53 protein-coding genes (1 of these 53 running past the window's edge) are annotated in these 56,024 nt (G+C 65.2%); 26 read left to right on the top strand and 27 right to left on the bottom strand.

The genetic code is table 11. The features are described from left to right. Together murJ and PSV26_RS09045 are read left to right on the top strand one after the other, a co-directional pair. Nucleotides 1-927, top strand: partial view of a murein biosynthesis integral membrane protein MurJ gene (gene murJ, locus PSV26_RS09050; protein WP_300569970.1) — the 3' portion only. The gene continues 639 nt to the left of window position 1, outside the view; the window shows 927 of its 1,566 coding nt (coding positions 640-1,566); the start codon falls outside the window, past its left edge; it ends in the stop codon at nucleotides 925-927. 54 nt (nucleotides 928-981) lie between these two features. Beyond that, nucleotides 982-1,833 carry a tetratricopeptide repeat protein gene (locus PSV26_RS09045; RefSeq protein ID WP_300569967.1) on the top strand — a complete coding sequence of 284 codons (852 nt, stop codon included), beginning with the start codon at nucleotides 982-984 and terminating at the stop codon, nucleotides 1,831-1,833. Between the two features lie 153 nt (nucleotides 1,834-1,986). Here PSV26_RS09045 and PSV26_RS09040 read toward each other — a convergent pair whose 3' ends face one another. The 3 genes from PSV26_RS09040 to purM form a co-directional block, all read right to left on the bottom strand. Further along, the gene (locus tag PSV26_RS09040) at nucleotides 1,987-2,916 is read right to left on the bottom strand and encodes a ParA family protein (RefSeq protein WP_300514936.1); all 930 of its coding nucleotides are present in this window, start codon (nucleotides 2,914-2,916) and stop codon (nucleotides 1,987-1,989) included. Between the two features lie 133 nt (nucleotides 2,917-3,049). Beyond that, a complete protein-coding gene (locus PSV26_RS09035) occupies nucleotides 3,050-4,255 on the bottom strand; it encodes an MFS transporter (protein WP_300569965.1) in 1,206 nt (401 codons plus the stop codon). A gap of 49 nt (nucleotides 4,256-4,304) precedes the next feature. Beyond that, a complete protein-coding gene (gene purM / locus PSV26_RS09030) occupies nucleotides 4,305-5,345 on the bottom strand; it encodes a phosphoribosylformylglycinamidine cyclo-ligase (RefSeq protein WP_300514941.1) in 1,041 nt (346 codons plus the stop codon). Nucleotides 5,346-5,438: 93 nt separating this feature from the next. Here purM and PSV26_RS09025 point away from each other — a divergent pair, with 93 nt between their 5' ends. The 5 genes from PSV26_RS09025 (at nucleotide 5,439) to folK (ending at nucleotide 10,234) form a co-directional block, all read left to right on the top strand. Continuing rightward, nucleotides 5,439-6,509 (top strand): AI-2E family transporter, encoded by a 1,071-nt coding sequence (locus PSV26_RS09025; RefSeq protein ID WP_300514944.1) that lies wholly within the window; start codon nucleotides 5,439-5,441, stop codon nucleotides 6,507-6,509. 161 nt (nucleotides 6,510-6,670) lie between these two features. Further along, nucleotides 6,671-7,357, top strand: a complete 687-nt coding sequence (gene hda / locus PSV26_RS09020; protein ID WP_300514947.1) for a DnaA regulatory inactivator Hda — start codon at nucleotides 6,671-6,673, stop codon at nucleotides 7,355-7,357. Next, nucleotides 7,354-8,043, top strand: coding sequence for an HAD family phosphatase (locus PSV26_RS09015; protein WP_300514950.1), 690 nt, complete (start codon nucleotides 7,354-7,356; stop codon nucleotides 8,041-8,043). Before hda ends, PSV26_RS09015 begins: the two co-directional genes overlap by 4 nt. Nucleotides 8,044-8,105: 62 nt before the next feature. Further along, nucleotides 8,106-9,704 (top strand): polynucleotide adenylyltransferase PcnB, encoded by a 1,599-nt coding sequence (pcnB, locus tag PSV26_RS09010; protein WP_300514953.1) that lies wholly within the window; start codon nucleotides 8,106-8,108, stop codon nucleotides 9,702-9,704. 23 nt (nucleotides 9,705-9,727) lie between these two features. After that, nucleotides 9,728-10,234, top strand: a complete 507-nt coding sequence (folK, locus tag PSV26_RS09005) for a 2-amino-4-hydroxy-6-hydroxymethyldihydropteridine diphosphokinase (RefSeq protein ID WP_300569963.1) — start codon at nucleotides 9,728-9,730, stop codon at nucleotides 10,232-10,234. A gap of 12 nt (nucleotides 10,235-10,246) precedes the next feature. On the opposite strand, the gene pdxH is transcribed toward folK, so the two are convergent. Beyond that, the gene (gene pdxH / locus PSV26_RS09000) at nucleotides 10,247-10,894 is read right to left on the bottom strand and encodes a pyridoxamine 5'-phosphate oxidase (RefSeq protein ID WP_300569959.1); all 648 of its coding nucleotides are present in this window, start codon (nucleotides 10,892-10,894) and stop codon (nucleotides 10,247-10,249) included. A 23-nt stretch (nucleotides 10,895-10,917) separates the two neighbouring features. Between pdxH and PSV26_RS08995 the strand changes: the two genes are divergently transcribed. Beyond that, a complete protein-coding gene (locus PSV26_RS08995) occupies nucleotides 10,918-11,502 on the top strand; it encodes an NTP transferase domain-containing protein (protein WP_300514959.1) in 585 nt (194 codons plus the stop codon). A gap of 112 nt (nucleotides 11,503-11,614) precedes the next feature. Here the strand turns inward: PSV26_RS08995 and PSV26_RS08990 are convergent, their stop codons facing one another. Together PSV26_RS08990 and PSV26_RS08985 are read right to left on the bottom strand one after the other, a co-directional pair. Beyond that, nucleotides 11,615-12,124 carry a superoxide dismutase family protein gene (locus PSV26_RS08990; RefSeq protein ID WP_300569956.1) on the bottom strand — a complete coding sequence of 170 codons (510 nt, stop codon included), beginning with the start codon at nucleotides 12,122-12,124 and terminating at the stop codon, nucleotides 11,615-11,617. A gap of 41 nt (nucleotides 12,125-12,165) precedes the next feature. After that, entirely contained in the window at nucleotides 12,166-12,741 is a 576-nt protein-coding gene (locus PSV26_RS08985) for a gamma-glutamylcyclotransferase (protein ID WP_300570093.1), read from the bottom strand. A gap of 153 nt (nucleotides 12,742-12,894) precedes the next feature. On the opposite strand from PSV26_RS08985, the gene PSV26_RS08980 reads away from it, so the two are divergent. The 3 genes from PSV26_RS08980 (at nucleotide 12,895) to eda (ending at nucleotide 16,111) form a co-directional block, all read left to right on the top strand. Beyond that, a complete protein-coding gene (locus PSV26_RS08980) occupies nucleotides 12,895-13,464 on the top strand; it encodes an OmpA family protein (protein ID WP_300514964.1) in 570 nt (189 codons plus the stop codon). Nucleotides 13,465-13,646: 182 nt separating this feature from the next. After that, entirely contained in the window at nucleotides 13,647-15,467 is a 1,821-nt protein-coding gene (edd, locus tag PSV26_RS08975; protein ID WP_300514967.1) for a phosphogluconate dehydratase, read from the top strand. Beyond that, nucleotides 15,464-16,111 carry a bifunctional 4-hydroxy-2-oxoglutarate aldolase/2-dehydro-3-deoxy-phosphogluconate aldolase gene (gene eda, locus PSV26_RS08970; RefSeq protein WP_300515165.1) on the top strand — a complete coding sequence of 216 codons (648 nt, stop codon included), beginning with the start codon at nucleotides 15,464-15,466 and terminating at the stop codon, nucleotides 16,109-16,111. The genes edd and eda overlap by 4 nt, the downstream gene beginning before the upstream one ends. A gap of 311 nt (nucleotides 16,112-16,422) precedes the next feature. Here eda and gloA read toward each other — a convergent pair whose 3' ends face one another. Further along, nucleotides 16,423-16,836: a lactoylglutathione lyase gene (gene gloA / locus PSV26_RS08965; RefSeq protein WP_300569952.1), complete on the bottom strand. Its 414-nt coding sequence runs from the start codon at nucleotides 16,834-16,836 to the stop codon at nucleotides 16,423-16,425. Between the two features lie 129 nt (nucleotides 16,837-16,965). Here gloA and PSV26_RS08960 point away from each other — a divergent pair, with 129 nt between their 5' ends. Further along, on the top strand, nucleotides 16,966-17,712 hold the full coding sequence (locus PSV26_RS08960; RefSeq protein WP_300514973.1) for a transglutaminase family protein: 747 nt from the start codon (nucleotides 16,966-16,968) through the stop codon (nucleotides 17,710-17,712). 37 nt (nucleotides 17,713-17,749) lie between these two features. Here PSV26_RS08960 and PSV26_RS08955 read toward each other — a convergent pair whose 3' ends face one another. Then, nucleotides 17,750-18,304, bottom strand: coding sequence for a PaaI family thioesterase (locus tag PSV26_RS08955; protein WP_300569949.1), 555 nt, complete (start codon nucleotides 18,302-18,304; stop codon nucleotides 17,750-17,752). Between the two features lie 48 nt (nucleotides 18,305-18,352). Here PSV26_RS08955 and PSV26_RS08950 point away from each other — a divergent pair, with 48 nt between their 5' ends. The 3 genes from PSV26_RS08950 to PSV26_RS08940 all read left to right on the top strand — a co-directional run bounded on the left by PSV26_RS08950 (nucleotide 18,353) and on the right by PSV26_RS08940 (nucleotide 21,632). Beyond that, nucleotides 18,353-18,838 (top strand): MarR family winged helix-turn-helix transcriptional regulator, encoded by a 486-nt coding sequence (locus PSV26_RS08950; protein WP_300569946.1) that lies wholly within the window; start codon nucleotides 18,353-18,355, stop codon nucleotides 18,836-18,838. After that, nucleotides 18,828-20,096 (top strand): MFS transporter, encoded by a 1,269-nt coding sequence (locus tag PSV26_RS08945; protein ID WP_300569943.1) that lies wholly within the window; start codon nucleotides 18,828-18,830, stop codon nucleotides 20,094-20,096. Before PSV26_RS08950 ends, PSV26_RS08945 begins: the two co-directional genes overlap by 11 nt. Before the next feature lie 123 nt (nucleotides 20,097-20,219). Further along, nucleotides 20,220-21,632, top strand: coding sequence for an MATE family efflux transporter (locus tag PSV26_RS08940; protein WP_300514985.1), 1,413 nt, complete (start codon nucleotides 20,220-20,222; stop codon nucleotides 21,630-21,632). Between the two features lie 73 nt (nucleotides 21,633-21,705). On the opposite strand, the gene PSV26_RS08935 is transcribed toward PSV26_RS08940, so the two are convergent. The 12 genes from PSV26_RS08935 to PSV26_RS08880 all read right to left on the bottom strand — a co-directional run bounded on the left by PSV26_RS08935 (nucleotide 21,706) and on the right by PSV26_RS08880 (nucleotide 33,659). Next, on the bottom strand, nucleotides 21,706-22,374 hold the full coding sequence (locus PSV26_RS08935; RefSeq protein WP_300569940.1) for a DNA-3-methyladenine glycosylase I: 669 nt from the start codon (nucleotides 22,372-22,374) through the stop codon (nucleotides 21,706-21,708). A 24-nt stretch (nucleotides 22,375-22,398) separates the two neighbouring features. Next, nucleotides 22,399-23,211 carry a DUF3014 domain-containing protein gene (locus PSV26_RS08930; RefSeq protein ID WP_300514990.1) on the bottom strand — a complete coding sequence of 271 codons (813 nt, stop codon included), beginning with the start codon at nucleotides 23,209-23,211 and terminating at the stop codon, nucleotides 22,399-22,401. Nucleotides 23,212-23,359: 148 nt separating this feature from the next. Further along, nucleotides 23,360-24,622, bottom strand: coding sequence for an MgtC/SapB family protein (locus tag PSV26_RS08925; protein ID WP_300569937.1), 1,263 nt, complete (start codon nucleotides 24,620-24,622; stop codon nucleotides 23,360-23,362). A 59-nt stretch (nucleotides 24,623-24,681) separates the two neighbouring features. Further along, entirely contained in the window at nucleotides 24,682-27,078 is a 2,397-nt protein-coding gene (locus PSV26_RS08920; RefSeq protein ID WP_300569934.1) for a heavy metal translocating P-type ATPase, read from the bottom strand. Nucleotides 27,079-27,206: 128 nt separating this feature from the next. Further along, entirely contained in the window at nucleotides 27,207-27,461 is a 255-nt protein-coding gene (locus PSV26_RS08915; protein WP_300569931.1) for an SHOCT domain-containing protein, read from the bottom strand. A gap of 12 nt (nucleotides 27,462-27,473) precedes the next feature. Beyond that, on the bottom strand, nucleotides 27,474-27,923 hold the full coding sequence (locus tag PSV26_RS08910) for a DUF302 domain-containing protein (RefSeq protein ID WP_300514998.1): 450 nt from the start codon (nucleotides 27,921-27,923) through the stop codon (nucleotides 27,474-27,476). 8 nt (nucleotides 27,924-27,931) lie between these two features. After that, nucleotides 27,932-28,384: a hypothetical protein gene (locus tag PSV26_RS08905; RefSeq protein WP_300569928.1), complete on the bottom strand. Its 453-nt coding sequence runs from the start codon at nucleotides 28,382-28,384 to the stop codon at nucleotides 27,932-27,934. A gap of 131 nt (nucleotides 28,385-28,515) precedes the next feature. Continuing rightward, complete coding sequence (locus tag PSV26_RS08900) at nucleotides 28,516-29,310, bottom strand: SDR family NAD(P)-dependent oxidoreductase (protein ID WP_300569925.1); 795 nt, start codon at nucleotides 29,308-29,310, stop codon at nucleotides 28,516-28,518. Continuing rightward, on the bottom strand, nucleotides 29,307-29,945 hold the full coding sequence (locus PSV26_RS08895) for a 2-dehydro-3-deoxy-6-phosphogalactonate aldolase (RefSeq protein ID WP_300569924.1): 639 nt from the start codon (nucleotides 29,943-29,945) through the stop codon (nucleotides 29,307-29,309). The genes PSV26_RS08900 and PSV26_RS08895 overlap by 4 nt, the downstream gene beginning before the upstream one ends. A 4-nt stretch (nucleotides 29,946-29,949) precedes the next feature. Next, nucleotides 29,950-30,852 carry a 2-dehydro-3-deoxygalactonokinase gene (locus PSV26_RS08890; protein ID WP_300569922.1) on the bottom strand — a complete coding sequence of 301 codons (903 nt, stop codon included), beginning with the start codon at nucleotides 30,850-30,852 and terminating at the stop codon, nucleotides 29,950-29,952. A 47-nt stretch (nucleotides 30,853-30,899) separates the two neighbouring features. Further along, a complete protein-coding gene (gene denD, locus PSV26_RS08885) occupies nucleotides 30,900-31,901 on the bottom strand; it encodes a D-erythronate dehydrogenase (RefSeq protein WP_300569919.1) in 1,002 nt (333 codons plus the stop codon). Nucleotides 31,902-31,916: 15 nt separating this feature from the next. Further along, complete coding sequence (locus PSV26_RS08880) at nucleotides 31,917-33,659, bottom strand: IlvD/Edd family dehydratase (protein ID WP_300569916.1); 1,743 nt, start codon at nucleotides 33,657-33,659, stop codon at nucleotides 31,917-31,919. Between the two features lie 82 nt (nucleotides 33,660-33,741). Between PSV26_RS08880 and PSV26_RS08875 the strand changes: the two genes are divergently transcribed. The 7 genes from PSV26_RS08875 to PSV26_RS08845 all read left to right on the top strand — a co-directional run bounded on the left by PSV26_RS08875 (nucleotide 33,742) and on the right by PSV26_RS08845 (nucleotide 39,654). Continuing rightward, the gene (locus PSV26_RS08875) at nucleotides 33,742-34,485 is read left to right on the top strand and encodes a FadR/GntR family transcriptional regulator (RefSeq protein WP_300569913.1); all 744 of its coding nucleotides are present in this window, start codon (nucleotides 33,742-33,744) and stop codon (nucleotides 34,483-34,485) included. Between the two features lie 28 nt (nucleotides 34,486-34,513). Beyond that, the gene (locus tag PSV26_RS08870; protein WP_300515018.1) at nucleotides 34,514-35,077 is read left to right on the top strand and encodes a TRAP transporter small permease; all 564 of its coding nucleotides are present in this window, start codon (nucleotides 34,514-34,516) and stop codon (nucleotides 35,075-35,077) included. Next, nucleotides 35,074-36,372, top strand: coding sequence for a TRAP transporter large permease subunit (locus PSV26_RS08865; protein WP_300515021.1), 1,299 nt, complete (start codon nucleotides 35,074-35,076; stop codon nucleotides 36,370-36,372). The genes PSV26_RS08870 and PSV26_RS08865 overlap by 4 nt, the downstream gene beginning before the upstream one ends. Nucleotides 36,373-36,416: 44 nt before the next feature. Beyond that, nucleotides 36,417-37,418: a TRAP transporter substrate-binding protein gene (locus tag PSV26_RS08860; RefSeq protein WP_300515023.1), complete on the top strand. Its 1,002-nt coding sequence runs from the start codon at nucleotides 36,417-36,419 to the stop codon at nucleotides 37,416-37,418. Between the two features lie 70 nt (nucleotides 37,419-37,488). Then, a complete protein-coding gene (locus PSV26_RS08855; RefSeq protein WP_300569911.1) occupies nucleotides 37,489-38,694 on the top strand; it encodes a mandelate racemase/muconate lactonizing enzyme family protein in 1,206 nt (401 codons plus the stop codon). A 31-nt stretch (nucleotides 38,695-38,725) separates the two neighbouring features. After that, entirely contained in the window at nucleotides 38,726-39,238 is a 513-nt protein-coding gene (locus PSV26_RS08850) for a gluconokinase (RefSeq protein WP_300515028.1), read from the top strand. A gap of 32 nt (nucleotides 39,239-39,270) precedes the next feature. Next, entirely contained in the window at nucleotides 39,271-39,654 is a 384-nt protein-coding gene (locus PSV26_RS08845; protein ID WP_300569908.1) for a hypothetical protein, read from the top strand. 89 nt (nucleotides 39,655-39,743) lie between these two features. Here the strand turns inward: PSV26_RS08845 and PSV26_RS08840 are convergent, their stop codons facing one another. Then, the gene (locus PSV26_RS08840) at nucleotides 39,744-40,373 is read right to left on the bottom strand and encodes an NAD(P)H-binding protein (protein ID WP_366945984.1); all 630 of its coding nucleotides are present in this window, start codon (nucleotides 40,371-40,373) and stop codon (nucleotides 39,744-39,746) included. Next, the gene (locus PSV26_RS08835) at nucleotides 40,315-42,024 is read right to left on the bottom strand and encodes a DEAD/DEAH box helicase (RefSeq protein WP_300569902.1); all 1,710 of its coding nucleotides are present in this window, start codon (nucleotides 42,022-42,024) and stop codon (nucleotides 40,315-40,317) included. Before PSV26_RS08835 ends, PSV26_RS08840 begins: the two co-directional genes overlap by 59 nt. Nucleotides 42,025-42,361: 337 nt before the next feature. Here PSV26_RS08835 and ettA point away from each other — a divergent pair, with 337 nt between their 5' ends. Further along, a complete protein-coding gene (gene ettA, locus PSV26_RS08830; RefSeq protein ID WP_300515039.1) occupies nucleotides 42,362-44,023 on the top strand; it encodes an energy-dependent translational throttle protein EttA in 1,662 nt (553 codons plus the stop codon). 226 nt (nucleotides 44,024-44,249) lie between these two features. Beyond that, complete coding sequence (locus PSV26_RS08825; RefSeq protein WP_300515041.1) at nucleotides 44,250-44,786, top strand: DUF1415 domain-containing protein; 537 nt, start codon at nucleotides 44,250-44,252, stop codon at nucleotides 44,784-44,786. A gap of 4 nt (nucleotides 44,787-44,790) precedes the next feature. Here PSV26_RS08825 and PSV26_RS08820 read toward each other — a convergent pair whose 3' ends face one another. After that, nucleotides 44,791-45,690: a LysR family transcriptional regulator gene (locus PSV26_RS08820; protein WP_300515044.1), complete on the bottom strand. Its 900-nt coding sequence runs from the start codon at nucleotides 45,688-45,690 to the stop codon at nucleotides 44,791-44,793. 121 nt (nucleotides 45,691-45,811) lie between these two features. Between PSV26_RS08820 and PSV26_RS08815 the strand changes: the two genes are divergently transcribed. Continuing rightward, nucleotides 45,812-47,377: an NADH-quinone oxidoreductase subunit L gene (locus PSV26_RS08815; protein ID WP_300569899.1), complete on the top strand. Its 1,566-nt coding sequence runs from the start codon at nucleotides 45,812-45,814 to the stop codon at nucleotides 47,375-47,377. Continuing rightward, complete coding sequence (locus PSV26_RS08810; protein ID WP_300569896.1) at nucleotides 47,374-49,902, top strand: YbcC family protein; 2,529 nt, start codon at nucleotides 47,374-47,376, stop codon at nucleotides 49,900-49,902. The genes PSV26_RS08815 and PSV26_RS08810 overlap by 4 nt, the downstream gene beginning before the upstream one ends. 17 nt (nucleotides 49,903-49,919) lie before the next feature. Here PSV26_RS08810 and PSV26_RS08805 read toward each other — a convergent pair whose 3' ends face one another. The 4 genes from PSV26_RS08805 to PSV26_RS08790 all read right to left on the bottom strand — a co-directional run. Beyond that, complete coding sequence (locus PSV26_RS08805; RefSeq protein WP_300569893.1) at nucleotides 49,920-51,236, bottom strand: TAXI family TRAP transporter solute-binding subunit; 1,317 nt, start codon at nucleotides 51,234-51,236, stop codon at nucleotides 49,920-49,922. 110 nt (nucleotides 51,237-51,346) lie between these two features. Continuing rightward, a complete protein-coding gene (locus tag PSV26_RS08800; protein ID WP_300569890.1) occupies nucleotides 51,347-52,354 on the bottom strand; it encodes a sodium:calcium antiporter in 1,008 nt (335 codons plus the stop codon). Further along, the gene (locus tag PSV26_RS08795) at nucleotides 52,351-55,062 is read right to left on the bottom strand and encodes an HAD-IC family P-type ATPase (protein WP_366945983.1); all 2,712 of its coding nucleotides are present in this window, start codon (nucleotides 55,060-55,062) and stop codon (nucleotides 52,351-52,353) included. Before PSV26_RS08795 ends, PSV26_RS08800 begins: the two co-directional genes overlap by 4 nt. Nucleotides 55,063-55,194: 132 nt before the next feature. Continuing rightward, a partial coding sequence (locus PSV26_RS08790; RefSeq protein WP_300569887.1) for an efflux RND transporter permease subunit occupies nucleotides 55,195-56,024 on the bottom strand: 830 nt, incomplete at its 5' end.

The following is a 56,024-nucleotide window of genomic DNA, read 5'->3' as shown; positions in this document are numbered from 1 at the left end:
CGGATCGGCATGCTGCCTCGCGTCGGTCTGGGCTGGACCGCCATCCGCAGCGCCTGGAACGACCCCGGAACAAGAAACATTGCCCGCCTCATGCTGCCGGCCCTGCTGGGGGTGAGCGTGGCGCATGTGTCTACCATCATCAACACCCAGATCGCCTCGCACCTGACCCCCGGCAGCGTCAGCTGGCTGACCTACGCCGACCGCCTGATGGAGTTCCCCACCGCCATGTTGGGTGTGGCCATCGGGGTGGTGCTGATGCCGCAGCTGGCCGCCGCCAGGGCCGCAGGCGACGGTGACGCCTATTCCGCCATGCTGGACTGGGGCCTGCGTATCGTCGTGTTGATGGCCGTGCCCAGCGCCGTCGCCCTGCTGACCTTTGCCCAGCCGCTGGTGGCCACGCTGTACCACTACGGCGCCTTCACCGACCGCGACGTGCAGCAGACCACCACCGCGCTGATGGGCTACGGCGCCGGGCTGGTGGGCCTGGTGGCCATCAAGGTGCTGGCCCCCGGTTTTTACGCCAGCCAGGACATCCGCACGCCCGTGAAAATTGCGCTGGTGGTGCTGGTGATCACGCAGCTGCTCAACCTGGCCTTTGTGCCGCTGCTGCAACATGCCGGGCTGGCGCTGGCCATCGGCATAGGCGCGCTGGTCAATGCGCTCTGGCTGCTGATCGGCCTGCGCCAGCGCGGCAGCTACAGGCCGGCGCCGGGCTGGGGCAGGTTCGTGCTGCAGGTGCTGGCCGCCACGGCACTGCTGGCGGTCTTTTTGCTGTGGGCCGCCCAGGCCGTCAGCTGGACCGGGCTGCGGGCCGAAGCCTTCAAGCGAATCGGGTTGCTGGCCCTTGTGTTGCTTGCGTCAGGTGCTATTTATTTCGGAGCGCTTTGGGCGACCGGCCTGAAAGTGCGAAAGTTGGTGCGGCGCTGACGGTTTCCGGCGATGGCACTCGCGTCGCCCGGCGGTTTGTGAGAAAGTAGCGGCATGCTTCTCAATCTGGATGTTCCGTCGCCCTTGCAGTACTTTGCCAGCCTGGTGCAAAGCGATGAACATTTCCCCCTGCTGGAAGCAGCGGTCAGCGTGGCCCAGGACGAGTACCCGGATCTGGACGTGGAGCAGGTGCTTGGTGATGTGGACCAGCTGCTGGCCCGCCTCAGGCGGCGCTTGCCGTCCGACGCTTCGGCCCTGCAGCGGCTGCGGGCGCTGAACCAGTTTTTCTTCCGCGACCTGAATTTTGGCGGCAACATCAATGACTACTACGACCCCGACAACAGCTACCTGAACGCGGTGCTGAAAACCCGGCGCGGCATTCCGATCTCGCTGGCGGTGCTCTGGCTGGAACTTGCCGGCGGTGTCGGGCTCAATGCACGCGGCATTGCTTTTCCGGGCCACTTCATGGTCAAGGTCAACCTGCCCAAGGGCCAGGTGGTGATTGACCCTTTTACCGGCCAGTCGCTGAGCCGGGAAGAGCTGGCCGAGCGGCTGGAGCCGTTTCGCCAGCGCAGCGGCCTGGTGAACGACTTCGAGGTGCCTATCGGCCTGTACCTGCAGTCGGTGCCGTCGCGCGAGATCATCAGCCGCATGCTGCGCAACCTCAAGGAAATCCACAAGACCCAGCAGGACTGGCCACGGCTGATTGCCGTGCAGGATCGGTTGATCGTGCTGCATCCCGAGTCTTGGTCCGAGTACCGCGATCGCGGCCTGGCGCTTGCCGAGCAGGGTGAGGCCGGACGCGCCGTGCCGGACCTGGAGACTTACCTCGCGCGCGCCGAGGACGCACTGGACCTCGATGCCATCGCCGACCGCCTGGCCCGCTTGCGGCGCCAGAAAAGCTGAACCGGGCCATCCCGGGGCACGGAGCCACGCGCAGCAAGCGATCGTGGCAGATTCTTTTCAAGCAGGGGCCGCGGAGCTGGCTTTGCCAGTCCGCAGGCGCAGCGGCCCCCTAGGGGGGCAGGGCGCTATACGCAGTGAGCAACCGTGGGGGCCCTAATTCCGTTTCAAAAACTGGGGTATCTGTGGGCTGTCGGCTGTGCGTGTTGGGCGGGCCAGCGTAGGTACGGCCGGGGGACGCACCGGAGCCGGAGTGGTGCGGCCGGCGCTCAGGGTGGACATGCGGCCGCCCTGAACCATGGACTCCTGGGCCGGCATCAGGCTGCCCGGCAGTGAGCCCAGCCGCCTGGACACCACTTCGCCGGGCGCTTTCAGGGGTGACGCCGCACCTTTGGGCGCCAGGGTGCGTGCCGGAGGGCGCACCACACCTGCACCGTCGTTGGCCGCTTGTGGCGGGTAGAGCTGGGGCTTGAGCCACTGCAGGATGGGCGCCCACTGGGCCAGATCGGCGGCGGCCAGCTGGGGCTGCAGGTCAAAAATCGTCAGGCCGCGCTCCAGGCTGCGCACGTAGAGCTGGGTTTCGCGCAGGGCGCCCAGAAAAGGCACGCCCAGCGATTCCGCCCATTCGTCGAGTGTTTGCGCGGCATTGGTACGCGCATCGATACGCATGCCGACCACCGCCAGGCGGCAGCGGCCGCTGGCCACACGCGGCATGGTCATCAGTTCGGCGTGGCAGGCCTCGGCCGATTCGCGGTCGAACATCGAGTTGCACACCGGCATCACGATGGCGTCGGCAAACATCACGACGCGCGCGAGTTCAAAGCCGTGCATGCCGCCGGGGGTGTCAAGCACCACGTGGGTGATGCCGGTCGGCACACGCAACATGTTTTTCTGGTCCACCGCCCAGGGAGCGATGGCCGGCAGCGAGGCGTCGCGCCGTTTCAACCAGGCACGCGCCGATTGTTGCCGGTCCACGTCGCCCAGCATGACGGAGCTGCCATTGCGCGCGCACCATGCCGCGATGTGGGCGGCCAGTGTGCTTTTGCCACTGCCTCCCTTGCGGTTGACGACTGCGATGACCGGCATGAACGCTCCAGAAGGGGACAAAAGCAACAGTTTGATACAAAATATCTCAAAAGTCCAGTCTGCCCAATGAAAGCGGGCGCAAGCCGCTAGTATTTTTGTAGCAAAACTGTCTTATTCGGGGGAGGCCGCGGCGTCAATCGCGGACCCGTGCCCCGCGCCAGTACCCCAGCAGCGCCAGCGCCGCCAGACTGAAGACCGCGCCAGCAGCAAAGGTCACCGGGGCGCCGAGCTGGTCCCACAACACTCCGGCCACCGTGCTGGCCAGCAGCATGGCCAGGCCGCTCATCAGGTTGAAAAAACCGAAGGCGGTACCGCGCAGGTCGGCCGGTGCGGTGTCCGCCACCATGGTGGCCAGCAGTCCCTGGGTCATGGCCATGTGCAGGCCCCACAGGGCAATGCCGACCCAGACAAAGGTCCAGTGGTTGCCCGAGGCCAGCACCACATCGGCCGCGATCAGCACCAGCAGTCCCGCCGCCAGCAGTGTGGTGTGGCTCATCTTGTCCGACAGTTTGCCGAAGGGGTAGGCACCCAGGGCGTAAACGATGTTCATGCCAATCAGCACCAGTGGCGTCCAGGCGATCGGCATGCCGCCCTGCAGCGCGCGCAGCACCAGAAAGGCTTCGCTGAAGCGCGCAAGGGTGAAAACAGCGCCGATCACGACCACGCGCCAGTAAGGCGCACCCAGCCGCCGCAACTCGTCCCGGCTGATCGGGTTTCGCCGTGGCGCCGCCGCCTTGTCCGGTGCCGGTGCGGGTTCCTGCACACCGAACAGCAGCAAGGCCACCGCCATGAAACCCGGGACCATGGCGACCCAGAAAATTGCCCGGAAGTCGTTGGCCCAGAGCAGCATCAGGCCCATGGCGAGCAGCGGCCCGACGAAGGCGCCCACGGTATCAAGCGACTGCCGCAGCCCGAAGGCCGCACCGCGCATGCCGGGCGGGGCCAGATCGGCTACCAGCGCATCACGTGGCGCGCCGCGTATGCCTTTTCCGGTGCGGTCGATCAGGCGGGCGGCCAGCACCATGCCCGTGCTGGTGGCCAGCGCAAACAGGGGCTTGGAGGCGGCGCCCAGGCCATAACCCAGCACCGCCAGTGGTTTGCGCTTGCCCCAGTAGTCGCTGAGCACGCCCGAGAACACCTTGACGATGAGGGCCGTGGCCTCGGCAACACCTTCAATCAGGCCGACCGCCCACATGCTGGTGCCCAGCACCGTCACCATGAAGACGGGCAACAGGCTGTGGATCATCTCGGAGGAAATGTCCATCAGCAGGCTGACAAAACCCAGTGCCCAGATGGCGGCCGGAAGCCGTGGTGGGCTGACAGGAGGTGTGGCGGGCATGGCAGGGGTGATCCGTGGGGTCTGCGGCGTCTGCCCCGTGTCTTGCGCCCTAGCTGACGGTGACCGCGGCGCCGTCGCCTTGCAGCGTAATCACGCCGATTTCATGCACCTGTTCGCCGGCTTCGCGCAGGGTTTGGGCGGTGGCCTGGGCGTGGGCGGCATCCACCACCACCACCATGCCGATGCCGTTGTTGAACGTGCGGTTCATCTCGAAGTCGGAAATGGCCGCGGTTTTCTGCAGCCAGGCAAACAGCTCGGTCTGCGGCCAGCTGCCCTTGTTAAGATGGGCGGCCATGCCTTCGGGCAACACGCGCGGTATGTTTTCCAGCAGGCCGCCGCCGGTGATGTGGGCCAGTGCCTTGATCGGGTGGGCGGCCAGCGCGGCCAGCACGTTTTTCACGTACAGGCGGGTCGGCGCCATCAGGGCCTGCCTGAAAGGTTGGCCGTCCAGCGTGGCGGGCAGGTCGGCGCCGGCACGTTCGATACATTTGCGCACCAGGCTGAAGCCGTTGGAATGCACGCCGCTGCTGGCCAGGCCCAGCACCACGTCGCCGGGCTGGACATCCTTGCCGGTGAGGATTTTGGATTTTTCAACCGCACCCACGGCAAAACCGGCGAGGTCGTATTCGCCCTCGGGGTACATGCCGGGCATTTCGGCGGTTTCGCCGCCTATCAGCGCGCAACCACTGAGTTCGCAGCCTCTGGCAATGCCGCCCACCACGGCGGCAGCGGTGTCCACATCGAGCTTGCCGCAGGCAAAGTAGTCCAGAAAAAACAGCGGCTCGGCGCCCTGCACCAGCACGTCGTTGACGCTCATGGCCACCAGGTCGATGCCCACGGTGTCGTGCATGGCCCATTCAAAAGCCAGGCGCAGCTTGGTGCCGACACCATCGGTGCCGCTGACCAGGACCGGCTCCTTGTAGCGCTTGGGCACCTCGAACAGTGCGCCAAAGCCGCCAATACCGGCCAGCACGCCTTCACGCATGGTTTTCCTGGCCAGGGGCTTGATGCGTTCAACCAGGGCGTCGCCCGCGTCGATGTCAACACCGGCGTCTTTGTAACTCAGGGGGGAAGGGGAGGAGGTGGTCATGCTGCTTGGGTGGTGGGAAGGGAGCGGCGGGACGGACATGCAAGCCCGATAGAATCCAAGGCAAGATTCTAAGGGTTCACCCCGACCGACAGCATGCTATTTACTTCGACCCAAAAAAGCGCCGCCACCTGGTGCCTGATTGCCGCGCTGGCGCTGCTGGCGTTGTGGCTGCTGGGGCCGGTGTTGACGCCGTTTGTGGTGGGCGCCGTGCTGGCCTATGTGCTGACGCCGGTGGTGAACTGGCTCGATCATCTGGGCCGGGGCCGGATGCCGCGCCTGCTGGCCGTGTTGATCGTGGAAGCCCTGTTCCTCCTGATTCTCTTGTCCGTCCTGCTGCTGGTGGTGCCGATTTTCGCCAAGGAACTGCCGTTGCTGCGCGAGCAGTTGCCGCTGCTGGCAGACCGCATCAACAATGCCCTGGGGCCCTGGCTGGCGCAGTTCGGCATCACCGTATCGCTGGATGTCGCGAGCATCAAGGCTTTTGTTGGCAAGTACCTCAGCACCAATTTCGAGGATGCCTTCGGTTCGGTGCTTTCCTCGCTCAAGCTGGGCGGCAGCGTGGCCCTGGCCATCGTGGGCAACATGGTGCTGATCCCGGTGGCCCTGTTTTTCCTGCTCAAGGACTGGGACCGGTTCGTCGCGCTGCTGCTTGAGCTGGTGCCACCCAAGCTGCGGGCTTCCTTTGACAGTTTCATGGACGAGGCCGACACCGTGCTCGGTCAGTACCTGCGCGGGCAGTTGCTGGTCATGGGCGTGCTGGCGATCTATTTCAGCGTGGCGCTGACGCTGTTCGGCTTCGATCTGGCCGTACCGGTGGGTGTTTTCACCGGCCTGGCGTTTTTTATTCCCTATCTGGGCTTTGGTCTCGGTTTGCTTCTGGCGCTCATGGCCGGCATCTTGCAGTTCGGTGGCCTGTATGGCGTGCTGGTGGTCGCCGGCGTCTACGGCGCGGGGCAACTGGTCGAGAGTTTGTACCTGACGCCGCGGCTGGTCGGTGAGCGCATCGGCCTGCATCCGCTGGCCGTTATTTTTGCCCTGCTGGCTTTCGGGCAGCTGTTCGGCTTTCTCGGCGTGCTGATTGCCCTGCCGGCCAGTGCCGTGCTGCTGGTCGGCATTCGTCGCATGCGTGCCGGTTACATGGCCAGCAAGCTGTATCAAGGCTAGGACATGGCCCCCACGCTTGTCACTTCGTGTACTGCGCTGCCCCCCGAGGGGGCCGCTGCGCCTGCGGCCCGGCTGAGCCGGTTCCGCGGCCCCTGCTGGTCTGGGGTCAAAGCTTTCACGCCATTTGCTTTGATCGCGCGACTTGCCGATGGGCGGCAGAAATGAAGCAGATCGCACTGGATATCGGGCTGGCGTCGCTTCCGTCGTTCTCCAATTTTTTTGCTGGGCCCAACGAAGCCGCGCTCAAACACCTGGAGCTGTGGGCCGGCAACAGTCTGCGCTCGCCAGTGCCCACTTACCTTTGGGGCGAACCGGGCAGCGGCAAGACTCATTTGCTCAAGGCGGTCAACGAAGTGCTGCGGGAGCAGGGCGCCTCGGTGGGCTGGCTGGACGCTTCGGTACTGGAGCCACCCGATTTCAACGAAAAATGGGCGGCGGTGATCATGGACGATTGCCACCTCTACACCGCGGTGCAGCAGCAAGCGGCCTTCAACTGGTTCGTCAATGCGCTCAATGCCGCCGACGGGCACCCGCGCTGGGTGCTGGCGGCGGGCAACGCGCCGCCAGCTGACCTGGCCCTGCGCGAAGATCTGCGCACTCGCCTGGGCTGGGGCCATGTGTTTGCGCTGCAGGCCCTGACCGAGCCGGAACGCCGTGCGGTGCTGCGCCAGGAGGCCGACGCACGCGGCGTGTTCCTCAGCGACGAGGCCATGGATTTCATCCTGAGCCGCTTCTCGCGCGATCTCGGCAACCTGATGCAGCTGTTGGACCAGCTCGACGCCTACGCGCTGCAGACGCAGCGCGCGATCACGATTCCACTGATCAAATCCATGCTGGAGACCCTGTGACATCACACCCGGGCGCCGTAAAACGGCGCATCGCCCTGTTCGACCTCGACCACACGCTGATTCCCATCGATTCCGACTACGAGTGGGGCGAGTTCACGATTGCGCTGGGCTGGTGCGATGGCCACGAATTCAAGCGCCGCAACGCCGAGTTTTTTGCCCATTACCAGGCCGGCACGCTCGATATCCATGACTACGTACGTTTTGCCACCCAGGCCATCCGGGCTCAGGGCGCTACAAAATCAATAGCTGCTCACGCCCGGTTCATGAGCGAAATCGTGCAAAAAGGCATACAAGCCGCGGCGCGGGACCTGGTCCGCGGCCACCAGGCGGCAGGGGACGACACCGTGATCGTCACCGCGACCAACGAATTCGTGACCCGGCCCATCGCCGAGGCCTTCGGGGTGCCCGAGTTGATTGCGGTGGAACTCGAGCGTGACGCCGCCGGCCAGCTGACCGGCGAAATACGCGGCATACCGTCTTTTCGCGAAGGCAAGGTGGCGCGGGTCCAGCAGTGGCTGGCCGATCGGGGCCTGGACTGGGACGCAGTGGAAAGCACTTTTTACAGCGATTCCATGAACGATCTGCCTTTGCTGGAAAAAGTCACCCACCCGGTGGCCACCAACCCCGACGAGCGCCTGCGGGCGCTCGCCACCGAGCGCGGATGGCGCATACTTGAGCTGTTCTAACTGCCGTGGACGGCCAGCCTTGCCCTGCAAGCGCGGCCTGTCCGGCAAAATCTCCTGATTCCATGATCAAAAAATTTATCGACAAGCTGTTTGGCAAGTCCGCCAGTCCCGCCAGCGGTGCCACCCGGTCCAAAAAATCAGTTTTCGGGGAACGCCGCGAAGTCGGCCCCCAGGACCATGCGATCAACCCCAAGCTGGTCGATGAGCGCGCGATGGACGTGGTGCACACCCTCAAGCGGGCCGGCTACGAGGCCTTCATCGTCGGCGGCGCGGTGCGCGACCTGCTGGTCGGCCTGCGTCCCAAGGACTTCGATGTGGCCACCAACGCCACGCCCGAGCAGGTCAAGTCGCTGTTTCGCCGCGCCTTCATCATCGGCCGGCGCTTTCGCATCGTGCATGTGATTTACGGCCGCGGCCGCGAGCACGAGGTGATCGAAGTCTCGACCTTCCGCGCGCACCTGGACAGCAGCCTGGCAGAGCAGGTCGGCGGCAACGAGCGCACCAGCAAAAGCGAACTCGCCGGCATGAAACACGCGGTGGACGCCTCCGGCCGCGTGCTGCGCGACAACGTCTGGGGCCCGATGGAGGAAGACGCAGCCCGCCGTGACTTCACCATCAACGCCATGTATTACGACCCGGAGACGCAGATCGTGGTCGACTACCACCACGGCATCCGCGACGCCAAGAAAAAAATCATCCGCATGATTGGCGATCCGGCCACGCGTTACCGCGAAGACCCGGTGCGCATCATTCGTGCCGTGCGTTTTGCCGCCAAGCTCAGCGATCTGGGCTTCAAGTTTGAAGACAAGACGGTGGCGCCGCTCAAGACCATGAAAGGCTTGCTCGCCGACGTGCCGCAGTCGCGCCTGTTTGACGAAATGCTCAAGCTGCTGCAAACCGGCCACTCGCTGGCCAGCATCGAGCAGCTCAAGTTCCTGGGCCTGAACACCGGCATCTATCCCCTGCTGGATGTGGTGGTGGATACCTCGGAAGAACCTTTCCTGCAGCTGGCCCTGCTCGACACCGACCGCCGCGTCGCCGAAGGCAAGCCGGTCGCGCCCAGCTTTCTGCTGTCCTGCGTGCTCTGGGCCGATGTGCGCGAAGGCTGGGCCCGGCGTCTCAATCGCGGCGAGCACATCATGCCCGCGCTGCAGGACGCGATCGACGATGCCTTCAACGCCAAGATCGGCGATGTGTCCGGCCGCGGCAAGCTGGGCACCGACATGCGCGAGATCTGGACCATGCAGCCGCGTTTTGAAAAACGCACCGGCAGCTCGCCTTATTCGCTGCTGGAGCAGCCGCGTTTTCGCGCCGGCTTTGACTTCCTGCGCCTGCGCGCGCAGACCGGTGAAATTGATCTGGAGCTGTCCGAGTGGTGGGAGAAATTCAGCACCGCTTACGACGACGAGCGTCATGAAATGATCGAGCAGATGCGGCTGGCGCAATCACAAAAGCCGCAGCAGTCACGCAGCCGCGTCAAGCGGGCCGAGCCGCATGATCCGCGCAACCTGGAAGCGGGTGAGGCAACGGCGCCGTCATCCCCATCCACGGAGTCTGGTGAAGCAGCGCCCGCCAAAAAGCGCAGGCGCCGCCGCAAGCCGGTCAACCGCGAAGGTGGAGCGGTGGCTGGTCCGCCCTCCGACGCCCCGACCGACTATTGAGCCAGGCGGCCATGGCGACGGGCTTGCGCGCTGATTCGCCCCATCCTGTCACGGCGTATGTGGCGCTGGGGGCCAACCTCGGTGATGCCGGCGCGGCCGTGCGGGCGGCCATGGAGGCCCTGGCGGGCCTGCCGCTGACCCAGGTGACCGGCCGCTCCAGCCTGTACCGGACCGCGCCGCTGGCCGGCGCGGGCGACCCGCCCGGCCCGGCTGCCGGTGGCGACTACATCAATGCGTTGGTGGAGGTACAGACGGCCCTGAGCGCGCCCGATCTGCTGCGCCAGTTGCAGGCCCTGGAACAGGCCGCCGGCCGCGAGCGGCCCTATCGCAACGCGCCGCGCACGCTGGATCTGGATCTGCTTTTGTATGGCAGTGGGAGCATCGATTCAGCCCGGCTTACCGTGCCGCACCCGCGCATGGCGCAGCGGGCTTTTGTGCTGGTGCCGCTGGCGGAGATTGCGCCGGGGCTGGTGCCGCAGGCGCAGCTTGATGCGGTGGCGAATCAGCCGATCCAGCGCCTGGATTCCTGACGGTCGCCGGATTCAGGGTGCCAGACGCTCGCGCAGCCAGCCCGCCCCGTCCTGGGTGTAGCGCAGCCGGTCATGCAGCCGGCTTTTGCGGCCTTGCCAAAATTGCCAGTTGTCCGGTTTGAGCCGGTAGCCGCCCCAGTGCGGCGGCCGTGGTGGCTGCAGCAAAAATTTGGCGCCATATTTGGCCGCATTGGCCACCAGCACGCTGCGGCCGGAAATCACTTCGCTCTGCGGGCTGGCCCATGCACCAATGCGCGAATCCAGCGGCCGGCTGTGGAAATACTCGTCGCTTTCCTCGGCAGACACTTTTTCGACCCGGCCTTCAATGCGCACCACACGCTCGAGCTCGACCCAGTGAAACTGCAGCGCGGCGAAGGGATTGGTGGCCAGTTCCTGGCCCTTGCGGCTCTCGTAATTGGTGTACCAGACAATGCCGCGCTCGTCATACCCCTTGACCAGCACCACCCGGGTAGAGGGGCGGCCATTGCCGGCCACGGTGGCCAGGGTCATCGCATTGGGCTCGGGCACCCTGGCAGCGATGGCTTCCTTGAGCCATTGGTCAAATTGCTGCATCGGATCGGCATGCGAGGCGTATTCGTTGAGTTCGGCGCGTTCGTAGCTTTTGCGCAGGTCGGCGATGTTTTGGTGGGGCTCTGACATACTGGAAGTATAGGTAGTCCCCCATGCCCCTGTTTCCATCGCCCGTATCCCCCCCGCCCCCTGCACTGCCCACTGTCCTCGTGCTGGCAGCCGGCCGCGGCGAACGTTTTATCGCCAGTGGCGGCAGCACGCACAAGCTGGCAGCACTGCTGGCCGGCAAGCCGGTGCTGCAGCATGTGCTCGACGCAGTTCGCGCCAGTGGCCTGCCACACCATGTGGTGCAGGCCGATGTTTCACGGCCCGGCATGGGTGACTCCATTGCCGAGGGGGTTCGGGCTACGACCGATGCGGCTGGCTGGTTGATTCTGCCGGGCGATCTGCCGCTGGTGCGGGGTGACTCACTGCTGGCGGTGGCCGAGGCCCTGAAGCGGCACGCGGTGGTGATGGCCTCGTACCAGGGCATTCGCGGTCACCCGGTCGGGTTTTCGCCGGCGTGCCGCGACCAACTGCTGGCTTTGAAGGGAAATCAGGGTGCAGCCCCCGTCGTTCGTGCGCAGGAAGCTATCAATTCAGTAGCAATTCTGGCGCTGGACGATGTGGGTGTGGTGACCGATATCGATACGCTGGGCGACTTGGCGCGCGCCGAAATATTGCTGGTCGCGCGTTGATCGTCTGGTGTCTTCATTCAAGCAGGGGCCGCGGAACCGGCTTTGCCGGGCCGCAGGCGCAGCGGCCCCTCGGGGGGCAGGGCGCGACACGAAGTGCGCAACCGTGGGGGCGCTACCTGATCACTGCGCAGGCCAGCCGAGGGCCCGAGTTGCCGGTCGGCTGGGTTTTGTAGTCATCAGGATCGCGGTGAACAATCAGGCCTTTGCCGACGATGTCGGTTACGCCGCTGCCGACAGCCAGGGAGCCTGATTCGAAGTTGAAGCGCGCGACGCCGCCGGCATCGGCTTTCAGGCTGGGCAGGTCGCCGGTGTGGTGCATGCCCATGCCGTGGCTGCCGTGCGGCGCGCCGGTGGGGTTGAAGTGCCCGCCCGCACTCATTCCGTCGCCGCTGGAGCAGTCGCCTTTTTCATGCACATGAAAGCCGTGTTCCGCATTCGGCTTGAGGCCGCGGATTTCGCCGCTCACCAGCACCTTGTTGCCCACTTGGACAAAACTGACGCTGCCGCTGGTGGCATTGCCTGTCGTGGGTTGCAGCTGCGCGGTGGCGCGCGGACCGCTGGGGCTGCTGGCGCAGGCGACCAGCAGGGCCGCGGTCGTCACGAGAAGAAGGGCTGTTTTCATGAGGTCTCCAGAGTGGGTGTTGCGGAAGGAATGGTGTGACTTTAGGCCTGCGGCCCGTCGCTGGCAATCCCTGCCTGCGAGAGTTGGAGCAGGCGCGCCAGCCGGGCATCTGAAATGCCGTGGTTGTGCAGGCTTTCGAGCGTCTGGCGTGCATAGTCGTGCGTGGTGCCGTAGCGGCCGCAGGCGCTCGAGAAAATCTGCCGGTAGTGCGTTTCGCTGAGCTCGCCCGTGAAACTGGGACTGCGCCGTGACAGGGTGAAGGCCAGCGCCTGGACCAGCCCTTTGTCGGTGTTGCAACGCAGCAGGCGCGGGTCATACACCGCGGTGGCCATTTCGCGCAGCCAGAGTCTGGCGACCACCTCCGGCACGTCGTGTTTCGGTACGCGGTACACCACACCGTGGCAACTGCCGCCCGAGAGCAGGGCAAACACCAGCCCCGGACACTCGGGCGTGCCGCGGTTGATGCGGCTCCACATCTTCAGTGCCCGGTGCCAGCCGTGCACCCGCGCGCGCCGCAGTTCGGCAAAGTCGAAATCGGGCCGCCAGATCAGCGAGGCGTAGCCGAATATCCAGAGGTCCTCGCGGCCGCCCCACTGGTGCAGAAAACGATCGAGCATGGGCGCCGGATCACGCAAGGGACGCAGGTCAGGAGGCGGGGGAGTATCCACAGTCAGACTTTACAATGACCGGCTCACACCGGCGACACTGCCGGTTATTTTTTGCGGCCGGTACAGGCGCCTTCGCCAGTGCCGTTTCACGGAGTTTTATCCATGTCTTCCTCATCGGATGATGAACAGCTGGGCCTGGTGCTGGGCCTTGTATTTGCCATCGTTGCCCTGGTGATCGCGCTCGTGATGGGCTTCGCGCTGCAGCGTCGGGACGCGCTGCCCTTGCCCGCCCCGGCGGGGGCTGCCGGGCTGCCGGTGTTGGCCGCGCCGGTGGCCGCTGCGTCACGGCCCCTGGTGCCGGCCAGTGCGGCGGCACCCGCGCTGTCGGCTCGGGATGTGGCGGATGCCGCGAGCATCACGGTGGAATACGGTGTGGTGAAGTTCTATTTTGCGTCCGGCAAGGCCGACCTGGCGCCCGGCGCCGGTGCGGCCCTGGTCGATGTGGTCCGGGCCGCCAAAACCGGCAAGAAGGTGGTCATTGCCGGTTTTCACGATCCCAGGGGCAATGCCGCAGCCAATGCCGAATTGGCCCGCCAGCGGGCGCTGGCAGTCCGTGATTCGCTGAGGGCCGCAGGTGTGGCAGACAGCCAGATCACGCTGCAAAAACCCGAGCAGGTGCCTGGAACGGGGAGCGACGCAGAGGCGCGCCGGGTCGAGATCACCCTGCAGTAAGAATCAGCGTGGAGCACAGGGGTGGGCAGTGGGGCCGCGGTAGCCACGTTTTTTGCCCCTGCTAGGTACCCGGTCTGTAACCCGCGCCTTTCCAAAAGAGGGGCAAACAAGTACGATGAAGATCGTAATAAAGTTACCGACTCATTTTCAGCCACCTGTTTGGCCCCCATCCCAAATCCCCCATGACCCTTCACACCACCGTCGCCGACGTCACCGCGCGTATCCGCGAGCGCAGCCTTGCGACGCGCAGCGGCTACCTTCAGCGTCTGGACGGCGCGGCCACGCGGGCCATCAGCGTGGACCGCATGGGCTGCGGCAACATCGCCCATGCGGTGGCCGGCATGCCGCTGGACGACCGCTTCAAGGTGGTCACCGAACGCGCCCCCAACATCGGCATCGTCACCGCCTACAACGACATGTTGTCGGCGCACACGCCGCTGCAGCCGTATCCGGACCTGATCAAGCGGGAAGCGCGCCTGCACGGTGCCACGGCGCAGGTGGCCGGCGGCGTGCCCGCCATGTGTGACGGCGTCACGCAGGGCACGCCGGGCATGGAGCTCAGCCTGTTCAGCCGCGACGTGATTGCCATGGCGACCGCGGTGTCGCTGAGTCATGACATGTTCGACGCCGCGCTGATGCTGGGTGTGTGCGACAAGATCGTGCCCGGCCTGCTGATTGGCGCGCTGCATTTCGGCCACCTGCCCATGGTGTTCGTACCGGCCGGGCCCATGACCTCGGGTCTGCCGAACAAGGAAAAAGCCCGCGTGCGCGAGCAGGCCGCGCAGGGTCTGGTCGGGCGCGCGGAATTGCTCGAGGCGGAGCTCAAGAGTTACCACAGCCCCGGCACCTGCACCTTTTACGGCACCGCCAACAGCAACCAGATGCTGCTTGAAGCCATGGGCCTGCACGTGCCCGGCACCGCCTTTGTGAACCCCGGCGGCGAGCTGCGCGATGAACTCACGCGGGAGGCGACACGCACGGTGCTGGGCATCGTGAAGTCGTCGAAACGTTTTTCGCCCATCGGCAAAATCGTGGATGAAAAGGCCATCGTCAACGCCATGGTCGCGCTGCTGGCCACCGGCGGCTCCACCAACCACCTGATCCATTGGGTCGCGGTCGCGCACTCGGCCGGCATCGTGATCGACTGGAATGATTTTTCCGACCTGTCCGATGTCGTGCCGCTGTTGACCCATGTCTATCCGAACGGCAGCGCCGACGTGAACCAGTTCCAGGCGGCCGGCGGACCGGGTTTTGTGATCCGGGAGCTGCTCGACGCCGGCTTCATGCACGAGGACGTGCTGACGGTGCGCGCCGGCGGCATCCGCGAATACACGCGCGAGCCGGCCACGGTCGGCGGCAAGCTGGCCTGGCACGAGATGGGTGCGACGAAAGACGAGGCCATCGTGCGGCCGGCGGTTGCGCCCTTCAGCGCCAGCGGCGGCCTCAAGCTGCTGCAGGGCAACCTGGGGCGCAGCGTGATCAAGGTCTCGGCCGTGCCTGACGACCGTCATGTCATCGAGGCGCCGGCACGCGTGTTTGATTCGCAGGAAGACCTGCATGTGGCGTTCCGTGCCGGTGAACTGGATCGCGACGTGGTCTGCGTGGTGCGCTGGCAGGGGCCGCAGGCCAATGGCATGCCGGAGTTGCACAAACTCACGCCGCCGCTGGCCGTGCTGCAGGGCAAGGGCTTTCGCGTGGCGCTGGTGACTGATGGACGCATGAGCGGCGCCTCGGGCAAGGTGCCGGCAGCCATCCATGTGTCGCCGGAAGCAGCGGCTGGCGGGCCGCTGGCGAAAGTGCGTGATGGCGATGTGGTGCGGGTGGACGCGCTCGCCGGCACGCTGGAGGTCCGGGTTGCGGGCGACGACTGGGTGGCGCGGCCGACCGCCGTCATGCCGCAGGCGTTGCGTGATGCCAATGGTCAGGGGCTGGGGCGCGAACTGTTTGCCGGCATGCGTCGGCACGCGCTGACCGCCGAAGAAGGAGCCTTATCGTGGATGTGAGTATCGATACCCAGGGCCCGTTGACGGCCCGTCAGGTGATGCAGGACGCGGCGGTTATTCCGGTGATTGTGCTGACCGACGTCGCGCACGCTGTCCCGCTGGCGCGTGCGCTGGTGGCCGGCGGGATCCGCATGCTGGAGGTGACCCTGCGCACGCCGCAGGCGCTGGCCTGCATTGAAGCCATTGCACGTGATGTGCCCGAAGCCGTGGTCGGCGCCGGCACCGCGCGCAGCGCGGCCGATGTGCAGGCCTGCGCCATGGCCGGCGCGCGTTTCATCGTGAGTCCGGGCTACACCCATGCGGTGGGTGCGGCCTGCCGCGATGCACACCTGCCTCTCCTGCCCGGTGTGGCCACCGGCAGCGAAATCATGGCGGCGCAGGAAGACGGCTTCACCGAACTCAAGTTTTTCCCGGCCCTGCAGGCCGGCGGCCTGGCCATGCTCAAGGCCTGGAACGGCCCCTTCGGCGACGTGATGTTCTGCCCCACCGGCGGCATCACGGCAGCCAACGCGGCCGAGTTTCTGGCACTGCCCAATGTGGTCTGTGTCGGCGGCTCCTGGCTGGTGCCGGCCGATGCGCTGGCGCGCGGCGACTGGGTCCGGGTCACGGAGCTGGCGCGGCAGGCCGCCAGCTTGCCGAGATAGCGTGTTCATAGGTAATTTCGCCTCCAGTCCTTTCCTGGCGGGCGTCATCAGCTATTGAATTTATAGCGACGACGGCGTGGAGTGTCATCCAGAACTTGATCCGGGATCCATGTTGGGTCACTCGTGCCGCGGGAACCCCGAGAGTCGGACATGTTTGCACGCGAGCGCAGCGCACCGGCCAGATGAAGTCCCCTCTCTCGTCCATCGGTGCGAGGGGTTAGGGAGTGGGAGTGGGAGTGGCTAGTTGGGAGTTGAGACCGGCTGCCCAGCGCGGGCCCACGCCGCTGCGGAATTCAGAAGGCTTCGATCCACTAGCGCAGGCCAGCTCCACCCACATCGCCCTTGCGCTCAATCAGCTCGATCTTGTAGCCGTCCGGATCGGTGACAAAAGCAATCACCGTGGTGCCGCCCTTGACCGGTCCGGCTTCGCGCGTGACATTGCCGCCGGCGGCCTTGATCTTTTCGCAGGCGGCGTGGGCATCGGGCACACCCAGTGCGATATGGCCATAGGCCGTGCCCATCTCGTAGCTGTCGGTATCCCAGTTCCAGGTCAGCTCGATTTCGGCCTGGCCCGGGTTACCGCCTTCGTAGCCGACAAAGGCCAGGCTGTATTTGTATTCGGGGTTCTCGGACGTGCGCAGCAGCGTCATGCCCAGCACCTGGGTGTAGAAATTGATTGAGCGTTGCAGGTTGCCAACGCGCAGCATGGTATGCAGGAGTCTCATCGTGTTTCGCCTTCTTGTGAACAGATGCCGGCATTGTCCGGCAATCCAGAACACCCGCGGCAACAGGGGAAATTCAACACCGGTGGGGCGGCATAATGGCGGGCAATTCACATCAGCCCGACTCCCTGCATGCCCCTGTCTTCCCTGACCGATCAGCCCCACGACTGGCTGTGCTCCACCCGCCTGCTTGATCTTGATGATCCCAAACTCCGTATCCAGGTCATGCGCATCACGCAACTGGCGAACACGCCAACCCGGAAAGCCGTGGCCCTTCATGACTTCGTCAAGTCGTTGCCTTTTGGCTGCGTGGCCGGTTTCGACCATGTACCGGCGGCGGCCGTGCTCAAGGCCGCGCGCGGCGACTGCCACACCAAGGGCACCCTGTTTGTGGCCATGCTGCGCTCGGTCGGTGTGCCCGCCCGGCTGCGTTTCGTGACCCTGTCCAGTGCTTTCCTCAAGGGCATCATCGATGTGCCCCAGAGCACCATCACCCATGCCGTGGCGGAGGTTTACCTCGATGACCGCTGGATACAGACCGACACCTATGTGACGGATTCCCTGCTGGAGGCGCGGGCCGCGCAGTTGCTGAGCCAGACGGGTAGCCTGGTGGGCTACGGCATCCACATCAGGGGCCTGCATTTCTGGGATGGCCGGCATGCTGCGCACGCACAGTACAACGTCTCCGATCCGGCAAGTCTGCCACTGCATGACTGGGGCGTGGCCCACGACCCCGAGCACTTCTACAGCAGCAAGGAACATGCGGATCTGGCACTCGGCTGGCTGACGCGCGCCAAATGGATGCTCGCCGCCGCGCTGGTGAACCGGCGTGTGGAACAGGTTCGCACCCAGCCGAAGCCGTCGGGGCAGTCCGCATAACATCCACAGCCCCCGGGAACATGATTCCGGCCGGAATTCAGGCCGCTTTGGGCGGCGGCACCTCGAACACCAGGCAGGTGGTGGTGGCGTGGGCATACAGCTTGCCGTCCGGCCCGATGATGCGGGCTTCGGCGGTGGCCAGCTGCCGGCCGCAGTGGATGACGGTGCCGATGGCCCGCAGCGGCCCGGTTTGATGCGACGCTGCCCGCACGATGTTGACGCCGAGTTCCGCCGTTGTGTAGGCGCGTCCGGCCGGCATCATGGTGTGTACGGCGCAGCCCAGCGCCGAGTCCAGCAGCGTGGCGTACCAGCCCCCGTGGACCGTCCCCAGCGGGTTGTAGTGCTTGAGCTGCGGCGTGCCCTGGAACACGGCCTTGCCGGGGCCGACTTCCACCAGCGAAAAATCCAGGGTGTCGGCAATGTGCGGAAAGGGCAGCTCGCCGGCCAGCATGGCCTGCATGATCTCCAGCCCGCTTTTGCCGGCCACCATGGACGGGTGGGCCAGGCCTGGTTTGCCGCCGCCGGCCAGCATGCGTTCGACGACGGCGTTGCGTTCTTCATTCCATAACGCCAATGTTTCTTCCGGGGTCATTGCTTCTCCTTTGATTGCACCTGCAACAATTGTAGCTACAATTGTTGCATGTCCAAAAAATCTGATGCCGCCACCCTGGTCGAACTCAAGGCCCTGGGCTGCACCAACCTGAAGTTGCGCCAGTTGATGCGTCGCGTCGCGTCTTACTACGACCTCGAGATGGCGAAGGCTGGCCTCAAGACCACGCAGTATTCGCTGTTGTCCCATGTCGTCAAACTCGGCCCCTTGCGTCCCGGCGAGCTCGCGCAAAGCATGAAGGTCAGCGCCTCCACCCTCACGCGCAACCTCAAACCCCTGATCGATGCCGGCTGGATCGAACTGACCGCCGGCACCGATGCGCGCAGTCGCAGCGTGGTCATCACGGCGGCGGGCCGTGTCAAACGCGAGGAGGCTCGCCATCGCTGGAAGGTGGCCCAGGAGGGGCTGAACCACCTGCTCGGCGCGGAGCGCGTGCTGGCGCTGCATGGCCTGATCAATGAGTCGCTGGAGCTGCTGTCCCCCGTTGAAACCGGATCCGGAGCCGATGATGAATAAACCTTCCCCTTCTTCCTCTTCCTCTTCCTCGTCTGCCAGGCGGCATGTCGCGCTCTGGCTGGTGCTGCTGGCCGCGGCCGGCACCTTTGCGCTGACCATGGGCGTGCGCCAGACCATGGGCCTGTTCCTGTCGGCGCTCAACACCTCCACCGCACTGGGCATAGGCAGCATCAGCCTGGCCTTTGCGTTTGGCCAGTTGTGGTGGGGGTTGACCCAGCCCTTTGCCGGCGCGGTGGCCGACCGCATCGGCACTGGCCGTGTGATTCTCCTGGGCGTGGTGCTGGTGGCCACAGGCACCATTCTCACGCCGCTGATGACCAGCACGGCGGGCCTGATTTTTGCCATTGGTGTGCTCGCCGCGGGCGGCGCCGGCATGGCCGGTCCGTCGGTGCTGATGGCTGCGACCGCACGCCTGGTGCCGCCGGAAAAACGCGGCTTCGCCAGTGGCATCGTCAATGCGGGCGGCTCCTTCGGCCAGTTTGCGATGGCGCCGCTGGCGATTGGCCTGACGGCGGCGGTCGGCTGGGCCAATGCGATGCAGTGGCTGGGTGTGCTGATCTTGCTGGCGCTGCCGGCGGTGTGGGTGCTCAAGGGCAACTCGAACGCCCTCGCCGCGCAGGCGGCGGCAGCCTCCGGCAAGAAGGCACTGAGCGCCCGTCAGGCGATCGGTCAGGCGCTGGCCACACCGAGTTACCGTTACCTGAGCCTGGGTTTTCTGGTGTGTGGATTCCACGTCGCGTTTCTTGCCACGCACCTGCCGGGTGTGGTCGCCGCCTGCGGCCTGCCACCTGAAATCGGCGGCTGGTCGCTGGCCATGATCGGCCTGTTCAACATTGTCGGCAGCCTGGCCATGGGCTGGGCCGTGGGCCGCTGGCGCATGAAGTCGCTGCTGGCGCTGCTCTATGCGACGCGTGGCATCGCGGTGCTGATCTTTTTGCTGGCGCCGAAAACACCGGCCGTGATGCTGATTTTTGCGGCCGTCATGGGGGTGACTTTTCTCTCGACCGTGCCGCCGACGGTGGGCCTGGTGGCCAAGATGTTCGGCACGGCCAACATGGCCATGCTGTTCGGCATCGTGATGCTGGCGCACCAGATCGGCGGGTTTTTCGGCGCCTTCCTCGGCGGTTATGTGTTCCAGGCGACCGGCAGTTATGACTGGGTCTGGTACATCGACATCGTGCTGGCCGTGGGCGCGGCGCTGGTGAACCTGCCGATTCGCGAGGCCATACCACCGCGCGCAATCAAGGCGGCAGCATGAGGCGGCTCAAGGTTCCAGGTGCGGTGACCGGTATTTTCAAGGCGGGGCCGCGGAACCGGCTCTGCCGGGCCGCAGGCGCAGCGGCCCCCTCGGGGGGCAGGGCGCTACACGCAGTGAGCAACCGTGGGGGCTGATCTAGACCCGCGCACGCGGCTGCTGCTCGAAGCCCCTATCGCTCCGACCCTGCTGCGCCTGGCCGCACCCAATGTGCTGGTCATGCTGGCGCAGGCCGGAGTCGGCCTGATCGAAACCTGGTTTGTCGGCAAACTCGGCACCGACGCGCTGGCCGGCATGGCCCTGGTGTTTCCAGTGGTGATGCTGATGCAGATGACCTCGGCCGGTGCCATGGGCGGCGGCATTGCCTCGGCGATCGCCCGGGCCCTCGGCGCGCGGCGCAAGGGCGATGCCGATGCGCTGGTGCTGCACGCCATCGTGATTGCTGCGGTATTCGCGCTGCTGTTCACGGTGGCGGTGCTGGGCGGCGGGCGCTGGCTGTACGCCCACATGGGCGGCACCGGCGGCGCGCTGGAGGCGGCCATGGTGTATTCCAACTGGGTGTTTGCCGGCGCGGTGCTGGTCTGGCTGTTCAACACCTTGTCGGCGGTGATTCGCGGGACCGGCAACATGGCGGTGCCGGCCAATGTCACGGTGCTGGGCGCGCTGGTGCTGTTGCCACTGTCGCCGCTCCTGATCTTCGGCTGGGGGCCGATGCCGGGCCTGGGTATTGCCGGCGGGGCGATCGCGCTGCTGGCCTACTACCTGGTCGGCAGCCTGGTCCTGGCCGCCTACCTGTGGTCGCCGAAAAGCCTGCTGCGACCCTCGTTGGCGCACGTGCGTTTTCGCTGGGCGCTGTTCAAGGACATCCTGCGTGTGGGCCTGGTCGGCACGGTGTCCACCGTGGCGACCAACCTGGCCATCGGCATCACCACCGCGCTGGTGGGCGGCTTTGGCACCGCGGCGATTGCCGGTTACGGCACGGCGTCCCGGCTGGAATACCTGCTGGTGCCGCTGGTGTTCGGTTTTGGTGCCCCGCTGGTCGCCATGGTCGGTACCTGCATGGGTGCCGGCCAGCGCGCGCGCGCGCTGCAAGCCACCTGGATAGGCGCGGGCATGGCGTTCGCGATGACTGAAGCCATCGGCCTGTGGGCCGCGGCGTTTCCGGAGGCCTGGCTGTCGCTGTTCAACAGCGACCCGGCGATGATCGAAGCCGGCAGCGCCTACCTGCGGGTGGTGGGGCCGGTGTATGGCTTTTTTGGACTCGGCCTGGCGCTGTACTTTGCATCGCAGGGGGCCGGGCGGCTGCTCTGGCCGGTGCTCGGCAACCTGGCGCGGCTGGCGGTGGCCCTCGCGGGTGGCTGGCTGGCCTTGCGCTGGGGCGGTGGCCTGTCCGGTGTTTTTCTGGCGCAGGCCGTGGCGCTGGTGATTTACGGCGTGCTCAATGCCTGGGCCGTGGCAGGCGGCGCCTGGTTTGGCCGCGTCGGCTGGCCCCGCAGCACGGCGGGCTTGCTGAAAAGAAGGCCGATCGTCCGGGCTTAAAGTAAAAAATGCCTGCAGCCCTTTAACCACGGGCTCAAGCAGCTATGTATTCAGTAGCACCCGGCCGCCGGTTTCAAACCGGTGGCGTGAAGGCCTCTCGGGCCGCCAGCGCCTTTGCACGGCTGGTACAACCTTCCAGGTGATCATTCACGAGCCCCATGGCCTGCATGAAGGCGTACATCGTGGTCGGTCCGACAAAGGTCCAGCCGCGCTTCTTCAGATCTTGGGACAGCGCCGCCGAGGCGGGCGAATGGGGCAGGGCGCGTACGGCGTCCAGGGTGATGTATTCAGGCCGGTTCGCGGCGTCCGGTTCCAGCCGCCAGACATAGGCCGCCAGCGAGCCGAATTCGCGGCGCAGATCCAGCACACGCCGGGCGTTGTTGATGGCCGAGGCAATCTTGCCTGCGTGGCGCACGATGCCGGCATCGCCGAGCAGGCGCCGGACGTCGCTTGCGTCAAAGTTCGCCATCTGTTCGGCATCGAAATTGGCAAACGCGCTGCGAAAGGCTTCGCGCTTGTTCAGGATGGTGAGCCAGCTCAGGCCGGCCTGAAAACCTTCCAGGCAGATCTTTTCAAACAGCCGGCGTTCATCGGCCACCGGAAACCCCCATTCGGTGTCGTGGTAGTGGCGGTACAGCGGCGTGGCCTGGCACCAGGCGCAGCGTGTGGCACCGGCCGCCTCGGTGAACAGGCCGGGCGCGTCGACGGGCAAGGCAGTGGCAGTGGCAGTGGCAGTGGGCATGGCAGGCATGTCCTGGTGGCTCACTCAGGGCGTTGGGGTGCGCAGCAGTTCCTGGCGAAAGGCCGCCAGTTTGGCCTTGAGCCGGCGTTCATGGGCCGGACCGACACGCAGCATGATTTTCTGCCCCGACGACAGCGACTCCAGCGCCGGATCAGCGAACTCGTAACGCACCCACGGCCGCACCGGGGCGATCGGTCCCTTGACCTCGGTCAGCCGCACCGGCACCGGGCCGGCCGGCTCCGGCGTGGCGAGCAACAGGTCGATCACCGCAATCAGCCTGTCGTTGAAATAGCGCTTCGGGTAACCCAGTTCTTCATAGGCCTGTTGCAGCAGCGGGTACATGTGGATGTACAGCCCCACCGCCCGCGCAGGCGAGACGCTGTCGGCCAGGGCCACCAGCGGCGCATAACGCAGGCTGTTGTCCGCGGCGATGAAGCTGCCGCCACCGGCGGGCTCCTCGACCGTGAAGCGACCCGGTGTCGGCAGCACCGGCCAGAGCAGCGGCGGCGCATGGGCACGGCCGAGGTTGTCCACGGTGGCCACAAAGCGGCGCGGGAAGTCCTCGACCTGGAGAAAGTTGGCCATGGCCGGCTGGCCCATCAAGGCGGTCAGCGCCGCGCCTATACCCGAGGCCGCCAGGGGCGGCTCTGCGGCAGATGGTGTGATCGGGTGCAGGATGGACGGCGCGGGCTCGTCCACCGGGGCCTGGGCAGGCGCTGCGGCCACCCGTGCGGCGGTCGGCGCGGGCGCCAGGGTACGCGAGCTCCACCACAGGGCAGCGGTGGCCAGCGCGGCCACAAGGACCGCAGCGAACAGGAGGCGTGAACGCGTGCTCATCGCGGACCGGGGGTGTACGCAACACGCAGGTGCCGCAGCTGAGGTTGAAGCGCCGGCATGGCCGGGCGCGGTGTGGATTGCTTGACCATGTTTTCACCTTAACACGCGCACAGGGCATGGTGCGTGTCAGGGTTTTCGGGATGCGGCCTCAAGACAGCCAGGCACCGAGCCAGGCCGCGGCGATGACCAGTACCAGTCCCGGCACGATACGCGCCGCGTAGGCGGAACCTCCGGCGTGGAACGCCACCACGGCCTTCATCAGCGAATTGGTGCTCAGGCCGGCGAGGATGGGCCACAGTGCGGCGTCCGGCGGCAGTTTGCCGGCTGCCACCAGCGAGGCGACCGAGGCGGCAGTGGCATGGGCATCGACCAGCCCGGTGGCGGCGGCTGCCAGCAGGGTGCCGCGTGCACCCAGCCAGGCACTGAGCGCCGCCGACACCACCAGCACAACACCGACGATGGCGGCAAACGCCAGCGCAGTTTTGAGATCGAAGGCCCGGCCCAGGTCCTGTGGGTCCGGGCGGCCGGTTGCCGGTTCGGCCGCCGGTGCGCCGCGTGGGAAGAACAGCAGGCTGTAGGCGCAAGCCGCGCTACCGCCCAGAACCAGCGGCCACATCAGCGCGTCGAGCAGCGCCGGTTGCACCGCGGCCACCACGACGGCCAACTGCACCATGGTCGCCAGGCTGGAGAGCACCGCACCGGCGACAGCGCCGTCCGCCTGGGTGGCCGATCCGGCCGCGCGTGTGCCCATGGCATGGATGGTGGCCGTGCTCGAAATGAAGCCGGCCGCAAAGCCGGCCAGCGGCAGGCCGTACCGCGGGCCGAGGGCGCGCGTGGCCACGTAGCCGAGCGCGCTGACCGCCATCACGAGCACCACCAGCTGGGTGATGGCATGGGGGTTGATGGCACTGAAGGGGCCCATGAAACGGTCCGGGGCCAGCGGCAGGGCGATCAGGGCCGCCGCTGAAAACAGCAGCGCATCGTGCAACTCACGCTCGGTCAGCACGCTGCGCACGAAATGGTGCAGCCGGTTGCGTGCCGCCAGCAGCGCCGCCAGCGCCGCACCCACACCGGCGGCCAGGGCCGCGTTGCGCATGGCCAGCCCTCCGAGCAGGCAAGTCAGCAGCAGGGCGATTTCGGTGGTCATGCCCGGGTCCTGCTCCCGCGTGCGCTGGTAGGACACAACCGCCAGTGCGCCTATGAACAGGGCGATCGCCGCCAGCAACAGGCCGCCGCCCAGCAACACCCCGACGGCGCCCAGCACCGAGGCCACCGCAAACGTGCGTATGCCGGCCGCACCGCGCGTCGGCCCGCTGCCTTTGCGGCGTTCGCGCTCCGCGCCGACCAGCAGGCCGATGCCCAGCGCCACGCTCAGGCCCAGCAGGGTGGAGAAGTCAGGCAGGGAAGGCATGGCGGCAGTGTAAGGGCGCGGCCCTGCCCCACAGGCTGAGGGGCTCGCGCGCAGACCCGTTACACAGCGGCGGGCAGACGTGCCTTGCGCAGCCTCAGCGCGTTGCTGATCACGGATACCGAGCTCAGGCTCATCGCCAGGGCCGCAATCATCGGTGACAGCAGCCAGCCGGTGAAGGGGAAGAGCAGGCCCGCGGCCAGCGGCACGCCCAGGGCGTTGTACACAAAGGCAAATCCGAGGTTCTGCTTCATGTTGGCGATGGTGGCCTCCGAGATCGCCCGGGCCTGGGCGATGCCGCGCAGGTCGCCCTTGACCAGCGTCACCTGGGCGCTGTTCATGGCCACGTCGGTACCCGTGCCCATCGCGATGCCCACATTGGCCTGGGCCAGGGCCGGCGCGTCATTGATGCCGTCGCCCGCCATGGCGACGATGTGACCTTCCTCCTGCAGGCGCTTGACCAGGGCCAGCTTATCGGCGGGCTGGACGCCGCCGTGGACCTCGTCGATGCCGAGGCGTGCAGCGACGGCCCTGGCCGTGGTCAGGCCGTCCCCCGTGGCCATGATCACACGCAGGCCAGCGGCCTTCAGCGTTGCCAGCGCCTCGGGCGTGCTGGCCTTGACCGGATCGGCCACCGCCAGCAGGCCGGCGAGCTGGCCGTCCACGGCGAGGTGCATCACGCTGGCACCCTCGGCACGCAGCGCTTCTGCTTGCATCAGCAAGTCGTCCACAGCCACACCGGCCTGCTCCATCAGCGCCATGTTGCCAAGAGCGAGTGCCTTGCCGGCGACGCGCCCACTGACACCGATGCCGCTGGCCGACTCGAAACTCTCGGGTTTATCCAGCGCCAGGCCGCGCTCGCGCGCCGCATTCACGATGGCGTCTGCCAGCGGGTGTTCGCTGCCCTGGTCCAGGCTGGCGGCCAGCCGCAACACCTCGTCGGCGCTGAAGCCGGCCGCCGGGATCGCCCGGTCGAAGGCCGGCTTGCCCGCCGTCAGCGTGCCGGTCTTGTCGACGATCAGCACATCGACAGTACGCAAATGTTCAATCGCCGCCGCATCGCGGAAAAGAATGCCCTGGCCGGCCGCCTTGCCGGTGGCCACCATGATGGACATCGGCGTGGCCAGGCCCAGTGCGCAGGGACAGGCGATGATCAGCACCGCCACAGCGTTGATCAGGCCGTACACCCAGCTCGGCTGCGGGCCGAAAAAACCCCAGCCGAAAAAAGTCAGTACCGCCACCGTCACCACGGCCATGACGAACCAGCCGGCCACCTGGTCGGCCATGCGCTGCATGGGCGCCTTCGAGCGCTGGGCCTGCGCCACCATCTGCACGATTTGCGACAGCATGGTCTGCGCGCCCACACGTTCGGAACGCATGACCAGGGCGCCGCTGGTGTTGAGTGTGGCGCCAATGAGCTTGTCGCCCGCCCGTTTGCTCACGGGCAGGGGCTCGCCGGTTAGCATCGACTCGTCAACCGCGCTGGCGCCTTCGATGACGACACCATCGACCGGCACTTTCTCGCCGGGGCGCACGCGCAGGCTGTCGCCCACATGCACATGGGTCAGCGGCACGTCTTCTTCCGTGCCGTCGGCATGGATGCGCCGCGCTGTCTTGGGCGCCAGCCCAAGCAGGGACTTGATGGCGGCCGAAGTCTGCGAACGCGCCTTCAGCTCCAGCATCTGGCCGAGCAACGTCAACGAGATGATGACGGCCGCCGCCTCGAAATAGACCGCCACGCGTCCCATGGAAATGAACGACTCGGGGAACACGCCGGGTGCCACGGTTGCGACCACGCTGTAAACAAAAGCGGCGCCCGTCCCCAGACTGATCAGCGTCCACATGTTCGGGCTGCGGTGGATGACCGACTGCGCACCGCGCACAAAAAACGGCCAGCCCGCCCACAGCACCACGGGCAGGGTCAGCACCAGCTCGATCCAGCTCTGGGTGGCCATGGCGAACCAGCCGAGCTGGTGGCCGGCCATAGCCAGCACGGTGACCACTACCGTCAGCGGCAGCGTCCACCAGAAGCGGCGGGTGAAGGACTGGAGTTCCGGGTTCTCGTCCTCGGCGAGGCTGGGCATGACCGGCTCCAGCGTCATGCCGCAGATCGGGCAGTTGCCGGGATGGTCCTGCCGGATTTCCGGGTGCATGGGGCAGGTGTAGACGGTGTCCCCGGCCTGGCCCCCCGCAGCGGCGTCTTTTGCTGGCGACATGGGTGCGGCCGCCGGCGCGTCGAGGTAGGCTGACGGATGGGCGGCGAATTTTCCCAGGCAGCTTGCGCTGCAGAAATACCAGGACCTGCCTTCGTGCTCGAGCTGATGCCCTGACGCGGTGGTGACCACCATGCCGCAGACGGGGTCCTTGAGACCGGTGGGGACGTCAGGATGGGCATGACCGTGGTCATGTACGGAGCCGGCTGCCACGCCATCAGGATGAGAGGGTGGTGTGTGTTTCATGGAAAGCATCCTTTTCTGTACTGAAGACCTGAACAGCTTCATGAAAAGGATAAACCTTCCCATGGAGGAAAGGTCAAATCGCCGGGGGCGTTAACCCTTCCCTTGGGAGGGGCGGCGATGACCGGAACTCAGGCGGACCGGCCGCCGTCCCGATCGAGCAGGGCCTTGCGCTCTTCGTACTCCGCCACGGTGATGTCGCCATTGGCCAGCCGCCTGCGCAACGCCTCGAGCGGCGTTTCACGCCGGTCATCTCCGCGGTCTGGATAGCGGCCCCGCCCGAAGAGAAAAATCCCGGCGAGAAGGACCAGCAGAACCAACAGAACCAGCCACCCCAACCCGTGCATGCCCGTCATGTAGCCGCCGTCATAAAACATCCCGGGCATAAGCGGACCCCCTCAGGTTTTCGCGGTGCCGCCGGGCGCTACGGTCAGTGCCGAGCGAACCCGCTCAAGGCGGCTGCGAACCTCGTCGGCGACCCGGGCCACCTCGGGGTCGTCGGTCATCTGCATCACCGCCACCGGGTCCATGAAGCCCACGGTGAAGCTGCCATCGCCGTCTTCACGCACGATGACGTTGCAGGGAAGCAGCAGCCCGATGTCGGGTTGAGCGGTCAGGGCGCGATGCGCCAGCGGCGGATTGCAGGCGCCCAGGATGCGGTAGGGCCGCACATCGACCCCCAGCTTGGTTTTTAGGGTCGCCTGAACGTCGATGTCGGTCAGCACACCGAAACCTTCGGCCTTGAGGGCGTCGGTGACACGGATCACCACATGGGCGAAGCTGCTGTCGCGCGGCTGGCAGTAAAAGCCGTAGGCAGCGCCGGCGGAGGACGTGGTGCGGGGGGTCATGGTGTCTTTCAGGGTTTGGCGGGTGCCGGGGGCAGGCGGTCCATCATCATCTGCATCATGGACTGCATCATCTCCATGCGTTTTTCCAGCCATTGCTGGCGTGCCGCCGGGTCACCGGCCATGGGGCCAGTACCGGGTCCCATCATGCCCCCCATGCCTCCCATACCGCCCGTGGCGCCGGGTCCCATGCCGCCCATCATGCCCATGCCGTCCTGCATGAGTTTTTGGTGCTCGGCCATCAGGGCGTTGCGCTCCTCCGGTGTTTTGGCGCGCGACATTCTGTCGTGCATGGCACGCATGGCGGTCATGTGGTCGTCCATGCGCGCCATCGGCATGCCTTGACCCGGAGCGGGCGCCGACACGCCGGGGTGGTGTGCCGCGTGGCCAGGAGGCATCGGGGCGCAGCCGGCCAGACCGAGGACGGTGGTGGCTGCGAGAATGGAAATCAGGCGAGTTGACATGGAAGGCTCCAGAAGGGGAGTTCCCAGTCTATTGAATACCCGCCCCTTTTGGACTGCGTTCTGCGGCCTGCATGATCCATGTCAATGGCGGGGGTCATCGACCCCCGTTTTGACACGAAAGGGGTGGGGTCCTACACCGCCACGGTGTAGTTCAGCGTCATGCGCCCACCGTCGACCACCACGATCTCGCCGGTGATGTAACTCGCCGCGTCGCTGGCCAGGTAGGCCACGGTGTCGGCGATTTCGGAGGGTTCGCCCAGGCGTTTCATGGGCGTGCGGCTCATGATGCGGGCGGTGGCCTCGGGGCTGGTCAGCACGGCTTTGGCGGCCAGCTCGGTGGCGATGGTGCCGGGCGCGACGGCGTTCACACGGATGCCCTTGTCGGCCAGCGCCAACGCCATCACGCGGGTCAGCTGGTTGATGCCGCCCTTGCTGACGTTGTAGCTGGCAATCGTGGGAATGGTCAGCACGGCGTTGACGGAACTCATGTTGATGATGCTGCCCTTGCCCGCGCCGGCCATCACACGCGCCACGGCCTGGCCCACCAGAAACGAGCCTTTGAGGTTGATGCGCAGCACGGCGTCGAAGTCGGCCTCGGTGATCTCCAGAAAATCGGCAGCCCTGAAGATACCGGCGTTGTTGACCAGCACATCGATGCGGCCGTGGGCGGCCAGGGTTTGCGCCACCAGCGCATCGACCTGGGCCTTGTCGCCGACGTCGCAATGCACGTACAGGCCGCCCAGTTCACCGGCCAGTGCGGCGCCGCGGCTGTCGTCGATGTCGGCAATGACGATCTGGGCGCCCTCGCGCGCAAAGCGCCGTAGACACGCCTCGCCGATGCCCTGGGCGCCGCCCGTGACGATGCAGACGCGGCCCGCGAGGCCGAAGGAGATGGCTGAGGAATTGGAGGATGAAAGAGTGCTCATGCCCTGATGGTACCAGCGCAAGCAGCTATGAATTTCGTAGCGTTTGCAGCGACCTCGGCGGCCGCCATTCCGGGCTTGTAAAGCGCCGAGCCGATGCCGAAGCCGCTGGCGCCCGCGGCGAAATAAAGCCCCATGTTGTCCGGCGTGATGCCGCCCACCGGCAGCACGCTGGTGGCGGCCGGCAGCACGGCGCGCAGCGCTTTCAGCACGGCGGGCGTGATCATCTCCGCCGGGAAAATTTTCAGGCCGGTGGCGCCGCATTCAAGCGCGGCAAAGGCCTCGCTGGCGGTCATCACGCCGGGCAGGCAGACCAGACCCAGCCGCACAGCCTCGCGTACGACGGCCGTGTTGAAGTTGGGCGAGACGATCAGCTGGCCGCCCGCAGCCTGCACATTGCGCACATCTTCCACGCTGAGCACCGTGCCGGCGCCGATCAAGGCCTGGGGGCAGGCCGCGGCCAGGGCCGCAATGCTGTCCAGCGGTTGCGGTGAATTGAGCGGAACCTCGATCAGCGTCCAGCCGGTGGACAGCAGCGCCTGCCCCACCGGGATGGCCTCTGCAGGGCGCAGGCCGCGCAGGATGGCGACCAGCGGAAGGGCCTGCAGGGCAGCGGAAAATTTTTGGGAGGCGTTCATGGGTTCAGGCAGGAGAGGGTGAAGACAAGGTGTCGGCAATGGCGCGCAGGCCGCGCCAGGTGGCACTGGCGCCCACGCGACGGACCGTCACGCCCAGCTGCACCAGTGCCTGTTCGTAACGCGCGGTCAACGCCTCTGCACCCATGAGCACCACGGACTCGCCGCGCTGCAGGTTCTGGCCTTTGAGTTCTTCGCCGATGACCAGCCCCGACAGGTAGCTGGGCAGGGTATCGGAGCCCATGCGCTTGAACAGGGACAGGGTGCGTGTGCTGAAGGCGGTGTGCAGCAGGCCGGGGCCGGCCAGTGCGCGGGCCACGCCCTGACTGAAGGCGGCGGTGTCTGCCGGCGGCTCCTGCGCAGGCAGCGTGCGCGCCAGAATCGAGTGCTGGCGCAGCAGGGCATAGAACTCACCGGTCATCCAGGTCGAAAAGTCGGTGATGCGGCCGCCGGCGACCGTGACCCATTTGCTGTGGGTTCCCGGCAGCACCAGGCGCGCATCGGTGATGCCCAGCAGCAGCAGGGCGCCAATAACTTGCGTTTCCTCGCCGCGCATGACATCGGGGATGCCTTCCGCGCTGATGCTCAGGCCGGGCACGAGGGCGATGCGGCCGGGCTCCAGCCATTCAAGCCTCGCGGCGATGTCGCTGAAGCCGGCCGGACAGGCGCAGTAGGGCGCTTCCCGCCAGCCCTGCTGGCTGCCGGCCATGCCCGAGATCAGGCACAGCGTGCCGGCCGTCATCCAGTCGCCAAACGAACTTTCAAAGACCGCCGGGAAGTCGCCTGCCGCCACGCTGAGGATGCCGCGTGCCAGGGCGCGTTCCTCCAGCACCTGGCCATCGGGCGCGACCAGCGCCCCGCGCAGTGACGAGGTGCCCCAGTCCACCGCCAGCAATCGTCGGCTGTTCATGCGGGCCGCGTGCGGGCAATGGGGCCAGGCATGCCGGTGGGCATGGGTCAGGACATGCCCTGCAGGGCACCCGCCGGGTAGGCGGGGCTGCGGCAATCCTCGATGTACTGTTCAATGATGGCCTTGAAGGATGCGTCGGGCTTCAGGCCCAGCGCATGCGCCCGACCGGCGCTGGCACCGCGTGCCCAGTTGGCCACGATGCCGGCGATGCGTTCGTCGCGCTCGAAGCGCACCCGCTGGCGAACTGCGGGGCCGGCGACCTCTTCCAGGGCCTGCAGCATCTCGCCGACGCTGACATTGAGCCCCGGCAGATTGAGCGCCAGGCGTCCGCCCATGGCTTGCTGGCTGGCCTCGAACACGGTGATCAGGCCATGCACCGTGTTCGACGGCGATGACACCGGGTGCGTGACGCTCGCATCCACCGGGCAAGTGGTTTCCACGCCGGCCAGGGGCTCCCGGATGATGCCGCTGAAAAACGAGGACGCCGCGCCGTTGGGTTTGCCTGGGCGCACCGTGACCGTCATCAGGCGCGCCGACCGGCCATCGACAAAACCCTTGCGGGTGTAGTCGGCGATCAGGTGTTCACACACCAGCTTGTGCATGCCGTAGGAGGTCTGCGGCGACGGCAGGGTGTGGTCGCTCACCAGGTCGGGCAACGGGTTGGACGCGTCCGGGCCGAACACCGCCACCGAACTGGCGAACACCAGCCGCGGGACATTGCCGGCCTGGCGCAGGCTGTCGAGCAGGAGGCGGGTGCTGTCCAGGTTGGAATGCAGGCCCAGGTCGAAGTCGAGCTCGCACTCGCCCGACACCGCCGAGGCCAGGTGAAACACGGCGTCGAAGCCGCCGGCAAACAGGGCCGACTGGTCGAGCAGCGGACCGGTGTGCACCCGCACCCGCGCATCAGCCGCCAGGTCGGCGGGTGGTGCAAACATGTCGGCAATGTGCAGTTCGTCAATGGCCTGGCCATCGAGTTGGCCTTTCTGGAGAATCGCGCGGGCAAGCCTGGCGCCCACAAAACCGGCGCCGCCTGTGATGAGTAATTTCATGTCAGCCCTTGTGAATCAGTGGTTGTCGCGCGGCACGAAGGAGCCGCGTTTGCCGACCAGGAAATCGAGGTCCACACCTTCGTCGGCCTGCAGCACATGGTCGACATACAGCTTCCAGTAGCCCGAGGACAGCGGTGGCGGGGGTGCTTTCCATTCGGCCAGGCGGCGCGCCAGTTCCTCGTCGCTGATGTGCAGATGCAGCTTGCGCGCGGGCACATTGAGTTCGATCAGGTCGCCGTTTTGCACAATCGCCAGCGGGCCGCCGGCCGCCGCTTCGGGCGCCGTGTGCAACACCACGGTGCCGTAGGCCGTGCCGCTCATGCGGGCATCACTGATACGCACCATGTCGGTGATGCCCTTTTTGAGAATCTTGGGCGGCAACGGCATGTTGCCGACCTCCGCCATGCCGGGGTAACCCTTGGGGCCGCAGTTTTTCAGCACCATGACGCAGGTTTCATCGATGTCCAGGCTGTCGTCGTCGATGCGTGCGTGGAAGTCCTCGATGTTTTCAAACACCACCGCACGGCCGGTGTGCACCATCAGCGCCGGCGTGGCGGCACTCGGCTTGATGACCGCGCCGCGCGGCGACAGGTTGCCGCGCAGCACGGCAATGCCGGCCTTGTCCTTGAAGGGCGTGGCCAGCGGGCGGATCACCTCGGTGTTGTAGTTCTGCGCGTCGGCGATGTTCGCGCCAATGGTCTGGCCGTTGGCCGTGATCGCGTCCAGGTGCAGGTGCTGCGCGATTTCCCTCATGACCACCGGCAGGCCGCCGGCGTAACAGAAGTCTTCCATCAGGAACTTGCCCGAAGGCTGCAGGTTGACCAGGCAGGGGAGTTCGCTGGCCAGGCGGTCGAAGTCGTCCACCGTGAGCTTGACGCCGATACGCCCGGCCATGGCGATCAGGTGGATCACCGCATTGGTCGATCCGCCAATCGCCGCCAGGGTCTTGATGGCGTTTTCAAACGCCTCGCGTGTCAGGATTTTCGAAAGTAGCAGGTCTTCATGCACCATCTCGACCGCGCGGCGCCCGGCCAAACGCGCCAGCACATTGCGCCGTCCATCCACTGCGGGGTAGGCCGCGTTGCCCGGCAGGCCGATGCCCAGCGCCTCGACCATGCTGGCCATGGTGCTGGCCGTGCCCATGGTCATGCAGTGGCCGTGGCTGCGGTGCATGCAGCTTTCGGCCTCGAAAAAGTCGGCGAGCTTGAGGGTGCCGGCGCGCACCTGCTCGCTCATGCTCCAGACGCCGGTGCCCGAGCCGAGCTCCTGGCCGCGCCATTTGCCGCTGAGCATGGGGCCGCCGCTGACACCCACCGTCGGCAGGTCCACGCTGGCCGCGCCCATCACCAGCGAAGGCGTGGTCTTGTCGCAGCCCATCAGCAGCACCACGCCATCGATCGGGTTGCCGCGAATGCTTTCTTCGACGTCCATGCTGGCCAGGTTGCGGTACAGCATGGCGGTCGGACGCAACAGGGTTTCGCCCAGCGACATGACCGGGAACTCCAGCGGGAAGCCGCCGGCCTCGTACACGCCGATCTTCACCTGCTCGGCGATCGTGCGGAAGTGGCTGTTGCAGGGCGTCAGTTCGCTGAAGGTGTTGCAGATACCGATGACGGGCCGGCCGTCGAACTGGTCATGCGGCACGCCCTTGCCCTTGACCCAGCTGCGGTAGGCGAAACCGTCGCGGTCCTGGCGGCCAAACCATTGCTGGCTGCGCAGCTCTTCGGGTTTCTTCCGGGGGGTCTTGGAGGCGGTCATAGGGAAAATCCTTAATTGATAAACATATTATCGTCATACCATTGCGCCGCAAATCCTAGTAATAACCATTAAACGGACGGCAATGATCAAAAACGTTCACGGCAACACGGTTGACCACCTTGGCGAAGCCATTGTTGCGGGCCGGTATGCCGTGGGTGCGTCGATCCCGCCCGAGCCGGTGTTGTGCCAGGAGCTGGGTGTCAGCCGCACGGTGGTGCGCGAGGCGGTGAAGTCGCTGATTGCCAAAGGCCTGATGACCACCGGCCCCAAGGTGGGAACGCGTGTGTTGTCGGAGGACCACTGGAACTGGTTCGATCCCGACGTCATCATCTGGCAGTCCAAGGCCGGACTGACACCCGAATTTTTGCGTGACCTGCAGGACCTGCGCCGCGTGGTGGAGCCTGCCGCGATGCGTCTGGCGGCGGAGCGCGCCACGGCACAGGACATCGCCGAGGTCGAGGCCGCTTATGCCGGCATGAAACATGCGGTCGAGGAGGGTGGCGACTATGTCACGCACGACCTGCGTTTCCACCAGGGCCTGCTGCGCGCCAGCCGCAACCGCATGCTGGTGCAGATGAGCAAGGCGCTGGGTGCGCTGCTGCGCACCAGCTTTGAAATTTCCACACGCCGCAAGGATGGCCCGACCCACTCCCTGCCGCTGCACCGTGCCGTGCTGGACGCGGTGATCGCGCACCAGCCCGACGAAGCCGAGCGCGCGATCCGCGTGCTGATCGACGGCGCGAAGGAAGACATCGAAGAGGTGCTGGCCTCGCGCCGCCGCCTGCCGGTCCTGAGCAGCCCCGCACGGCAGCTCAAGGCGGCCTGAGCCCTCCCACCAGACAACAGGCGGAAAAATGAATTTGCAAAAGGCAATGGATGCGGCGATTTTCTGGTTCTTCAAGTTACTGGAGCTGCTGGTGGTCGTCTGCATGGTGGCCATGGTTTTCATGGTGTTCGGCAACGTGGTGCTGCGGTATGCCTTCAATTCGGGCATCTCCGTCTCGGACGAGATGTCCCGGTACTTCTTCATCTGGCTGACCTATATCGGTGCGATGCTGGCCATGCACGAAGGCGGGCATCTGGGCGTGGACACCCTGGTCAAGCACCTGCCGGTGCTTGGCAAGAAACTCTGCCTGTTCCTGAGCGAGGCACTGATGCTGTTCTGCAATGTGCTCTTTTTCATGGGAACTTATGAAATGCATGAGCTGCAGGTCAGCAATGTCTCGCCGGTGGTCGGCATTTCCATGATCTGGATTTACGGCATTGGCTACATCGTCAGCGTGGTGATGGCCATCATCAATCTCAATGTGCTGTTCCGGCTGGTGACGGGGCGCATCAGCGAGGCCGAGCTGGTGCAGGTGATCGAAACCGAAGGCCTGGCCGACGTCGAAAAACAAATGCAGGGAAGCAAGTCATGACCGTCAGCGTCTTTATTCTCAGCCTGTTGGCCGCCATGGCGATTGGCATGCCTATTGCCTATGCGCTGCTTGTCTGCGGCGTGACGCTGATGGCTTTCCTGGCCGCCACCAGCGGCCTGGTGACTTTTGACAGCCAGATTCTGGCCCAGCGTTTTGTCGATGGCGCCGACAACTTCCCGCTGCTGGCCGTGCCGTTTTTCCTGCTGGCCGGCGAATTCATGAATGCCGGCGGCATCAGCCGCCGCATTGTCAACCTGGCCATGGCCTGGGTCGGGCATTTTCGCGGCGGCCTCGGTTACGTCACGGTGATTGCCGCTGTCATCATGGCCTCGCTGTCAGGATCGGCGATTGCCGACACCGCCGCGCTGGCCGCGCTGCTGATTCCCATGATGCGGGCTGCCGGTTACAACGTCGGGCGGGCCTCCGGCCTGATTGCGTCCGGCGGCATCATTGCGCCGGTGATACCGCCGTCGATCGGGTTGATCATTTTCGGCGTGGCCGGCAACGTCTCCATCACCAAGCTGTTTCTGGCCGGAATTGTGCCCGGCATCCTGATGGGTGCGGCAATCGGTTTGACCTGGTGGTGGATTGCCCGCAAGGAGAACGTGCAACCCGCGCCCAAACTTTCCATGGCCGGGCGCCTGCATATCACGGCCCAGGGCGGGTTTGCGTTGACCCTGCCCATCGTCATCATCGGCGGCATGAAGTTCGGCATCTTCACGCCGACCGAGGCCGCAGTGGTGGCTGCGGTCTACAGCTTTGTGGTTGGCATGTTCATCTACCGCGAGCTCAAGTGGTCGGAGCTGTACGGACTGATTCTCGCGGCCGGCAAGACCACCGCGGTGGTGATGTTCCTGGTGGCTGCGGCCATGGTCAGCGCCTGGCTGATCACGGTCGCCAACATCCCCACGGAAGTTGCCGGACTGATGTCGCCCTTCATGGACAACAAGATGCTGCTGATGTTCGTGATGATGGTGCTGATCGTGGTGGTCGGCACCGCGCTTGACTTCACGCCGACGGTGCTGATCCTCACGCCGGTGCTGATGCCGGTGGTGCTCAAGGCTGGCATCGATCCGGTGTATTTCGGCATCATGTTCATCATGAACAACGCCATCGGCCTGATCACCCCGCCGGTGGGCACGGTGCTCAACGTGGTGTGCGGTGTCGCAAAAATCAGCATGGACGAGGCTTTCAAGGGTGTGATGCCCTTCCTGATGGCCCAGCTTGCGGTGCTGTTCCTGCTGGTACTTTTTCCCTCCATCGTGACCGAACCGCTCAAGTGGTGGATGCGATGACTTCCCTTTCCCAACCCCTGTCGTTTTTATAAAAGGAGACAACCATGTTCAAACGCAGAACCCTGGCCCTTGCCGCAGCCGCCTTGCTGGTGGCCACGTCGAGCTTCGCGCAGTTTGCCGACCGCACGATCAAGTTCACCAACGGTGTCAACGAAGACCACCCGGTCGGCGTCGGCGTCAAGAAGATGCAGGAAGTGCTGGCTGCGAAGACCGGCGGCAAGATGAAGATCAATGCCTTCTGGGGCGGCGCTGCGGGCGGCGACCTGCCGGCCACACAGGCGCTGCGCGCCGGCACCCAGGAAATGGTGTGCACCTCGAGCTCGCCGCTGGTCGGCATTGTCAAGGAACTTGGCGCCTTCGATCTGCCCTTCCTGTTTGCCAACGAGAAGGAAGCCGATGCTGTGCTTGACGGCCCGGCCGGTGCCTACTTCAACAAGAAGCTGGAAGAGGCCGGCCTGATCAATCTGGCCTACTGGGAAAACGGTTTTCGCAACCTGACCAACAGCAAGCGGCCGGTCGCCAAGGCGGAAGATTTTGAAGGTGTCAAGGTTCGCGTGATGCAGAACAACATCTTCCTGGATACCTTCAAGACCCTGGGTACCAACGCCGTACCCATGGCGTTTGGCGAGGTCTTCACTGCGCTGGAAACCAAGACGATTGATGGCCAGGAAAATCCCTTCGTGACCATCGAGACCTCGAAGTTCAGCGAAGTGCAGAAGTACCTGAGCGTGACACGCCACGCCTACACCCCCTTCCTGGTGCTGTACAGCAAAAAACTCTGGGACCAGCTGAACCCTCAGGAGCAGGCGGTGCTGCGTGAAGCGGCGATGGAAGGCCAGAAAGTCCAGCGTGCGGCGAACCGCGCCTTGAACGAGAAGTCGCTGGCCAATCTGAAGAAAACCATGACGGTCAACGAGGTGAGTGCGGCCGAGCAGAAACGCATGTTCGACAAGGTCAAGCCCGTTTATGACAAGAACATTCCAACCATAGGCGCTGAGCCGGTCAAGATGGTGATGGACGCGCTGAAGAAGGCGCGCGGCGGTTAAGCGGCGTATCGGCCGTATCGTCACAAGGCCGCAAGGGTTTTCTCTTGCGGCCTTTTTTTCGGAGCATGAATTGAAAATCACCAAAGTCGAAACCCTGAGGCTGGGCGAGTTTCCCAACATCATCTGGGTCCGCATCCACACCGACGAAGGCCTGGTTGGCCTCGGCGAGACCTTCATGGGCGCAGCGTCCGTGGAAGCCTATATCCACGAGTGGGCTGGCCCCAAGCTGCTGGGCAAGGACCCGCTGGCCATCGAGGCGCGCAACAAGGACATCACCGGTTACCTCGGCTGGCGCGGCTCCGGCGTGGAAACCCGGGGCAACTCGGCCATCGACATCGCGCTGTGGGACATTTTCGGCAAGGCGGCCAACATGCCGCTGTATACCGCGCTGGGCGGCAAGAGCCGCGACAGCATTCGCATCTACAACACCTGTGCCGGTTACCAGTACGTGCGCAGCACCGTCAACCAGTCCAGCGCCAACTGGGGCATCGGCCAGGCGAAGAAAGCCAACGCCGGGCCGTATGAAGACCTCGAAGCCTTTTTGCACCATGCCGACGAATTGGCCGAGTCGCTGCTGTCTGAAGGCGTGACGGCGATGAAGATATGGCCCTTCGATCCGGCGGCCGAAAAAAGCGACGGGCAGTACATCAGCAATACCGACCTGGACCTCGCGCTGGAACCCTTCCGCAAGATTCGCTCGGCGGTCGGCGAGCAGATGGACATCATGGTGGAGTTTCACAGCCTGTGGCGGCTGCCGATGGCGCAGAAGATTGCGCGCGCGCTCAAGCCCTTCAACACCTTCTGGCACGAAGACGCCATCCGCATGGATTCGCTGGACCTGCTCAAGCAGTATTCGAAGGACTGCGACGCGCTGATCTGCGCGAGCGAAACGCTGAGCTACAAATGGGGCTTCAAGGACTACCTGCAGACCGGCGTGGCCGGTGTCGCCATGCTGGACCTGAGCTGGTGCGGCGGCCTCACCGAAGCGCGCAAGATCGCGGCCATGGCCGACGCCTGGCAATTGCCCGTCGCGCCGCACGACTGCACCGGGCCGGTGGTCTGGGCGGCGTCCAGCCACCTGTCCCTGCACGCGCCCAATGCCCTGATCCAGGAAAGTGTGCGCGCTTTCTATACCGGCTGGTACAAGGAACTCGTGACCGAGCTGCCCACAGTGAGCCAAGGCATGCTCAGCCTGAACGGCAAACCCGGGCTGGGGCTGGAGTTGCTGCCCGATCTGCACCAACGCGCTGACGCCACTGTGCGCTGGTCGGCCTAGGTGGTGGCAGGGAAGGCAGAATGTGGCGCAGATGAATGCTGATATTTTTGTCGTCATGGGCGTCAGCGGCTGCGGCAAGAGCACCGTGGGCGCCCAGCTGGCGGCCGCGCTCGGCCTGGAGTTCCTGGAGGGCGACAGCCTGCATCCTGCCAGCAACGTGGCGCGCATGGCGGCCGGGGTAGCGCTGGGCGACGAGGACCGGGAAGGCTGGCTGCAAACGCTGGCCGAACGGCTCGCGCAGGCCCGGGCGGCCGGAAGTGGCCTGGTGCTGTCGTGTTCGGCACTCAAGCGTTCCTACCGCGACATCCTGCGGCGCGGGGCGCCCGAGGTCCGGTTTGTTCATCTGCAGGGCGACTACCCCTTGCTCGCGGCGCGCATGGCCGCGCGAACCGGCCATTACATGCCGCTGTCGCTGCTGGCCAGCCAGCTCAGTACGCTGGAAGCACCCGGCCCGGAGGAAAATGCACAAAGCTTCGATCTCGCCGGTCCGCCCGAAGAGATCGTGGCCGCTGTGCTGGCCTGGCGGCGAGCTACTGGTGCCTGAGCACCCCCTTGTTTGTTTCTGACGGAATTTTCATGACTGTTTTCACCAAAATCACGCTCTACACCGGCCCCGACGGCCGCGCCGGATTCCGCGAGGAGCCGCTGGCGCTGACCGAAGGGTCGCCGCAAGCGCTGTTGTCCGCCTTGATGCCGTCGACCGGCTACCAGCTGCGGCACAGCCCGGTGGGTTTTCGCAGCCAGTTTCATTGCACGGTGACACCGCAATGGGTGGTCATTCTCGGCGGCCAGATGGAAATCGGCCTGCAGGATGGAAGCTCGCGCGTGTTCAAGCCCGGGGAGCATTTCTATTCGGCCGATCTGCTCCCGAGTGGCGCCGCGTTCGATGCGGCCATCCACGGCCACTGGAGCCGCCAGGTCGGGCCGGACCCGCTGGTGACCCTGTTCGTGCAAGGCTGAAAACTGCACCGGCAGCGGGAATTTGCTATCGAATAAGTAGCTGGTGGCGCCGACAGCAAAGGGCTGGAGGCCCAAAAGGCCATGAAACTTCAGACGGGCTGGAGCTCGCCCGAGAGCAGCACGCGGCGTCCCGGCTGGCCGGCTTGTACCGCGTTCACCAGCGCCGCGGCGACATCGGCTGCTGCAACCACGCGGTAGTTGCGCGGGATCAGCGGCTTGAACAGCCGCATGGCAACCAGCGCGAGCTGTTCACCGGGGCGGGTGGCTTGTGCCAGGGCCGCGCGGTCGCCTGCCAGGACCGAGGGGCGTGCAAACACCACACTGTCGTAGCCGAGCTGGCTGACAGCGTCTTCCATGTCGCCCTTGACGCGGTTGTAAAAAACGGGGGAGGCCGTGTCGGCGCCCATGGCGCTGACGATGCCCAGCCGGGTTGCGCCGGCAGCACGCGCCGATCTGGCCAGGGCCACGACAGCGTCGAAATCGACGGCCCGGAAAGCCTGCTGGCTGCCTGCCACCTTGATGGTGGTGCCCAGTGCGATGAAGACATCGTCCACCGGGGGCGCCTGGAACGTTGCGAAGTCCGTGATGACGTGGGTCACCAGTTTGGGGTGTTCTGTCCCGGATGTTCGGCGGACCACGCAGTGGACCGCCGAATAACTTTTATCGGCCAGTAAACGAGCCAGAATTTCCCGACCGACCAGACCCGTTGCTCCGGCCACCAGGGCCACCCGAGCGTCCGCCGCCACCGCCACCGCCGGCTGGCCGGCCACCGCCGCGGTAGTTGCCGCGGTTGCCGCCGGTGGGCTGGCCGGAGGAAGGGAAGCCTGAGGAAACATGGCTGGCGGGTTGGGCATCATCGTCGCGCTCCTGGGTGTTGCGTGGACGGGGAGGCTGGGCATTCGGGTTGCGCGCCTGCTGCTGGGCAGGCTGGCCGCCTTGTGCGTAGCCGGAATTCTGGCGCGGCTGGCCACCCTGAGGCTGGCTGCGGCCACCATTGCCGCCTCCGCTGCTGCGGCCGCGGCCACCACCACCATTGCCACCACCGTTGCCGCCGCCGCCATTGCCGGCGCCTCGGCCCGCCTGGGGCTTGTTCTCGCGGATGCGCGTCATCATTTCGCTGCGGGCGGCCTTGGCGGCTGCCTGCATCACGTCACGGCTCGGCGGTTTGCCAATGCCGCCCCAGATGGTCTGGCGGCCCATGGCCAGCGGCTCGGCTTTTTCGCCGGGTTCGGCTTCAAAACCTGGCACGATGACTTTTTCGATGTTCTGCTTGGTGAAGCGCTCGATGTCCTGCATGAAGCCTTCCTCGTCCAGGCAGACCAGGCTGACGGCTTCACCGCTGTTGCCGGCGCGGCCGGTGCGGCCGATACGGTGCACATAGTCTTCGCTGACGTTGGGGATTTCATAGTTGACGACGTGCGGCAGCTCGTCGATGTCGATGCCGCGCGCGGCAATGTCGGTGGCCACCAGGGCGCGGATGCTGCCACTCTTGAAGTCGGCCAGCGCCTGGGTGCGGGCGGTCTGGCTCTTGTTGCCGTGCAGCGCCATCGCCGGGATGCCGTTTTTCGTCAGGTGTTCGGCCACATTGTTGGCGCCGAACTTGGTGCGCGTGAACACCAGCACCTGGCTCCAGTTGTGCTCGTTGATGATGTGCGTGAGCAGCGCTTTTTTCTTGCCGCGGCCGACCGGGTGGATGGTCTGGGTGATGCGCTGCACCGTGGTGTTGCGCGGCGTCACCTGGATGTGCAGCGGATCGCGCAGCAGGCCGTTGGCCAGGTCGCGGATCTCGTCGCTGAAGGTGGCGGAAAACAACAGCGTCTGCTTCTGCCTGGGCACCAGGGCCAGCACCTTCTTGATGTCGTGGATGAAGCCCATGTCCAGCATGCGGTCGGCTTCGTCGAGCACCAGGATCTGCACCTGGCTCAGGTCCAGCGTGCCCTGGCTGGCGTGGTCCAGCAGGCGGCCGGGGGTGGCCACCAGGATGTCCACGCCGCGGCGCAGTTTGTCAATCTGCGCGCCCATGCCGACACCTCCGAACATCACCATGGAGGAGAGTTCGAGATATTTGCCGTAGAGGCGGACGCTTTCCTCAACCTGGGCGGCGAGTTCGCGCGTCGGGGTCATGATCAGGGCGCGCACGGCACTGACGCCGCGCTTGTTTTTCAGGGACGGCTCGGACGACAGGCGCTGCAGCATGGGCAGCACGAAGGCCGCGGTCTTGCCGGTGCCGGTCTGGGCGCCGCCGAGCAGATCGCCGCCGGCCAGCACGGCAGGAATGGCCTGGGCCTGGATCGGGGTGGGAACGGTATAGCCCTGCTCAAGCACGGCTTTAAGAATGGCCGGGGCCAAATTCAGATTTTCAAAAGTCATTGATGGTGCACGCGAAGGTGCCAAAGATCGGCCAGTCGGGGGCTGGTAAAGCCTCCGCCAGTGAAAGGCAGACGGGTAAAAAAGTCAGGCTGGGCACCCAAACTGTCACCGAAGGTGTGCCTAATTGCTGCAGGCAACTGGAGCCAGCAACCCGTGTATTGTCGCATGGAACGATAATCGGGGGGTTCACGCCAGAAACGCGCCTTGATTCAGGGTGCCTGCCCCCCAGCTAAGGCGTGTGGTTTTTGTTTGCAGCATCACCGCCGGCCAGTCTGCCTTGCAGGCCGGTCCGGTCAGGTGCCCTGCGTTGTTTTTCCCTTATGAGAAGTTAATCCCGATGGCCCAGTACGTATTTACCATGAACAAGGTCGGCAAGATCGTGCCGCCCAAGCGTCAGATTCTGAAAGACGTTTCCCTCAGCTTTTTCCCCGGCGCCAAGATCGGCGTGCTGGGCACCAACGGTTCCGGCAAGTCCACGCTGCTCAAGATCATGGCGGGTCTGGACAAAGAGTACGAAGGCGAGGCCATGCCCATGCCGGGCCTGAACATCGGTTACCTGCCGCAGGAGCCCAAGCTGGACCCCGAGCACACCGTACGCGAGAGCGTCGAGGCCGGCATGGGCGCGGTGTTTGCCGCCAAGGCCCAGCTCGAAGCCGTGTACACCGCTTACGGCGAGCCCGATGCCGACTTTGACGCGCTGGCCGCCGAGCAGGCGCGGCTCGAAGCCATCATCGCCACCTCGGGCACCGACTCGGAGCACCAGCTCGAAATCGCCGCCGACGCGCTGCGCCTGCCGCCTTGGGATGCCAAGGTCGGCGTCCTCTCGGGTGGCGAAAAACGCCGCGTGGCGCTGTGCAGCCTGCTGCTGTCCAAGCCCGACATGCTGCTGCTCGACGAGCCGACCAACCACCTGGACGCCGAATCGGTGGACTGGCTCGAGCAGTTCCTGCAGCGTTACCCCGGCACCGTGGTGGCCATCACCCATGACCGCTACTTCCTGGACAACGCCGCCGAGTGGATTCTGGAGCTGGACCGCGGCCGCGGCATCCCCTGGAAAGGCAACTACAGCACCTGGCTGGAGCAAAAGGGCGAACGCCTGGCGCAAGAGCAAAAGGGCGAAGAGGCCAGAGCCAAGGCCCTGAAGAAAGAGCTGGAATGGTCACGCCAGAATCCGAAAGCGCGCCAGGCCAAGAGCAAGTCGCGCCTGGCACGGTTTGAAGAGCTGTCCGATTTCGAATACCAGCAGCGCAACGAGACCCAGGAGATTTTCATTCCCGTGGCCGAGCGCCTGGGCAATGAAGTCATCGAGTTCAAGAACGTCAGCAAGTCCTTCGGCGACCGCCTGCTGATCGACAACCTGAGCTTCAAGATTCCGGCCGGCGCCATTGTCGGCATCATCGGCCCGAACGGTGCGGGTAAATCCACACTGTTCAAGCTGATTGCCGGCAAGGAGCAGCCCGACAGCGGTGAGGTGGCGATCGGCAAAACCGTTCGCATGGCCTTTGTCGACCAGCACCGCGATGACCTGGCCAACGAGAAAACCGTCTGGGAAGACATCTCCGGCGGGCTCGACATGCTGACCGTCGGCAAGTTCACCATGCCCAGCCGTGCTTATGCCGGACGCTTCAACTTCAACGGCGCCGACCAGCAAAAACGCGTGGGCACCCTGTCCGGTGGCGAGCGCGGGCGGCTGCACCTGGCCAAGACCCTGATTGCCGGTGGCAACGTGCTGATGCTTGATGAGCCGTCCAACGACCTCGACGTGGAAACGCTGCGCTCACTCGAAGACGCGCTGCTCGAATTTGCCGGCTCCATCATGGTGATCAGCCATGACCGCTGGTTCCTGGACCGCATCGCCACCCACATCCTGGCGGCCGAAGGCGACAGCCAGTGGACCTTCTTCGACGGCAACTACCAGGAATACGAAGCCGACAAGAAAAAACGCCTGGGTGAAGAGGGGGCCAAGCCCAAACGCATGCGGTTTAAAGCGTTGCACTGAGCCCCCACGCTTTTCACTTCGTGTAGTGCGCTCCCCCCGGGGGGGCGCTGCCCTTGCAGGGCGCCACGCTGCCAGAGGCAGCGCATCTGGAGGCTGTCCAAGCCCGCTCAAGCGGGCTCGGAGCCGCAGCCGCCAGCCTGCGGCCCGGCGAAGCCGGTTCCGCGGCCCCTGCTGGGATGAAGAGTTCTCACGACCGCTGATTGCGAGTCGCTCCCTGGAGATGGTTATGACCGACGACGAAGTCCTGACACAAACCCGGCACTGGCTTGAAAAAGCCGTGATCGGACTGAACCTGTGCCCGTTTGCCAAAGCGGTGTATGTCAAGAACCAGGTGCGCCTGGTGGTCAGCCATGCGCGGCACGCTGACGACTTGCTTGAAGAGCTCGACCGGGAGCTCGACCTGCTGGTGGCAACGCCGGCTGAAGAGATCGACACCACGCTGCTGATCCACCCGACGCTGTTCGATGATTTCCTGGATTTCAATGATTTCCTGGAGATTGCCGAAGGCGTGGTCGGTGAACATGGCCTTGAAGGCGTGGTTCAACTCGCCAGTTTTCACCCCAGGTTCCAGTTCGAAGGCACCGAGCCCGACGACATCGGCAACTTCACCAACCGCGCACCCTTTGCCATCCTGCATTTGCTGCGCGAGGGCAGTGTGGAACGCGCAGTGGAAGCCTTCCCGCAAGCCGATGCCATTTTTGAGACGAACATTGCCACGCTGGAAAAACTGGGCCATGCCGGCTGGAAGTCTCTTGGACTATAGGCACTTAGTCCGTCCCCAGGACCTCGGCCTCTGACCTTCTCAGAAGGGTTTTAAGCAGGGGCGGCTCAAAGTGCCGCTGCACGGTGATGGCGTAAAAATTCTCATGCAGCTGAGGCACCACGCAGTACTCCTGCAGTTTGCCGCTGCGCAGTTCGTCCTGCACCACCACCGTGGGCAGCAGGGCCACGTTGCCGGAGTCACGCGCCAGCAGCCGCAGCATGGCCATGTCGTCCACCTCGGCCAGCACCTGGTAGCGCAGGCCGAGGTGTTCGCAGAGCACATCAAAGCCAGCGCGGATGTCGCTGTCACGGCCCGGCAGCAGCAGGGGCTGTTCGGCCAGCTCTTCGGGAAAGCGAAACGCCTTGCCTTTGCTGCGCGGCTTGCCGACCAGGCTGACCGGTTGGCGCGCAATGCGCCTGCAGCGCCACGGGTGCTGGCTGTCGGCGTGGACCTTGCGATTGGACAGCACCACATCCAGGTTGTGCACCGCCAGGCGCGTCAGCAGTTCGTCCAGCCCGCCGGACTGCAACACCAGTTCAACATCTGTGCGCTGAAGCAGCGGCTTGACAAAATTCTCCTGAAAATTTCTTGACAGCGTGGCCACGCCGCCAATGCGCAGCACCTGACGCGCCAGCCTCTGACCATCACGCAGCAGGGAGGTCAATTCATTGCCGGTCTCGAAAATGGTTTCGGCATAAGTCAGCGCCACGCGCCCGGCCTCGGTCAGTTGCAATACCCGTCCGTCACGGCTGAACAGTGCCTGGCCCAGCTGGTCTTCAAGCTGCTTGATTTGTGTGGACAGCGCCGACTGCGAGACATGCAACTGTGCGGCGGCGCGAGTCAGGTTGCCTTCCTTGGCAACTGCCCAGAAGTAGTGCAGGTGGTGGTAGTTCAGGCGTGACACACAGGCCCCTTTTGGAAGAAAAACGATCTGTTTATAAGAACATTAGAATGCGTAATATGTATTTTACAGAATTAAGGAAACCCGGCAAAGTCACGCCATCCGATAGAAAGAGGAGCGTGTCTTGCTTGTTTCACCTGATTATGTGCAGCCGCTGCGGGGGGTCTTGCTCCTGGCAGTTCCCCTGCTGTATGCGTTAGCGGCCTTCACGGCCAGCTGGCGTGCGGCGCGCGCCTGTGCCGCGCTCGCAGCCGGTTTGGCGGTTGCGTCCCTGGCTTTTCTGGTTTTGGGAGGGCCTTTGATCATTCGTGGCCTGCGCGCTGATGTGCTCGGCTGCGCTGTGCTGCTGCTGGTCAGTTTTATTGGCTGGGTCATCACCCGGTATTCACAGACCTACCTGGCCGGCGACGCAGGGCAAGCCCGTTACGCCCGCTGGCTGATGGCCACGCTGGCTGCCGTTTCTGTCGTTGTGCTGACCAACAACCTGGCCGTGCTGGCACTGGCCTGGCTGGCCACGTCTTTGTGTCTGCATCAGTTGCTGACCTATTTCAGCCACAGACCAGCGGCTTTGATCGCGGCGCACAAAAAGTTTCTGGCCAGCAGGCTGGGGGATGTTTGCCTGTTTGCAGGTGTGGCCCTGGTTGGCGCGACCCTTGGCAGCCTGGAGATGGACGTGGTCATTGCCAAAGCTCAAGCCCTGCCTTCGTACCCCCTGAGCCTGAAGGCAGCGGTGTTTCTGGTCGTCATCAGCGCGTTGCTCAAGTGTGCGCAGTTGCCGGTGCATGGATGGTTGATTCAGGTCATGGAAGCGCCCACACCTGTGTCTGCCCTGCTGCATGCGGGCATTGTCAATCTGGGCGGCTTTCTGATGATTCGCCTGAGCCCGCTGGTCTCCGAGGTGGCGGGTGCGCAAACCCTGCTGGTCGTGGTGGGCAGTCTCACGGCGGTACTCGCTGCACTGGTGATGATGACCCGCATCAGCGTGAAGGTGATGCTGGCCTGGTCTACCTGCGCGCAAATGGGTTTCATGTTGATGCAATGCGGCCTGGGTGCTTATGACCTGGCACTGCTGCACCTGGTGGCCCATTCGCTGTACAAGGCGCACGCGTTTCTGGGAGCCGGCGGCGCGGTGGAGCTCGCGCGGCTGAAGGCCATGTCTGCGCCGCGGGCAGATGTCAGCGTGAGCATGTTGGTGGTGGGTGCTGTCAGTGGCCTGGTCCTGGTGCTGGTGGCCGGGGTGTTGTGGGGCGTGGCCTTTGACAAGCCCACGGCACTGGGGGTGCTGGCGGCCATTGTTTCCCTGGCCATCGCGCCGCTGCTGACTGCACAGGCCCTGCGTCTGGGCGGTCTGTGGCCGCTGGGCATGATGCTGGGCGCGTTTGGTGTGGCGTTTGCGTATTTTGGATTGCACCAAATTGTTGGCGGGTGGCTGGGCCTGCCCAAGGGCATTGCCGTCAATGGCTTTGATCTGGTCTGGGTGATGGTGTGTTTTGTTCTGCTGTTCGTCATGCAATGCCTGATACGCGCACGGCCACACGGTGCGTGGGCCAGCCGTTTGTACCCCTGGTTTTATGCCGGTTTGTACCTGGACGAATGGTTCACCCGCTTGACGTTTCGCTTCTGGCCCGCCCGTCTGTCCCGCACAGCGACAGCCCTCCCCACAGGAAATAACAGAGGACTTGTGAAATGAATACCGTCGTTGAAAAAAATGAGGTCGGGCAGGCGCCCGATGTTGCGCAGCTTCAAGCCAGCGTGACGCAAGCCTGCCAGCGTATTGCACCCACCTGGCCGCTGGACCAGTTCATTGCCGTCAACCCGTACTGGGGGTTTGTGGAGCAACCCATCACGGAAGCCGCCAGCCGGCTGGGTCGGCTCTCGGGCACGCCGCTGCTCATGCCGCGTTCCTTTTACCGGTCGGAATGGCAGGCCGGGCGGTTGACGCGGGCGCATTTGCAGGACGCCATCCGTGCCGCTCATGCCGACTGCAGCGTCGATGCGCTGGTGGACAGCCTGACGGGGGAAGGCAAGGGCTCGCAGGCACACCCGCTGGTCACCACGCTGGTGGACAGCCGGCGCGACTTGAGCCACGCCATGGCCTGGGTTGACTTTGTCACACATCAGATCAGCCAGCATTGCGCTGCCTATTTCGATGTGAGTCAGGCCGCCTGGAATCCGGAGCGGGTGGGGTTGTACGCCAGCTGGGCCAGGCAATTGGCCGGTGACCACAGCACCGCGCTGCTGATGGGTTACGCAGGCTTTGGCCGGAAAGCAGCCAGTCTGCCGCAGGAGCCACGCGCACTGATTGCCGCCGCTACCCGGGCCCTGGGCTTGAAACCCGCACAATGCGCCGACTACTACACCGCGCTCCTGATGAGCATCAATGGCTGGGCTTCATGGTGCGCCTACGAGCGCTGGCAGGCGCGCCTGGGCACCGTGCCGGGCCGGACGGATGATGACAACATCGTCGAGCTGCTGGCCATCCGGCTGGGCTGGGAATGGCTCCTGTTCCAGGACCTGGAAGCCCGGGGGAGTGCTCCTGAATGGATAGCTGCTTGCGCCCGCCACGAAAGGGCCGGAGCCTCATTGGATGAAAACCGGCAGGAGTGGCTGCTTCAGGATGCCGTGGAGCGCGCGTACCAGCAGCCGCTGTGCCAGGGTTTGAAGAACGCGCCTGCCGTGCCGGTGGCACCGACAGTCCAGGCCATTTTCTGCATCGATGTGCGTTCCGAGGTCTTTCGTCGCGCGCTGGAGGCCAGCAGCGCCACCATCCAGACGCGCGGCTTTGCCGGATTTTTTGGTTTGTTCATCGCGTACACGCCCGTGGGCACAGCCATGACGCGGCCGCAGCTGCCGGGTCTGCTGGCCGCCAGCCGCTGCGTGACGGACGAATGGGACACGTCCGATTCGCAGTCGCTCGGTCAGGTGATTGCGCAACGCCGCCAGCGGCGCAAGCAGGGTTTGCAGTGGCGCAGCACCTGGCAGACCTTTCGTAGCTCGGCCAGCAGCGGCTTCAGTTTTGTCGAAACCTGCGGCCTGTGGTACGCGGGCAAGCTGCTGAAAAGCAGCTTGCCCAGCCGAGCCACCCCGCACCCGGTAGAACAAACCGGTTTGTCCGGCGAGGAGATCCGTACCAGCCGGCCACGCCTGCAAAACCTCCCCGGTGCCACGCCAGAAGAGGAGCTGCAATCGCGCTGCGACATGGCTGCCGGCATTCTGGGCGCGATGGGCCTGACAAAAGACTTCGCCCGCATCGTCCTGCTGGCGGGCCACGGTAGCCAGACGGCCAACAACCCCCACGCCGCGGGGCTGGACTGCGGCGCATGTGGTGGCCAGACCGGGGAGGTCAATGCACGGGCCCTGGCGGCCCTGCTCAATGACGGAGCGGTGCGCACTGCGCTGCTTGAAAGAAACATTTTCATTCCCGACAGCACCTGCTTCCTGGGCGGCATGCACAACACCACGACGGACGAGCTGGTGCTGTATGACACCGACTTGCTGCCCGCCAGTCATGCTGCGGATCTGGAGCAACTCAAGCTCACCCTGACCCTGGCAGGCCAGCGCGCGCGCGCAGAACGGGCACCTGCGCTGGGGCTGGCGCACCTGGCGACGGAAGCCGGCCGGCTTGAGAAAACCGTCCAGTCCCGCGCCAACGACTGGGCCCAGGTGCGGCCCGAATGGGGCCTGGCCAACAACGCCGCCTTCATCGTCGCGCCCCGTACCCGCAGCCAGCATCTGAACCTGGCGGGCCGGGCGTTTCTGCATGACTACGACCACACCCAGGACCTCACCGGGAGCGTGCTGGAACTCATCATGACCGCGCCGATGGTGGTGACCCACTGGATCAACATGCAGTACTACGCCAGCGTGGTCGACAATGCCAGGTACGGCAGCGGCGACAAGGTGTTGCACAACGTGGTGGGCGGCAGGCTGGGCGTCTTTGAAGGCAATGGCGGCGACTTGCGCACAGGCCTGCCCATGCAGTCACTGCACGACGGCAGCCAATGGCGGCATACGCCGCTGCGGCTCAGCGTGTTCATTGAAGCACCGCAAGCCGCAATTGACGGCATCATTGCCCGGCACGCGGTGGTCAGGCAACTGGTGCAGAACCAGTGGCTGCATCTGTTTCAGATGCAGGCCGACGTGGCGGGGAGGGCTGTCTCGATCACGCGGTACAAACCGGCAGCCGGTGGAGGCAGGCACTGGGTGGCGGCCTGACGACGGGGAAAAGACGCTCAGCTGCGCATCAGCTTCTTGCGCACCAGCTGGATATTGCTTTTGAGCGCGTACAGCTCATCGGTGTAAGACAGCGGCACGGTGACCTTTTCTGCCCGGCCCTCCAGTTCGTCCAGTGCCTGCAGCAGGGTCTGGCTGTCTTCGTTCTCACTGCGCAACTCGATATCACGCAACTGGCCGTACCACCTGAATATGCGCGACCGCACGCGGAACTCGTACAGCGGCGGCACGATCCGGGACAGGGGCAGCATGATCGCAATGATCACGCCCATCACCAGCCACATGCGCTCGACGAGGTTGGCGACCCAGAAGGGCAGGTAGCGCTGCAGCAGCGGTGCGTCGTTCTTGATCGTGCGCTCGGCTTCCTTGGAGATCGGCAGTTCGCTGTTGTTGCGGTTCGGAAACTCGCGCGCGTCCTTGAACCAGCCGGCAGGCCCGTGGATCACGTTGCCGGCCTGGGCAAACAGCTGCACCAGCGCCGGGTGGGTGGTACTGCGGGCGATCAGTGAGGTGGTCGGTGCCACCAGACTGACATCTTCGGGCGGGATGTTGCGCGCCAGGTCCACCACGCCCCGCGGCAGGCGAGCCGTGCTCAGGAAGGAAAACCGCTTCGAATACGCCTCGCTCTGCGTGAAGTTCATGAGCTTGACGCCCGGTGTCTGCAGCAACATCTGCACCATCAACGATTCGGGCGCCGAGGCAAACACAATGGCATCGAGCTCGCCGCCGAGGAAGGCCACCGTGGCAGGGGTTTGATCCAGCGTGGTGATGGTCAGGCTGGTCGCCTCGATCCGGTTGCTTTCGAGCAGCTTGCCCATCAGGCTGGGCACGCCGCTGCCATCGGTTCCCAGATTGATACGCAGGCCCTGCAGTTGAACCAGCGAGTTCAAGGCCTTGCTTTTTCCTGCTTGTCGTACGCCTTCTTCGCGGTAAAAAAGCCACAGTGGCTCGACGAACAGGCTGCCCAGGGAGGTCAGGGCTTCGGCGTCTTCCGCGTCGTAAGTGCTGGTGCCGCCCTGCACAAAACCGAGGTCGGCCTTGCCTTCGCGCAGCAGTTGCAGGTTGTGGGCCGAGCCTTGCGAAGGCAGCAGATCAACGGTGATGCCGTCTTTTTTCAGGATGTCGGCATAACGCTTGCCGAATTCTTCATACGCGCTTTGCGCCGGACCGGTCGCCAGTGTCACGTGTTTGGGCGGGTTCGGGTCCAGCCACCAGTAAGCCAGTATCAGCAAGGTCACCGCCAGCACCACAAAAGGTCCGGCAGAGACCACCAGATCACGAAGGGACAGCAAGGTGTAGCGTATGGTTTTGCTCATGCCGGCACCTTAACATGGCGCCGCCAGTATCGACGGGTGGGCGCTGCTCAGCATAAAAACAGGCTGCAGCCCAATACTTTCATGCGCCGACAGCTACATTATCAATAGCATCATGAATCGCCGTGGAGGAACACCAGTACGGCATTGAGCAGGTAGGTCCCCAGCAGGCCGACGCTGACCCAGCTGGCGAAACGCAAGACCCGGCCCTGTGGCCGCATCACCAGCCCGATCATCACCAGCCCGCTCATGACCACGGCGGCGACCGCCGTGCCCGCATGCACGGGCGAGGCGTCGGCGAGCAGCGGCCCGCGGGTGTAAAAGATGTCGTCGATCGCCAGAATGGTCACGTTGAACAGGTTGCTGCCGAGCAGGTTGCCGATGGCCATGTCGAGCGCGCGCAGGCGCAGGGCCGACAGCGTGACCGCGATTTCGGGCAACGTGGTGACCAGCGCCATGAGGAGCGTACCGACAAAACTGCGGCTCCAGCCCATGGCCTGGGCCAGCTGGTCGGCAATGGCGGGCAGCCAGCTGCCGGCCGCCAGCACCACCAGCGCGGCCGCCGCGAAGCGGCGCCACTGACGGCCCAACTGCGGTGGCGGCCCGGTGTCTGCATCGGGATCAGGTTTCCGCCTAAGCGATTGCTCGTGTGCGAAGACGCTGCGCAGCGCCAGCAGATAAAGCCCCAGCAGCACCGGGCTGTACAGCCCCAGGTGCAGCATGGCCGGTGTGGTGGCGGGGAGCAGCAGGCTCATGGCGACAAAACCCAGCATCACCACGCCAAAGGCGGCGGACAGCAGGTGCGCCGCGCTGGCGTGGCGGTAGATCGGCTGGCGCGGCTGCAACGCGTCGATCACCACCAGGAACACGAGGTTGAACACACAGGCGCCGAGCGCGTTGCCCACGGCCAGGTTGGGTGCATTGATGACCGTGACGGCGCTGATGCCCGAGGCCAGCTCGGGCAGCGAGGTCACCGTGGCCAGCAGCGCCAGGCCCATCCAGCCGCCCGTCAGCCCCGTGGCCTTGGCGATCTGGTCGGCACTCTGGCACAACACGTAACCTGAGCCGGCGATCAGCACCGCACACAGCAGGAACTGCAGGGCGAGCACGATCAGGTTCATGTCTGTGCCGTCCGCTTCCGACCAAGGCGCACGACGAGCTTGCGCAGTTCTTCCCCCCACAACACGCTGCTGGCCAGCAGCAACAGCGGCAACAGGTCGGACGGCGCCAGCGGCACCGTGTAGAACAGGGTGTTCATGAACGGGGCATACAGCACCAGCAGTTGCAGCGCGATGCTCAGGGCCAGACCACCCAGCAGCCAGGGGTTTTTCAGCAGCCCCAGACGCAACGCCGATCGGGTGGCCGACTGGCAGTTGAGCACGTTGAACCACTGGCACATGGCCAGCACGGTGAAGGTTTCGGTACGTACCAGGTCCATCGGCAAGCCCTGCTCGAGGCGCCAGACAAACCAGCCGAAAGTGACCAGCACGGCCGTGGCCGACATCAGCAGCACCCGGCCCAGCATGGTGCGGTCCACCAGCCGGTCGTTGCGCGGCACGGGCGTGCGTTTCATCTCGTCACCGTCAGCCGGGTCCATCACCAGGTTCACGGTCAGTGTGCCCTCGGTCACGATGTTGATCCAGAGAATCTGCACAGCTGCCAGCGGCAGCGGGTAACCGGCCAGCAGGGCCAGCAGCAGCACCACGACCTCGTCGATCGAGGTGGCGAACAGGTAGAGGATGACTTTTTTCAGGTTGCCGTAAACCACACGCCCTTGCTCAACCGCCGCGACGATGCTGGCGAAGTTGTCGTCGGTGATGATGATCTTGGCCGCGCTTTTAGCCACTTCGGTGCCGGTGATGCCCATGGCCACACCGACATCGGCGCGCGCCAGCGCGGGTGCGTCGTTGACGCCGTCACCGGTCATGGCCACCACTTCGCCGTGTGCTTGCAGGGCCTCGACGATGCGCAGCTTTTGCGCCGGATGCACACGTGCAAAAACCGAGATATGGTCCAGTCCGTCACGCAGGTCCGCCTCGTTCATGTGTTCGAGTTCGGTGCCGTCCACGGCCCGGTCCCCCTCACGCGCAATGCCGAGTTCGCGGGCAATCGCCAGCCCGGTGAGTTTGTGGTCGCCGGTGACCATGACGGGCCGGATGCCGGCCGCGCGGCATTCGGCGACGGCGGTCTTGACCTCCTCGCGCGGCGGGTCGATCTGACCGGCCAGCCCGAGCAGGCGGGCACGACCCGCCAGCACGTCGAAGCCGGCCTCGGGGTCCAGCACGTCGTCGTCGACCATGGCAAAAGCCAGCACCCGCAGCGCCCGCGCCGCCATGGCGTCGGCGGCCGCACGCGCAGCGTGGAGCACGGCCGTTCCGTCGGCTGCGCACAGGTGCAGCAACACTTCAGGCGCCCCCTTGATGAACACACGGCGCGGCGCGCCGGCAAAGCGGTGGCGCGTGGCCATCATTTTGGTATCCGCGTCGAAGGGCAGTTCGGCCTCGCGCGGAGCCTCCCGGGCAAGTTGTTCCAGAGCGATACCTGCCTTGGCGGCCAGCACCTTGAGCGCGCCTTCTGTCGGGTCGCCCAGCACCGACCATTGCGTACGCGCTTCCTCGGGCGGCAGCAGCTGCGCGTCGTTGCACAGCGCGGCTGCCTGCAGCAGCGGCAGCAGGGCCGCGTCATGGGAACTCAACTCACCCTCGGGCGAGTAGCCCGTGCCGCTGACGGAAACTTCCAGCCCGCCTGGCAGCCACAGCGCGCTGACCGTCATTTCGTTACGCGTCAGGGTGCCGGTCTTGTCGGTGCAGATCACGGTGGTCGAGCCCAGGGTCTCGACAGCCGACAGGCGGCGGATGATGGCGCCGCGCCCCGCCATGCGCTGCATGCCGACGGCCAGCGCGATGGTCATGGCCACCGGCAGACCTTCGGGCACCATGGACACCATCTGGCTGATGGCCACCATCAGCACATCGGCCAGCGGCAGGTCCCGGAACATCCCGAGCGCGACCACCGCGACAAAAAGCACCAGCGCGGCGACCACCAGCCAGCGGCCGAACTGTTCGATGCGTTGTTCCAGCGGCGTTGTCGGGTCGGCAGCGGCTTCAGTCAGCCCGGCGATGCGGCCGACTTCGGTGTGGCTGCCGATGGCGACGACCACCGCGCGCGCGCGGCCGGCTGTCGCATAGGTACCGGAGAACAGCATGTTGTGGCGGTCCGCCAGACCGGTGGCCTCCGACAACCGCGCGACCTTCTTGCTGACCGGCACCGACTCGCCGGTCAGGGCGGCCTCGGCGACCTGCAACTGGGCCTCCTCGATCAGGCGAGCATCGGCGCCGATTGCGTCGCCGGCCGCCAGCAGCAGAACGTCGCCGGGGACCAACTCGCGCGCTTCGATCATGGCCTCCTGCCCGTCGCGCAGCACCCGCACCCGCAGCGCTGCCAGCCGGCGCAGTGAGGCCATCGAACGTTCTGCCCGGCCCTCCTGGAAGGTGCCGACCATGGCGTTGACCAGCACCACTGCCAGGATGACCACCGCGTCGCCGTAGTGCGCCATGGCAACCGCCAGCACCGCGGCGGCAAACAGGATGTAGATCAGCGGGCTTTTGAACTGGCGCGCGAACACGGCCAGCAGCGAGCGGCGCTGCGCCTCGGGCAGGGCGTTGGCGCCCTCGCGAGCGCGGCGCTTGTCCACTTCTGCGGCACTGAGCCCCAAGGCGGGGTCGCAGACCAGCTGGTTGAGCACCTCGCCGGCCGGCAAGGCATGCCACAGTGGCGGAGCGGGCGCAGGCCCGCTGTGTGAGGAGGGGGTCTTGGCAGTCATGGGCATGGCAGGTTGATCCTGTCAGCGTAGCGCAAAACCGGCCGCGCTGATCCGCACGCCGCAGCCTCATGGCATTGGATGCCGCGCCGCTTGCGTTAGATCAAACGCATTGCCGGCTTGCTCTGCGGCAAGCGGCCCTTACCCGGCAGCCGGCCGGCGTTCGGTCGTGCAGCGCCTGCGCCGGATCAGCAGGTACGCGGCGGGCAACACGAACATGGACAGCAGCGGGGCGGTGATCATGCCGCCCACCATGGGTGCGGCGATGCGCTGCATGACCTCGGAGCCCGTGCCAGTTCCCCACATGATCGGAAACAGGCCGCCCAGAATCACCGCCACGGTCATGGCCTTGGGCCGCACCCTGAGCACTGCACCTTCTTGGATCGCTTCGACCAGGTCTCTGGTGGAAGTCCTCCCTTCTGCGATGCGCCTGTCCCAGGCCTGTTTCAGGTAGAGCAGCATGATGACGCCGAACTCCGCCGAGACGCCCGCCAGTGCGATAAAACCCACCGCACCAGCCACGGACAGGTTGTAGTCCAGGAGATAAAGCAGCCAGATGCCGCCTATCAGCGCGAAGGGCAGGGTGGCCATGATCAGGAAGGCATCGTCAAAGCGCCTGAAGGTCAGGTAGAGGAGTACAAAGATGATCAACAGCGTGAAAGGAACGACCACCTGGAGGCGGGCTGTTGCCCGCTCCAGGAACTCAAACTGTCCCGACCAGGAAACGGAATAGCCGGGCGGCAACTTGACCTTCTCGTTGACGGTTTTTTGCATCTCCTGCACGGCCGAGCGCAAGTCGCGGCCGCGAATATCGACATACACCCAACCCGACAGGCGCGCGTTCTCGCTGCGCAGCATGGGCGGGCCATCCGTGATGCGGACGTCAGCCACATCAGACAGCACCAATCGCTGGCCCCGCTCGGTTACAAAGGGCAGGCTGCGCAGCTTCTCCAGCGAATCCCGGATTTCAC

The sequence above is a fragment of the Polaromonas sp. genome, from assembly GCF_029945685.1.
GTDB lineage: Bacteria > Pseudomonadota > Gammaproteobacteria > Burkholderiales > Burkholderiaceae_C > Polaromonas.
Note: the sequence above shows the minus strand (reverse complement) of the source record. Positions and strands in the feature narration are given on the sequence as shown.

Bases quoted from the DNA above. Each gene is read 5' to 3' on its own strand.
- PSV26_RS08950 (WP_300569946.1), top strand. From the start codon at position 18,353: ATGTCCAAAAAATCTGATGCCGCCACCCTGGTCGAACTCAAGGCCCTG.
- PSV26_RS08880 (WP_300569916.1), bottom strand. From the start codon at position 33,659: ATGACCGCCTCCAAGACCCCCCGGAAGAAACCCGAAGAGCTGCGCAGC.
- PSV26_RS08825 (WP_300515041.1), top strand. From the start codon at position 44,250: ATGACCGACGACGAAGTCCTGACACAAACCCGGCACTGGCTTGAAAAA.
- PSV26_RS08980 (WP_300514964.1), top strand. From the start codon at position 12,895: ATGTCTTCCTCATCGGATGATGAACAGCTGGGCCTGGTGCTGGGCCTT.
- PSV26_RS08915 (WP_300569931.1), bottom strand. From the start codon at position 27,461: ATGCCCGGGATGTTTTATGACGGCGGCTACATGACGGGCATGCACGGG.
- PSV26_RS08960 (WP_300514973.1), top strand. From the start codon at position 16,966: ATGCCCCTGTCTTCCCTGACCGATCAGCCCCACGACTGGCTGTGCTCC.
- PSV26_RS08920 (WP_300569934.1), bottom strand. From the start codon at position 27,078: ATGAAACACACACCACCCTCTCATCCTGATGGCGTGGCAGCCGGCTCC.
- PSV26_RS08810 (WP_300569896.1), top strand. From the start codon at position 47,374: ATGAATACCGTCGTTGAAAAAAATGAGGTCGGGCAGGCGCCCGATGTT.
- PSV26_RS08995 (WP_300514959.1), top strand. From the start codon at position 10,918: ATGCCCCTGTTTCCATCGCCCGTATCCCCCCCGCCCCCTGCACTGCCC.
- PSV26_RS08800 (WP_300569890.1), bottom strand. From the start codon at position 52,354: ATGAACCTGATCGTGCTCGCCCTGCAGTTCCTGCTGTGTGCGGTGCTG.
- purM (WP_300514941.1), bottom strand. From the start codon at position 5,345: ATGACCACCTCCTCCCCTTCCCCCCTGAGTTACAAAGACGCCGGTGTT.
- PSV26_RS08890 (WP_300569922.1), bottom strand. From the start codon at position 30,852: ATGAACAGCCGACGATTGCTGGCGGTGGACTGGGGCACCTCGTCACTG.
- pcnB (WP_300514953.1), top strand. From the start codon at position 8,106: ATGATCAAAAAATTTATCGACAAGCTGTTTGGCAAGTCCGCCAGTCCC.
- PSV26_RS08875 (WP_300569913.1), top strand. From the start codon at position 33,742: ATGATCAAAAACGTTCACGGCAACACGGTTGACCACCTTGGCGAAGCC.
- PSV26_RS09045 (WP_300569967.1), top strand. From the start codon at position 982: ATGCTTCTCAATCTGGATGTTCCGTCGCCCTTGCAGTACTTTGCCAGC.
- PSV26_RS08795 (WP_366945983.1), bottom strand. From the start codon at position 55,062: ATGCCCATGACTGCCAAGACCCCCTCCTCACACAGCGGGCCTGCGCCC.
- PSV26_RS08900 (WP_300569925.1), bottom strand. From the start codon at position 29,310: ATGAGCACTCTTTCATCCTCCAATTCCTCAGCCATCTCCTTCGGCCTC.
- PSV26_RS08985 (WP_300570093.1), bottom strand. From the start codon at position 12,741: ATGCTCGATCGTTTTCTGCACCAGTGGGGCGGCCGCGAGGACCTCTGG.
- gloA (WP_300569952.1), bottom strand. From the start codon at position 16,836: ATGAGACTCCTGCATACCATGCTGCGCGTTGGCAACCTGCAACGCTCA.
- PSV26_RS08805 (WP_300569893.1), bottom strand. From the start codon at position 51,236: ATGAGCAAAACCATACGCTACACCTTGCTGTCCCTTCGTGATCTGGTG.
- PSV26_RS08850 (WP_300515028.1), top strand. From the start codon at position 38,726: ATGAATGCTGATATTTTTGTCGTCATGGGCGTCAGCGGCTGCGGCAAG.
- denD (WP_300569919.1), bottom strand. From the start codon at position 31,901: ATGAAATTACTCATCACAGGCGGCGCCGGTTTTGTGGGCGCCAGGCTT.
- edd (WP_300514967.1), top strand. From the start codon at position 13,647: ATGACCCTTCACACCACCGTCGCCGACGTCACCGCGCGTATCCGCGAG.
- PSV26_RS08945 (WP_300569943.1), top strand. From the start codon at position 18,828: ATGATGAATAAACCTTCCCCTTCTTCCTCTTCCTCTTCCTCGTCTGCC.
- PSV26_RS08990 (WP_300569956.1), bottom strand. From the start codon at position 12,124: ATGAAAACAGCCCTTCTTCTCGTGACGACCGCGGCCCTGCTGGTCGCC.
- PSV26_RS09025 (WP_300514944.1), top strand. From the start codon at position 5,439: ATGCTATTTACTTCGACCCAAAAAAGCGCCGCCACCTGGTGCCTGATT.
- PSV26_RS08930 (WP_300514990.1), bottom strand. From the start codon at position 23,211: ATGAGCACGCGTTCACGCCTCCTGTTCGCTGCGGTCCTTGTGGCCGCG.
- PSV26_RS08905 (WP_300569928.1), bottom strand. From the start codon at position 28,384: ATGTCAACTCGCCTGATTTCCATTCTCGCAGCCACCACCGTCCTCGGT.
- PSV26_RS08870 (WP_300515018.1), top strand. From the start codon at position 34,514: ATGAATTTGCAAAAGGCAATGGATGCGGCGATTTTCTGGTTCTTCAAG.
- PSV26_RS08860 (WP_300515023.1), top strand. From the start codon at position 36,417: ATGTTCAAACGCAGAACCCTGGCCCTTGCCGCAGCCGCCTTGCTGGTG.
- PSV26_RS09035 (WP_300569965.1), bottom strand. From the start codon at position 4,255: ATGCCCGCCACACCTCCTGTCAGCCCACCACGGCTTCCGGCCGCCATC.
- PSV26_RS08845 (WP_300569908.1), top strand. From the start codon at position 39,271: ATGACTGTTTTCACCAAAATCACGCTCTACACCGGCCCCGACGGCCGC.
- PSV26_RS08895 (WP_300569924.1), bottom strand. From the start codon at position 29,945: ATGAACGCCTCCCAAAAATTTTCCGCTGCCCTGCAGGCCCTTCCGCTG.
- PSV26_RS08865 (WP_300515021.1), top strand. From the start codon at position 35,074: ATGACCGTCAGCGTCTTTATTCTCAGCCTGTTGGCCGCCATGGCGATT.
- PSV26_RS08955 (WP_300569949.1), bottom strand. From the start codon at position 18,304: ATGACCCCGGAAGAAACATTGGCGTTATGGAATGAAGAACGCAACGCC.
- hda (WP_300514947.1), top strand. From the start codon at position 6,671: ATGAAGCAGATCGCACTGGATATCGGGCTGGCGTCGCTTCCGTCGTTC.
- PSV26_RS08910 (WP_300514998.1), bottom strand. From the start codon at position 27,923: ATGACCCCCCGCACCACGTCCTCCGCCGGCGCTGCCTACGGCTTTTAC.
- pdxH (WP_300569959.1), bottom strand. From the start codon at position 10,894: ATGTCAGAGCCCCACCAAAACATCGCCGACCTGCGCAAAAGCTACGAA.
- ettA (WP_300515039.1), top strand. From the start codon at position 42,362: ATGGCCCAGTACGTATTTACCATGAACAAGGTCGGCAAGATCGTGCCG.
- PSV26_RS08925 (WP_300569937.1), bottom strand. From the start codon at position 24,622: ATGCCTTCCCTGCCTGACTTCTCCACCCTGCTGGGCCTGAGCGTGGCG.
- PSV26_RS09040 (WP_300514936.1), bottom strand. From the start codon at position 2,916: ATGCCGGTCATCGCAGTCGTCAACCGCAAGGGAGGCAGTGGCAAAAGC.
- PSV26_RS08935 (WP_300569940.1), bottom strand. From the start codon at position 22,374: ATGCCCACTGCCACTGCCACTGCCACTGCCTTGCCCGTCGACGCGCCC.
- PSV26_RS08835 (WP_300569902.1), bottom strand. From the start codon at position 42,024: ATGACTTTTGAAAATCTGAATTTGGCCCCGGCCATTCTTAAAGCCGTG.